Annotated in this window: 45 protein-coding genes and 1 pseudogene (1 of these 46 running past the window's edge); 30 read left to right on the forward strand and 16 right to left on the reverse strand. The window is 54.4% G+C overall.

What is annotated here, in order from left to right; translation table 11 throughout:
• Positions 1 to 190: 190 nt before the first annotated feature.
• The 5 genes from HV832_RS07360 to HV832_RS07380 form a co-directional block, all read right to left on the reverse strand.
• Positions 191 to 2,638, reverse strand: a complete 2,448-nt coding sequence (locus HV832_RS07360) for a DUF1631 family protein (RefSeq protein ID WP_176802936.1) — start codon at positions 2,636 to 2,638, stop codon at positions 191 to 193.
• A 106-nt stretch (positions 2,639 to 2,744) separates the two neighbouring features.
• The gene (locus HV832_RS07365; protein ID WP_176802937.1) at positions 2,745 to 5,333 is read right to left on the reverse strand and encodes a DNA topoisomerase III; all 2,589 of its coding nucleotides are present in this window, start codon (positions 5,331 to 5,333) and stop codon (positions 2,745 to 2,747) included.
• 167 nt (positions 5,334 to 5,500) lie between these two features.
• The gene (locus HV832_RS07370; protein WP_176802938.1) at positions 5,501 to 5,965 is read right to left on the reverse strand and encodes a Smg family protein; all 465 of its coding nucleotides are present in this window, start codon (positions 5,963 to 5,965) and stop codon (positions 5,501 to 5,503) included.
• Between the two features lie 175 nt (positions 5,966 to 6,140).
• Positions 6,141 to 7,247: a DNA-processing protein DprA gene (dprA, locus tag HV832_RS07375; RefSeq protein WP_176802939.1), complete on the reverse strand. Its 1,107-nt coding sequence runs from the start codon at positions 7,245 to 7,247 to the stop codon at positions 6,141 to 6,143.
• A gap of 14 nt (positions 7,248 to 7,261) precedes the next feature.
• Positions 7,262 to 8,386 carry a LysM peptidoglycan-binding domain-containing protein gene (locus HV832_RS07380; protein ID WP_176802940.1) on the reverse strand — a complete coding sequence of 375 codons (1,125 nt, stop codon included), beginning with the start codon at positions 8,384 to 8,386 and terminating at the stop codon, positions 7,262 to 7,264.
• A 169-nt stretch (positions 8,387 to 8,555) separates the two neighbouring features.
• On the opposite strand from HV832_RS07380, the gene def reads away from it, so the two are divergent.
• From def to HV832_RS17255, 4 genes and pseudogenes are all read left to right on the forward strand, one after another.
• The gene (gene def, locus HV832_RS07385) at positions 8,556 to 9,083 is read left to right on the forward strand and encodes a peptide deformylase (protein ID WP_176802941.1); all 528 of its coding nucleotides are present in this window, start codon (positions 8,556 to 8,558) and stop codon (positions 9,081 to 9,083) included.
• Positions 9,080 to 10,042, forward strand: coding sequence for a methionyl-tRNA formyltransferase (gene fmt, locus HV832_RS07390; RefSeq protein WP_176802942.1), 963 nt, complete (start codon positions 9,080 to 9,082; stop codon positions 10,040 to 10,042). The genes def and fmt overlap by 4 nt, the downstream gene beginning before the upstream one ends.
• Before the next feature lie 249 nt (positions 10,043 to 10,291).
• Positions 10,292 to 10,969: a hypothetical protein gene (locus HV832_RS07395; RefSeq protein WP_176802943.1), complete on the forward strand. Its 678-nt coding sequence runs from the start codon at positions 10,292 to 10,294 to the stop codon at positions 10,967 to 10,969.
• Positions 10,970 to 11,034: 65 nt separating this feature from the next.
• Positions 11,035 to 11,535: pseudogene (locus HV832_RS17255) on the forward strand (FlgO family outer membrane protein).
• 124 nt (positions 11,536 to 11,659) lie between these two features.
• On the opposite strand, the gene nhaR reads toward HV832_RS17255, so the two are convergent.
• Positions 11,660 to 12,565 (reverse strand): transcriptional activator NhaR, encoded by a 906-nt coding sequence (gene nhaR, locus HV832_RS07405; protein WP_176802944.1) that lies wholly within the window; start codon positions 12,563 to 12,565, stop codon positions 11,660 to 11,662.
• Positions 12,566 to 12,724: 159 nt separating this feature from the next.
• On the opposite strand from nhaR, the gene HV832_RS07410 reads away from it, so the two are divergent.
• From HV832_RS07410 to HV832_RS07435, 6 genes are all read left to right on the forward strand, one after another.
• Positions 12,725 to 13,423: a Bax inhibitor-1/YccA family protein gene (locus HV832_RS07410; protein WP_176802945.1), complete on the forward strand. Its 699-nt coding sequence runs from the start codon at positions 12,725 to 12,727 to the stop codon at positions 13,421 to 13,423.
• Between the two features lie 2 nt (positions 13,424 to 13,425).
• Entirely contained in the window at positions 13,426 to 14,382 is a 957-nt protein-coding gene (locus HV832_RS07415; protein WP_223827164.1) for a TerC family protein, read from the forward strand.
• Positions 14,383 to 14,773: 391 nt separating this feature from the next.
• Positions 14,774 to 18,526, forward strand: coding sequence for a methionine synthase (metH, locus tag HV832_RS07420; protein WP_176802946.1), 3,753 nt, complete (start codon positions 14,774 to 14,776; stop codon positions 18,524 to 18,526).
• Positions 18,527 to 18,662: 136 nt separating this feature from the next.
• Positions 18,663 to 19,682, forward strand: a complete 1,020-nt coding sequence (locus HV832_RS07425; RefSeq protein ID WP_176802947.1) for a transporter — start codon at positions 18,663 to 18,665, stop codon at positions 19,680 to 19,682.
• A 145-nt stretch (positions 19,683 to 19,827) separates the two neighbouring features.
• Positions 19,828 to 21,102 carry a cyclic di-GMP phosphodiesterase gene (locus HV832_RS07430; protein ID WP_176802948.1) on the forward strand — a complete coding sequence of 425 codons (1,275 nt, stop codon included), beginning with the start codon at positions 19,828 to 19,830 and terminating at the stop codon, positions 21,100 to 21,102.
• A complete protein-coding gene (locus HV832_RS07435; RefSeq protein ID WP_176802949.1) occupies positions 21,099 to 23,534 on the forward strand; it encodes a sensor domain-containing protein in 2,436 nt (811 codons plus the stop codon). Before HV832_RS07430 ends, HV832_RS07435 begins: the two co-directional genes overlap by 4 nt.
• Here HV832_RS07435 and HV832_RS07440 read toward each other — a convergent pair.
• Positions 23,498 to 24,262, reverse strand: coding sequence for a tetratricopeptide repeat protein (locus HV832_RS07440; protein WP_176802950.1), 765 nt, complete (start codon positions 24,260 to 24,262; stop codon positions 23,498 to 23,500). The genes HV832_RS07435 and HV832_RS07440 overlap by 37 nt on opposite strands.
• Positions 24,263 to 24,432: 170 nt before the next feature.
• Between HV832_RS07440 and HV832_RS07445 the strand changes: the two genes are divergently transcribed.
• From HV832_RS07445 to HV832_RS07460, 4 genes are all read left to right on the forward strand, one after another.
• A complete protein-coding gene (locus HV832_RS07445) occupies positions 24,433 to 25,326 on the forward strand; it encodes a methylglyoxal synthase (protein ID WP_176803459.1) in 894 nt (297 codons plus the stop codon).
• A 59-nt stretch (positions 25,327 to 25,385) separates the two neighbouring features.
• Positions 25,386 to 25,874 carry a phage regulatory CII family protein gene (locus HV832_RS07450; protein WP_176802951.1) on the forward strand — a complete coding sequence of 163 codons (489 nt, stop codon included), beginning with the start codon at positions 25,386 to 25,388 and terminating at the stop codon, positions 25,872 to 25,874.
• A gap of 73 nt (positions 25,875 to 25,947) precedes the next feature.
• The gene (locus HV832_RS07455; RefSeq protein ID WP_176803461.1) at positions 25,948 to 26,520 is read left to right on the forward strand and encodes a chromate transporter; all 573 of its coding nucleotides are present in this window, start codon (positions 25,948 to 25,950) and stop codon (positions 26,518 to 26,520) included.
• Positions 26,520 to 27,113, forward strand: a complete 594-nt coding sequence (locus HV832_RS07460) for a chromate transporter (RefSeq protein ID WP_176803463.1) — start codon at positions 26,520 to 26,522, stop codon at positions 27,111 to 27,113. Before HV832_RS07455 ends, HV832_RS07460 begins: the two co-directional genes overlap by 1 nt.
• An 8-nt stretch (positions 27,114 to 27,121) precedes the next feature.
• Here HV832_RS07460 and HV832_RS07465 read toward each other — a convergent pair whose 3' ends face one another.
• Both HV832_RS07465 and HV832_RS07470 read right to left on the reverse strand, forming a co-directional pair.
• Entirely contained in the window at positions 27,122 to 28,522 is a 1,401-nt protein-coding gene (locus HV832_RS07465) for a DUF1501 domain-containing protein (protein WP_176802952.1), read from the reverse strand.
• Positions 28,523 to 28,529: 7 nt separating this feature from the next.
• Positions 28,530 to 30,260 carry a DUF1800 domain-containing protein gene (locus HV832_RS07470; RefSeq protein ID WP_223827165.1) on the reverse strand — a complete coding sequence of 577 codons (1,731 nt, stop codon included), beginning with the start codon at positions 30,258 to 30,260 and terminating at the stop codon, positions 28,530 to 28,532.
• A gap of 343 nt (positions 30,261 to 30,603) precedes the next feature.
• Between HV832_RS07470 and HV832_RS07475 the strand changes: the two genes are divergently transcribed.
• Positions 30,604 to 31,449 (forward strand): hypothetical protein, encoded by an 846-nt coding sequence (locus HV832_RS07475; RefSeq protein WP_176802953.1) that lies wholly within the window; start codon positions 30,604 to 30,606, stop codon positions 31,447 to 31,449.
• Here HV832_RS07475 and HV832_RS07480 read toward each other — a convergent pair.
• Positions 31,424 to 31,753, reverse strand: coding sequence for a hypothetical protein (locus HV832_RS07480; RefSeq protein ID WP_176802954.1), 330 nt, complete (start codon positions 31,751 to 31,753; stop codon positions 31,424 to 31,426). The two genes, HV832_RS07475 and HV832_RS07480, sit on opposite strands and share 26 nt — an antisense overlap.
• Positions 31,754 to 31,958: 205 nt before the next feature.
• Here HV832_RS07480 and HV832_RS07485 point away from each other — a divergent pair, with 205 nt between their 5' ends.
• The 5 genes from HV832_RS07485 to HV832_RS07505 all read left to right on the forward strand — a co-directional run bounded on the left by HV832_RS07485 (position 31,959) and on the right by HV832_RS07505 (position 40,069).
• Positions 31,959 to 33,416, forward strand: coding sequence for an aminotransferase-like domain-containing protein (locus HV832_RS07485; RefSeq protein WP_176802955.1), 1,458 nt, complete (start codon positions 31,959 to 31,961; stop codon positions 33,414 to 33,416).
• Positions 33,417 to 33,578: 162 nt separating this feature from the next.
• Positions 33,579 to 34,889, forward strand: a complete 1,311-nt coding sequence (locus tag HV832_RS07490) for a dicarboxylate/amino acid:cation symporter (protein WP_176802956.1) — start codon at positions 33,579 to 33,581, stop codon at positions 34,887 to 34,889.
• Positions 34,890 to 35,048: 159 nt separating this feature from the next.
• On the forward strand, positions 35,049 to 36,353 hold the full coding sequence (paeA, locus tag HV832_RS07495; protein ID WP_218131986.1) for a polyamine export protein PaeA: 1,305 nt from the start codon (positions 35,049 to 35,051) through the stop codon (positions 36,351 to 36,353).
• Between the two features lie 119 nt (positions 36,354 to 36,472).
• Positions 36,473 to 37,762 (forward strand): Hsp70 family protein, encoded by a 1,290-nt coding sequence (locus HV832_RS07500; protein ID WP_176802957.1) that lies wholly within the window; start codon positions 36,473 to 36,475, stop codon positions 37,760 to 37,762.
• A gap of 57 nt (positions 37,763 to 37,819) precedes the next feature.
• Positions 37,820 to 40,069, forward strand: a complete 2,250-nt coding sequence (locus HV832_RS07505; RefSeq protein ID WP_176802958.1) for a bifunctional diguanylate cyclase/phosphodiesterase — start codon at positions 37,820 to 37,822, stop codon at positions 40,067 to 40,069.
• 32 nt (positions 40,070 to 40,101) lie between these two features.
• Here the strand turns inward: HV832_RS07505 and HV832_RS07510 are convergent, their stop codons facing one another.
• A complete protein-coding gene (locus HV832_RS07510) occupies positions 40,102 to 40,659 on the reverse strand; it encodes a Spy/CpxP family protein refolding chaperone (RefSeq protein ID WP_176802959.1) in 558 nt (185 codons plus the stop codon).
• Positions 40,660 to 40,960: 301 nt separating this feature from the next.
• Between HV832_RS07510 and HV832_RS07515 the strand changes: the two genes are divergently transcribed.
• Both HV832_RS07515 and HV832_RS07520 read left to right on the forward strand, forming a co-directional pair.
• Positions 40,961 to 41,689 carry a response regulator gene (locus HV832_RS07515; RefSeq protein ID WP_176802960.1) on the forward strand — a complete coding sequence of 243 codons (729 nt, stop codon included), beginning with the start codon at positions 40,961 to 40,963 and terminating at the stop codon, positions 41,687 to 41,689.
• Between the two features lie 6 nt (positions 41,690 to 41,695).
• Positions 41,696 to 43,048, forward strand: a complete 1,353-nt coding sequence (locus HV832_RS07520) for an ATP-binding protein (protein WP_223827166.1) — start codon at positions 41,696 to 41,698, stop codon at positions 43,046 to 43,048.
• 12 nt (positions 43,049 to 43,060) lie between these two features.
• Here HV832_RS07520 and ygiD read toward each other — a convergent pair whose 3' ends face one another.
• Entirely contained in the window at positions 43,061 to 43,846 is a 786-nt protein-coding gene (ygiD, locus tag HV832_RS07525) for a 4,5-DOPA-extradiol-dioxygenase (protein ID WP_176802961.1), read from the reverse strand.
• Between the two features lie 128 nt (positions 43,847 to 43,974).
• On the opposite strand from ygiD, the gene HV832_RS07530 reads away from it, so the two are divergent.
• Positions 43,975 to 44,424, forward strand: coding sequence for a DUF2721 domain-containing protein (locus HV832_RS07530; RefSeq protein ID WP_176803470.1), 450 nt, complete (start codon positions 43,975 to 43,977; stop codon positions 44,422 to 44,424).
• A gap of 71 nt (positions 44,425 to 44,495) precedes the next feature.
• Here HV832_RS07530 and HV832_RS07535 read toward each other — a convergent pair whose 3' ends face one another.
• A complete protein-coding gene (locus HV832_RS07535; protein ID WP_176802962.1) occupies positions 44,496 to 45,881 on the reverse strand; it encodes a hypothetical protein in 1,386 nt (461 codons plus the stop codon).
• A 248-nt stretch (positions 45,882 to 46,129) separates the two neighbouring features.
• Here HV832_RS07535 and HV832_RS07540 point away from each other — a divergent pair, with 248 nt between their 5' ends.
• Positions 46,130 to 47,797 carry a long-chain fatty acid--CoA ligase gene (locus tag HV832_RS07540; protein ID WP_176802963.1) on the forward strand — a complete coding sequence of 556 codons (1,668 nt, stop codon included), beginning with the start codon at positions 46,130 to 46,132 and terminating at the stop codon, positions 47,795 to 47,797.
• A gap of 25 nt (positions 47,798 to 47,822) precedes the next feature.
• On the opposite strand, the gene HV832_RS07545 is transcribed toward HV832_RS07540, so the two are convergent.
• Positions 47,823 to 48,275: a PaaI family thioesterase gene (locus HV832_RS07545; RefSeq protein ID WP_399310267.1), complete on the reverse strand. Its 453-nt coding sequence runs from the start codon at positions 48,273 to 48,275 to the stop codon at positions 47,823 to 47,825.
• 324 nt (positions 48,276 to 48,599) lie between these two features.
• On the opposite strand from HV832_RS07545, the gene HV832_RS17475 reads away from it, so the two are divergent.
• The 3 genes from HV832_RS17475 (at position 48,600) to HV832_RS07560 (ending at position 52,288) form a co-directional block, all read left to right on the forward strand.
• Positions 48,600 to 50,270 carry a methyl-accepting chemotaxis protein gene (locus tag HV832_RS17475; RefSeq protein ID WP_176802964.1) on the forward strand — a complete coding sequence of 557 codons (1,671 nt, stop codon included), beginning with the start codon at positions 48,600 to 48,602 and terminating at the stop codon, positions 50,268 to 50,270.
• A gap of 49 nt (positions 50,271 to 50,319) precedes the next feature.
• Positions 50,320 to 51,168 (forward strand): HDOD domain-containing protein, encoded by an 849-nt coding sequence (locus HV832_RS07555; RefSeq protein WP_176802965.1) that lies wholly within the window; start codon positions 50,320 to 50,322, stop codon positions 51,166 to 51,168.
• Positions 51,169 to 51,316: 148 nt separating this feature from the next.
• A complete protein-coding gene (locus HV832_RS07560) occupies positions 51,317 to 52,288 on the forward strand; it encodes an MBL fold metallo-hydrolase (RefSeq protein WP_176802966.1) in 972 nt (323 codons plus the stop codon).
• 95 nt (positions 52,289 to 52,383) lie between these two features.
• On the opposite strand, the gene HV832_RS07565 is transcribed toward HV832_RS07560, so the two are convergent.
• Positions 52,384 to 52,596 carry a SlyX family protein gene (locus HV832_RS07565; protein ID WP_176802967.1) on the reverse strand — a complete coding sequence of 71 codons (213 nt, stop codon included), beginning with the start codon at positions 52,594 to 52,596 and terminating at the stop codon, positions 52,384 to 52,386.
• 125 nt (positions 52,597 to 52,721) lie between these two features.
• Here HV832_RS07565 and HV832_RS07570 point away from each other — a divergent pair, with 125 nt between their 5' ends.
• Positions 52,722 to 54,191, forward strand: a complete 1,470-nt coding sequence (locus HV832_RS07570; protein ID WP_176802968.1) for a glycoside hydrolase family 18 protein — start codon at positions 52,722 to 52,724, stop codon at positions 54,189 to 54,191.
• Between the two features lie 192 nt (positions 54,192 to 54,383).
• Here the strand turns inward: HV832_RS07570 and HV832_RS07575 are convergent, their stop codons facing one another.
• Positions 54,384 to 54,701, reverse strand: a complete 318-nt coding sequence (locus HV832_RS07575; RefSeq protein WP_176802969.1) for a hypothetical protein — start codon at positions 54,699 to 54,701, stop codon at positions 54,384 to 54,386.
• Positions 54,702 to 55,002: 301 nt separating this feature from the next.
• On the opposite strand from HV832_RS07575, the gene HV832_RS17480 reads away from it, so the two are divergent.
• Both HV832_RS17480 and HV832_RS07585 read left to right on the forward strand, forming a co-directional pair.
• The gene (locus HV832_RS17480; protein ID WP_176802970.1) at positions 55,003 to 56,733 is read left to right on the forward strand and encodes a methyl-accepting chemotaxis protein; all 1,731 of its coding nucleotides are present in this window, start codon (positions 55,003 to 55,005) and stop codon (positions 56,731 to 56,733) included.
• A 144-nt stretch (positions 56,734 to 56,877) separates the two neighbouring features.
• Positions 56,878 to 57,671, forward strand: partial view of a B12-binding domain-containing radical SAM protein gene (locus tag HV832_RS07585; protein WP_176802971.1) — the 5' portion only. The gene runs 742 nt beyond the window's last position; the window shows 794 of its 1,536 coding nt (coding positions 1–794); it begins with the start codon at positions 56,878 to 56,880; its stop codon lies beyond the right edge, outside the window.

Raw genomic sequence — 57,671 nt, forward strand, 5'->3', positions numbered from 1 at the left:
TGAACGACTTACCTACCCATGTCAACTACCTGGCTTCAACAATCATCGTCCCGGACAATATTTGGATGGCATGCCACCCCCGATCAATCATTCGCGGTATCAGAAAATAGTTGCACTCAGCAACTGCTTACCAATGTCGATTGTGTCACACCATCGAGGAGTGGTAATTTAAGCGCGTCATTTGGAAGGGTCACTTTTCCAATAATTCGGCAGAGCGGATCAGCGTATGAATAGCCCGCTCAAATAAGGGCGCTGTTTCAAGCAGCCTTACTACGCCTTGCTGGGATAGCGCCACAAAACCGGGGACACTCAGGATAACCGGCACTTCCTGCCCCTTTACACTGAGGACGACATTACTGTTATTGGGATTGACCCAGTTAATGCAGCCTTGTCCCATCAGATCCGGCATATTAAAAATCACAGGGGTGCCGCTTACCAAAGAACGTGGCAGCACCCTGGGCGATGGTATTAATTTGACGGATTCGGCAATACCAATGATTGGTCCTGCCATCTCTTCTGCTGGCGATCCATCGTCCAGCAAAATTGCCTCAACCCCGACTTTGGCCAATACGTCTCTCAGGTATACCGACATTTCTGCATATTCCGCCTCAGTCAGACTAGCAGGTGGCATAACCGGTTGCTGTTGCAGGAATTCGCGAAATGCCTGACGCACGTCCCCCAGCGACTCTGCCGGCATATCCCGCTCCGTTGTCCGCAACGCGCGGCCATGCGCATCATTGAGCCAATTTAGTAAGGCATTCTGTTTGAACTGACTCCAGGACAATAACTCCATTCCAAGCTTCAGGTCGGCAAGTAACTGCGGTAACCTCACCGACAGCTGAGTGCCGTCTTCAGGGGATATCTTGGGCAGCATGCTCCATAGAATGTCAGGCACAAACATCCGGAGCCGCCGGGCCAGCGCAGAATCACGCCGCTCTGCCATGTAGATGACGCGTATCCAATCATTTTCAAGGATATTGCGGAACTGATCAGGAACTGCGCGGGTACTCAGTATTCCCTTCAGTAAGGTAGCCGTTTGTATAAACTGGGCATAACGGATCTGGGCTTCCTCAATCGATTTAACGACACGCCGGATTTGCTTATTATGGGACTTCAGCTCCCGTGCAACGAAAGTCTCAAAGCGATGATCAATCCGTTCAAACAATCCCGGTACACTGCAATCATGGCGTCCAAGGGTTTTGAAAATCCGGGTAATCTCTTCCTCCAGGCGGAGATTGAAGACAGGCAGGTGTTGAGCTCCGATGGTTACGGTGCTGATTCGGTTCAATAGTACTTGCGCAGGATGTTCCGGCTGATGCAAAAAATCCGGTTCCAGTAAAGCGAGCTGCAACAGCAGATAGGCCAGCCGCCCCAGTTCCGTGCGTAAGGAGGCGGTCAGCAGAGGATCTTTCAGCACAGATGCCATCAACATTGCCATCATGTCGATCGTCATGGACTCCTTACCGGAATCCGCAAGCGCCATCAAGCTTGTACGCTGTTCATAAATCAGGTTGCGGACCTCATCATCTTTCAACATTTGGGAGCAATCCGGCACCTGAGATTTGTGCATCTCCCCCAATGTGCGGATGAGTTGGTCACCGTGCACGGTCTGATCGACCTGATCAACCTCCCCGGACTTGCCGGTCACTGGCGCTGAGGCGCTCTCAGCAAAAAACATTTGTGCCAGCTGATCGCGCAAACTGACCGCATGCGGCAACCAGTTTAAAGTCGAAGGTGCATGCGCAACAGGCTGCGGCATCTGCGGAGATACCTTTAATCCGGGTGCAGCCCAATCATTCCGCAAAACCTGAAACAGGCGCTCCATGCTGATTGCAGACACGGGTTCCAGCGGCGGAAAATGAGCGCCACTCACTCCGCCTGTATAAGAACCCGCAGGCATCTCAGCAGATGGTGCATAACCGGCAGACGAGGTTGCACCATATCGGTATTCACCTGCCAGTTGGCCGACAGGATTGATACTCTCAGGGGCCTTATTAATCTTCAGCGTCAGCTGGGCATGAATGCCTTGCTTTTCTAAGGCGCTATTCGTTTCCTGATAAATGGTGGCAACTTTTTCTTCCAGGCATTGCCCCAGATGCGTTACCAGTATGCCGGTCACCTCCGGATTCAGCCGCAAAGCTTCCACCGACTGGGAAAGCGCACGCAATAACAGGTAGGGACGAAACGGATTTTCCCGCTCAATGATGTCATCCTGACTGAACAAAACCGCGATACGGATATTCAGATCAATCAATTCCTGTCCCGCGGCATCACGCAACAATTGCGTCAAACTGTTAAAGCGCAAGGAGTCTTCAAAAGCCGATGAATCGAGCAAACTCAGGGATTGGGCTGAAACGGATAAAGGCGATGAATTAGGGCGAAACGTCTGATAGGCCGTCTGCATGCTGCGGTCAAGCAACTGTTGCATGTTTCCGCCTAACAGCCGGAACAATTCGTCCCTGCGCTCCTGCAGCACCAGCCGTGCATTGAACACATCCGCCTTTTCGCCTGCCGGATAATCGCTATCCGATTTCAGATACAGTGACTCAATCGCGTTTGGAACAATATCGCTCGCCACACGTTCAAAGGCATTGAAAAATGCCATGCGGGTACTCGAAAGAATATCAGTCAGTGCCATTGATGTTTTTTTGATTGCAGGAAATGATCCATACAATATAACGAATCCACCATCCGCAGTACAATCCCCGACACAAAACGGTCACAAAACCTCAGAAACCTTCCATTCAGGCCGCCTTTTTCTTGCGAACGGTTTTCTTTGGCGCGATAGTTTCAGCAACAGCCTCCGCTTTGGCTGCTGCCGCTGCAGCACTCGTCTTTTTGGCCGCAGGAGCCTTTGCCTTGCGCTCTTCAAATTCGAAGCTGACCTTGCCATCCTTCCCGCGCACCAGGAACGCTTTAAATGGACGGCGGGTGCGCTGAGAAACAAAGCCGGGCAACAAATCCGTTTTGCCATCGACCAGCAGCTTCGTCATCTGCTCAGGCAAAATCTCTTGCTGCAGAATAATACGTCCGCTGCGGAAATCACAGGCCTTGGGTTTGGCAACCGTTTTTTCGCACACGTAAGTCAGTCCCATTTCGTACACACTGCTGCCGCATTTCGGGCAAGGGCCAAGCGATTGCTGATTGCTGAAATCGACACCTTCGCCGTCTTCACCTTCATCCTGATTTTGTCCGAAATCAAATTCCAGCTTCAGATTATGGTGTTCCGTGTCGGGCACGATCTTGAGTATGGCGGCAAACGGTCTTCCCATTTTGGAACGGAATCCCTGCAGGGGACCGATCTCGCGTTTCGCCAGCAACTCCTCGACCTCGGCAACTTCAAACTGCCGGCTGCCCGGCGTTTTACTCATGGAAAATTCGCATTTGGTACAGGCAAAACGACGGTAATTTTCCTTAACAACACCACCACAATGCGGGCAGGGCGTATGCAACGTGGCATAGTCGCCGGGGATAGTATCGTTGTCGTATTCCTTTGCGCGTTTGACGATGATTTGCGTCATCTGAGCGATTTCACGCATGAATTCATCGCGGCTGATCTTGCCTTTTTCCATCTGCGACAACTTGTATTCCCATTCGCCGGTCAGCTCAGGGGAGGTCAGTTCGTCAACGCCGAGGCCACGCAGCAAAGTCATCAGCTGAAACGCTTTGGCGGTCGGCATCAGCTCACGGCCTTCGCGCAGTAAATATTTTTCGGTCAGCAAGCCTTCAATGATTGCCGCACGGGTCGCCGGTGTGCCGAGCCCCTTGCCGGCCATCGCTTCACGCAGATCGCCGTCGTCGACCAGTTTGCCAGCACCTTCCATTGCCGACAACAGGGTCGCTTCCGAATAGCGTGCAGGCGGTTTAGTGACGAGACCATGTGCGGCAATTTCCTCGGTCAGCACTTTTTCGCCTTTGGCGACCGGCACCAGCGTGCCTTTACCTTCACCGTCTTTTTCTTCCAGTGCTTCCTTACCGTAAATTGCCAGCCAGCCGGCATTCGTCATGACCTTGCCTTCGGTTTTGAACTGATGGCCAGAGACTTCCGTGATACGGGTTGTGACCTGGAATTCGGCCGCCGGGAAAAACACTGCCATGAAGCGACGTGTCACCAGGTCATACAGTTTTTGTTCAGGCTCCGACAAATTCTTCGGCGCTTGTCCGGTCGGGATGATTGCAAAGTGATCGCTGATTTTGCTGTTGTCGAAAATCCGCTTGTTCGGCCTGATCCATTTATTTTTCAGAATCTGGGCGGCGAACTGTTGATAATTGTGATTTTCAGAAACGGTTTCCAGTATCTGTTTCGTCGTTTCCAGATAGTCTTCCGGCAGATGCCGGGAATCGGTACGCGGATAAGTCAGTACCTTGTGTTTTTCATACAGGGCTTGCGCCAGACCGAGGGTGTTTTTTGCTGAAAAACCAAACCGGGCATTGGCTTCGCGCTGCAGGCTGGTAAGGTCAAATAAGGCCGGCGCCATCTGGGTCGCTGGTTTGGATTCTTCGGTCACCGTGCCCTGACGGCTGCGGCAGGCTGCAACGATGGATTCCGCTGCGGCTTTGCTCCACAGACGCTCGGCTTTCTTTTCCGGGTCGTGTTCGTCTTTTTTGAATTGCGGGTCGAGCCAGCGCCCTTCATAAATACCGGCGGCGCAGACGAACTCAGCACGGACTTCCCAGAAGTCGCGCGAAACGAATTTCTTTATCTTTTCTTCACGCTCAACCACAATCGACAAGGTCGGCGTCTGTACCCGGCCAACCGTAGTCAGATAAAAACCGCCTTCTTTTGAATTGAACGCCGTCATCGCGCGGGTGCCATTAATGCCGATCAGCCAGTCGGCTTCGGAACGGCAACGCGCCGCATCGGCCAGCGGCAACATTTCCGCGTCGCTGCGTAATTTATGAAAACCGTCACGGATTGCAGCCGGCGTCATTGATTGCAACCACAGGCGCTGCACCGGCTGTTTGGCCTTGGCATGCTGCGCGATCAGACGGAAAATCAGTTCTCCTTCGCGGCCCGCGTCGCAGGCGTTGATCATGTTTGCCACATCTTTACGCCTGATCAGTTTGGTCAGCACCTTCAGGCGCGATTCCGTTTTGGCGATCGGATTGAGCGCAAAATGCGGCGGGATCATCGGCAAATAGGTAAAACTCCATTTGCCACGTTTGACATCGTATTCTTCCGGAACGGTAATTTCGAGCAAATGGCCGACCGCGGAAGACAGCACGTAGTCGTCGGATTCAAAAAAGTCATCATGCTTCGTGAATCCCCCCAGCGCTTTCGCAATGTCAGCGGCAACAGAGGGTTTTTCGGCAATGATGAGGGTTTTTGTCATTTCGGAGTTCTCGAATAGTTTTTTGTGCCGCAAAAATGTCTAATAAACAACATTTTTGCAAAATAAGCGTAAGACTAACCTAAATCAACGCGGAATGATAAACGTACAGACCGGAAAATCGCGTTCTGGACACGATTTTTGTCAGAAATCCCCGATTCACGAAAAGATTAATGCAAAAGATGCGGGGCACTGTCGTCATCTGACAACAATAACTCATCAAACATCAGCATATCGGGCTCGGCGCCCTGACTCCACAGCATCATCAGGACAATGATCCGCAATTTATCCAACGGTAGCGGCGACTCGTTGACGGCCAGCGCCCGCTCGATCACGATTTCGCGTTGGATCGGAGTCAGCAGGCCAGCGGACTCCAGAAACTGGATAAATCCAATGGCGGACATACCCAATGCAATCTGTTCTGGCTGGGCATAAATCCGGAAGCCCTCAGAAGTCCAGGTCGGTGTCTGTGTCTGCTGATTGGTATTGGCCAAGCCTGTGAGCCAGTCAATGGCTTCAGAAATTTCATCTTCAGGAAAGCCGACGGCAGACAGTTTTTTGACCAGCGCCGCCGTATCCGGACAGGCATCAGGACGATAATACGTTTCGTAGAGGTAAACAAGGATATCAAACATGCCCCTACTCTATCTGCTGAACGCTTTTCAAACAAGCCCCTTGCTCAGATATACCCTCCTGATATGGCGTTATCACAGCATAAAAGGGGAGTATCTTTCCTTTTCGACCAGAGCTCCGCATATCGACTAGCGACTCCAATATACTCCCAGGGAGTATATTGAAGAGTTATTTTGCTCAGCCCAGACGTCGATAGAAGCCGCCGGGTAAAGATTCCAGCTCGCCAGCCAGTTCCAGCGTCAGCAGCTGAGTGCTGAGTTCGGCAATCTCCAGCCCGCTGCGCATAGCCAGCACATCCAGCGGCAGAGGATCAAACCCCATCACGGTCAGCAAGGCCGGCACATCGGCGGTCTGTAATGCAGCACCGTTCTGACTGGCAGATGCCGCCTGCTGGATCGCACTCAAACAATAGCCCGGGAGTTCGTCAAGAATATCCTGTGCGGTTTCCACCAGTTTTGCACCTTGCCTGATCAACTGATGGCAGCCTTTTGCCAGCGGAGAATGGATAGAGCCCGGAATCGCAAACACATCCCGTCCTTGTTCGGCGGCCATGCGGGCGGTAATCAGGGAACCGGACAGCGCCGCCGCCTCCACCACCAGCACGCCTTTGGACAAACCGGAAATAATCCGGTTACGACGAGGGAAATTACTCGCAATCGCTGGCGTTCCCAATGAATATTCACTGACAAGACAGCCGGTTTCGGCAATCTGATGCGCCAGACTGCGGTGCCGGGCCGGATAAACAATATCAGCGCCGGTGCCGATCACGGCAATCGTGGAGCCCGCACCGCGCAGTGCGCCCTGATGTGCCGCTGCGTCGATACCGGCAGCCAGACCGGAAACCACCGTCAGTCCGGCCTGACTCAGTGCCGCCGCGAACTGTTCCGCATCACGGACGCCCTGCGTACTGGCATGACGGCTGCCGACCATGCCAATGCCAGCTGCGCGTAACAGTTCCACCCGACCCTTCACATATAAGATCAACGGAGGATCAGGAATTTCGAGCAAGTCAGAGGGGTAACGCGGATCAGCGCGGGTCAGCACCTGATTTCCGGCCATGGCACACCAGTCCTGTACACGGTCGTGCAACTGCTGCAGCGCTGTATCCGGGGCGCCCAGCAAGGCGGTCGCCACTCTGGCGGAGACCACGCTGCGCAAAGCCTCCGGGCTGGCCGTAAAAATGGCTTGCGGGGTTCCGAATGCGGAAAGCAATTGTGCCGCCGTCGCCGGGCCAACGCCCGGCGTCTGCTCCAGCCGGAGCCAGGAGAAAAAATCCTGTTCCATCCGGACTTCAGGAATTACTGCGGGGAACGCGCGACGTCGCCCACTTTGACAAAATCAGTCACCTGCATCACCAGGCCGTAAGAAATAGTGCCAAAAACACGGAAAATAAACACATTTCCATAATGCACATCCGGCAATTTGATCTTACGGTTGTTATCCGTACGGTCATTCATCACCTGTCCGTACCGCTCCAGCGACAGTACCGTTCCGAGATCGAGTCCATGCTCCCGTCCGCGGTTGATGGCGATAATCTGATTCTGGCCCGCTACTGAAACACCGCCGTACACACTGACGACGCGCGCATTGACCTCATCAACCGGAGGATGCGGCACATAACTCAGGATCGGCGTCGGCGGAATCGGCAGCAAACGGTCGCCGATCGACATTTCTTCTTTGGTATTCACCACGCTGAACGTGTGTACGTCACTGCGCTCTGTGTCGTCCGGTTCACGCACCAGCTTGACCGTACCGACAAAAGCCGCTTCATAGCCAATCACGCTACCGTTATCCGGATCTTTCAGCGGTACGCCAGGGCGGAATACCTGGAACGAGGTACCGCCATCGAGATCGCCACGGACATACGCCGTTTCGCCCTGCCCCAGATTGACGCGACTCTCGCTGGCTGAAACGATACGCGGCGTCCGCTCCAGCACTGACGGCTCGACAATCAGCGGCTGCGACAAGAACGGTTCAATCGCAGAAGCCGGAATCGACGGAATCGCATTCGTCCCCAGCCCTTGCACCCGCGAACGCGGGGACAGTTTCACCGTTGGCACTCCGCCCTCCATACCGGAGGAACCGGTGGCATTCGCCAGCCGCAAACGCTGATTGGCCCGGTCAAAATAAATAATCTGCCCCGGATAAATCCAGTGCGGGTTACGGATTTCTTCCCGGTTCATTCCCCAGACCTGCGGCCAGCACCAGGGATTCCGGATAAACTGCCCGGCGATGCCCCACAGCGTGTCACCGCTGACAACCTCATGTTTATCCGGCGCATCCGCCAAAAACGCGCATTGACTGCTGCGGGCAATCGCCTGTGCCTGGGCGGTGGCCGCCTCGCCGGGCGCTGCCAGCGCGAGACTGGTCATCACTGACAAACCACCAACGAGAAAAGCGGCTATTGTGCTAAACTTTTTCATGAACATGATCCGATGCAAAGTGCTGCAAAACAGCAAACTGGCTCGCAGACACCTGCGTACAGGCGGCAGCTTGCAAAACTTGCCAAATTGAATCAAATTCTGCCCATAAATCCTTGAACTAGCAAGAAAAACAGCGCAATAGCCATCCTGGTTTGTTGTGAAATGTCTTATGTCTATATTAAATATTTTGCGTTATCCCGATTCACGCCTGCATAAAGTGGCCAAACCAGTCACCGTTTTTGATGCACGGCTCAAGCAGCTGGTCGCTGATATGGCTGAAACCATGTATGAAGCACCAGGTGTTGGCCTGGCGGCAACCCAGGTGGATGTGCATGAACAACTGGTGGTGATTGACGTCTCGGAAACAAATGATCAGCTGCAGGTATTCATCAATCCTGAAATCATCTGGGCCAGCGCAGAAAAAAAGGTCTATGACGAAGGCTGCCTGTCAGTGCCCGGCATTTATGACGGCGTAGAACGCCCGGCTGAAGTCAAAGTCCGCGCGCTGGACGCCGACGGCAATCCATTTGAAATCCATGCAACGGATTTGCTGGCGGTCTGCATCCAGCACGAAATGGATCACCTGAAAGGCAAGGTGTTTGTTGAATATCTGTCGCCACTGAAGCGTAACCGCATCAAAACCAGATTGCAAAAAGAAGAACGGGAAATGCAGAAAAAATCGGGTGAACGCCGATGAAAGTCGTTTTTGCCGGCACACCGGAATTTGCTGCCGTCGCCCTCAAAGCCCTGCATGAAGCGGGATTTACCATACCGTTAGTGCTTACTCAGCCAGATCGCCCTGCGGGGCGTGGTATGCAATTGCAGGCTTCTGCCGTGAAGCAGTACGCCATCACTCACGATATCCCGGTTGCGCAGCCGCAATCACTGAAACTGGACGGTAAATATCCGGATGTAGCGGCAGCAGCACATGCAATACTGAAAACAACGCCACACGATGTCATGGTGGTCGCTGCCTACGGCCTGATCCTGCCCTTATCGGTATTACAGATCCCGCGTCTGGGCTGTCTGAACATCCACGGCTCACTACTGCCGCGCTGGCGCGGTGCCGCCCCGATTCATCGCGCTATCGAAGCGGGTGATCATGAAACCGGCATCACCATCATGCAAATGGAAGAGGGTCTCGATACCGGCCCGATGCTGCTCAGGCAAAGTCTCGCCATTGAAGAAAGCGACACTACCGGCAGCCTGCACGACAGACTGGCGACCCTCGGCGGCCAGATGATAGTGCAAGCGCTCAGGCAACTTGAACAACAGGCATTGCCGGCAACCGTCCAGCCAGAAAACGGTGTGACGTATGCCGCCAAAATCAGCAAAGAAGAAGCAGCTCTGGATTTCCGTCTCACCGCATCGCAAATCGCCAGAAAAATCCGGGCATTCACCCCGTTTCCAGGCACCCACGCCGCATACCAGGGACAAACGATCAAAATCTGGGCAGCAGAAGCCCTTGACATGCAATCAGATCAACCCGCCGGACAAATACTCAGTGCCCACCCGCACGACGGCGTTCTGGTCGCCTGCGGTCAAGGCGTGCTGAAACTCACCGAACTGCAAAAACCTGGCGGAAAACGCTTGTCTGCAGCGGGATTTTTGCAGGGATTTCATTTTCCCGACAATGCACACTTCGATTCTATTTGATCAAAATGCGTTCATTTTTCATTGAAAAATGACGCCTATACATGCCATTCATTGTTGCAAAAAAATAACATCTTTCGGAAAATGCAGGTGCGAATAACACTATTCGACAATATTTTTGTGTTTTATCAATTGGTTAAATAGCAAATTCTTTATTCCAAAGCAAGACTTGCTGTATTCTCTCGGGCTGATTCCGGCTCGCCTGCGTGTTGCAGACGGGCTCCTATGAGAATACCTAGTGAAGGTGAACACATGAAGAAAATTCTTCCGGTTGTCCTCGCGGCGATGACGCTTGCGGCTTGCTCCACGCAATACAGTGAAACACCCCTGGCAGGAAATTTTGCAACAAGCAAACAAAATAAATTACAAGCATCATCCCACTGGCTTTTGATTGCAAAGGACGTTGCTGAGCAAATCAAGTTGGGTACCGATAAAGTTGGCGCGCCAGTTTATGTGACGCCACCCGCTCAAAATAGCAAATTTTCTCAGATTTTTTATGATCAGGTCATCACCTCTCTGGTCAATCAAGGAGTCACTGTGCGTCGTGTACACGATGTGACCGTACAGGTTGTTGATATTGACACGCATCTTGTTCGTTTTTCCGCAGACCGCACCCAGAACCGCCGCTTTACCAGCATGACGGCTCTCGCTGGTGGCATTGCCGCCTTGTATGGTGTCAACTGGACAGCCGGTACAAAAGCCGCAGTAGGTGGCTTAGCGGCAAGCGCAAGCTACGACTGGTTAAGCTGGGTTGATCAGGAATATGCAAAAGGACGCACACCTTCCTACGAATTAATTGTCACCACGTCGTTGACAAAAAATGCGCAATATCTCGCACGTCGTACTGATGCTTACTATATCAATGATGACGATGCATCGTTGTATAACAAAGATAAAGATTACAGCTTCAAAGTCGTCGGAGGACAATAAGCATGAAAAAAATTTTGCTCACATGCGTTTGCGCCATTGCTCTCTCGGCATGTTCCAATATGAATATGAACACGGCTGCAAGTAACACGTCCACGACACCAACGTGGAAAGATGCTCAGTCGAATGAATTTATTCCTACAAATCAGAGAGCGGCAGCCGCTCTGATTGCCGCAGCAGGTAACAAACTAGACAAGTCTCGTCCACTGATCGTGGCAACGCTTGCCAACATTAATGCGCTGGAAGAATCCTCTCCGTTTGGCCGCATAGTTGCCGAGCAGGTTTCCGGTGAATTCACCCACAGTGGCTACTAGATGGTAGAGATGAAATTTCGCGATAAAGTCTTCATCAAGCAAAATGTCGGTGAATTACTCCTGACTCGCGAAATTAAGGATGTCGCACAAAATCATAGCGCCCAAGCCGTGATTGTTGGTACTTATACCGAAAGCGACAAGTTGCTGTTTGTTAATCTGAAGCTCATACGACCAGGTGACAACATCGTACTCGCAACCTATGATTACGCCGTTCCAATGGATAAGACCACAAAATCGCTCATTGGTCGCCGCTGATCATCCACATCAGGTACACTGGCCTGCAGACATCAAAATGCACCTGAAAATCAGGTGCATTTTGTTTTGTGACCCGAAATCGGGTGTGTTTCAACAACAGCCCAGCAGAACCAGACTGCCCCGGCTATGCGGGTTGCACCCGATTCTGCTGGGCAGCCTGGCTGATGGCTAACACGGCAGGATGCGTCAATTTGCGCTGGACCGAGATGGCGTAGAACTGCTCCCAGATTTCATCGGTCTGCCCGATCAGCTGCACATCGTATTGCCGCATCACCATGCCGGCAATGACTGTCGGTGCGGCAAAAATACCTGCGCCCGCCTGACCGAATGCGCTCATGAGAGCACTGTCATCAAATTCCCCGGCAATCCGGGGATGCAGCGCATGCTGATCCAACCATTGCAGCAAGCGGGCCCGCAATGCGGCATCCTCCCCCGGCAACAGAAAAGCCGCCCCCTCCAGGCACGCTGGAAAACCGGCACTGAGTTGCTGTTTTAAGCCAGCCGTCGCAAAGAAACTGATGCCGGACTCACCCAGCAAATGGCTGTAGGCGCGCACACTGGCAATGGCGGGCATCGGACTGTCTGACAGCACAACATCGAGCTTATGTGCAGCCAGCTCTCCCAACAGAATTTCCAGTTTTCCTTCGCGGCAATTGATGCGCAGCGTCTGGGTCAATTGCAGTGCCGGTTCCAGGAGGCGGTAGGCCACTGTCTTGGGCAAGGCATCCGACACGCCTACCCGCAACTGCAGGGTGCGTTCCGTCGGGCGGTGATGTAAGACCTCCTCCAATTCCTGTCCCAGCGTGAAGATTTCATCAGCATAGCTCAGCACCAGGTGTCCGGCCTCGGTCAGTGCCAGATTTCTGCCATTTTTGCGGAACATCGCTTCGCCCTGCATTTCTTCAAATAAACTCAGTTGCGCGCTGATGGTCTGCGGCGTCAGATGCAGTTGCTCGCTGGCGCGGGCAATACTGCCGGCTTTTGCCACCACCCAGAAATAATGCAGATGTTTGTAATTCAATGTTGGCATTTACCTTAAATCATCGATTTTTACGAAGTATTTATCAATTATATTCGACTTTTATTGTTTATTATCCGCAACTACACTGAGTGAACCTTTAAAAAAAGGTTTTTCAGGCGCCCCCCCCTGCCGACCCCGGCAAGCGCTTTCCAATTTCAGGAGAAAAACATGAGAATTCTGAGTCGCTCCCTGGGCCGTACCGCCGCCCGTGATGTGCAGACTGTTGACTATAGCGATATTGGTGCAACCGACAGCCATCGGGTATTGCGCAATACCTATCTGCTACTGTCGATGACGCTGCTGTTTTCCGCGCTGACGGCTGCAGCGACGATCGCATTCGCGATTCCCGGTCCCGGCATGTTTCTGACCCTGATCGTTTATTTCGGTCTGCTGTTTGCCACTAACCGACTGCGCAACAGCGCCTGGGGTATTGTGACTGTCTTTGCGCTGACCGGTTTCATGGGCTACACCCTGGGCCCTATCCTCAGTCATTATCTGCATATGCCGGGCGGCAATGGCATCGTGATGTCGGCAATGGGCATGACGGGTCTGATCTTTCTCGGATTATCGGCTTATGTGCTGGTCAGCAAACGTGATTTCAGCTTCATTGGCGGCTTTCTGATCGCCGGCATGCTGGTCGCTCTGGTCGCCGGCCTGGGTGCGGTTTTCTTCCAGATTCCGGCTTTGTCGCTGACAATTTCAGCAGTCATGGTGTTACTGATGTCCGGCATGATTCTGTTTGAAACCAGCAACATCCTTCACGGCGGCGAAACCAATTACATCATGGCGACCGTCAATCTGTATGTCACGCTGTTTAACCTGTTCACCAGCCTGCTGCAGTTGCTGGGCGTGATGGAAAAAGAGTAAACATGCTGCATTCTGTTGCCCAGCCCTGGATGTGGGTGATCTTTATCGGTTTTGTACTGACCATGCTGGCCGTCGATGTCATCGCTCTCGGAGGCTCACGTGCACACAAAGTGAGCCTCCGCGAGGCCGCCGCCTGGTCAGTGGTCTGGGTCAGTCTGGCGCTCGCGTTTGATTTCGGCTTGTGGCTATACCTGACAGAAACCATAGGGCGCGAAGCAGCAACGGTAAAAGCAATGGAATTTCTGACCGGTTATGTGATCGAAAAATCGCTGTCGGTCGATAATATCTTCGTCTTTTTGATGATTTTCGGGCACTTTGCGGTTCCTCCCCAATATCAGCGCAAAGTCCTGCTGTACGGTGTGCTGGGAGCCATCGTGATGCGTATTATCATGATTCTGGCCGGCAGCTGGGTAGTATCGCAATTTGCCTGGGTGATGTACCTGTTTGGTGTTTTCCTGGTCATCACCGGTCTGCGCATGCTGGTTTCAAACGAGCAAAAACCCGATCTGGAAAACAACCCACTGCTGAAACTGGCTAAAAAACTGTTGCCCTTCACACCAGAATTTCATCAGGAAAAATTCAGTTTCCGGCAACATGGCAAACGGGTATTTACACCTTTGCTGCTGGTACTGATCTTGATCGAAATATCCGATGTGGTGTTTGCCGTGGATTCCATCCCTGCCATTTTTGCAGTCACAACCGACCCGTTCATCGTGTTCACCTCCAATATTTTCGCCATCATGGGCTTGCGCGCGCTATATTTTCTGCTGGCAGACATGGCGGACCGTTTTCATTTGCTGAAATTTGGCCTGGCATTCGTGCTGATGTTTGTCGGTCTCAAAATGCTGATCGTAAAATGGGTGCATATTCCCACGGATGTCTCCCTGATGGTCATTGGCAGCATACTGTGCAGCGCGATTACCGCCAGCCTGTTTGTGACACGTCATAAAAACCATTGACATAGCAGCACATCAACCTGATCCATGCATTCCCTTTGGGTATATCTTTCTTGCGAGGATATGCCCTTTTTTTATTTTCTTTCTGCAAAGAGTTTGTCGTTTTTCCGTAAAGTTCATAAGCATCTGCCCAAAATGTATAAGCAAAATCTGGCAAAACCTTACCCTGACGGGTCCAAGCCCTTGATTTGACGTATAATTTACAATCCAGCGCCGATTTGAGATTCAGATTGCGGGCGCATAATAAATGCTGCTAAAAGGACCCGACCCGATCCGCCTGCATGCATCAGCCGATCGGGTTTTTTATTATCAGGACGCAGAGCGCAGCAGTCTGGATGACTGCGGCGATCATCCGCCGCACCGCTCCCGCCTCCTTGTTGAACGAGTAAACATCATGACTACAACTGTGCCTGTCTCTGCTGCCGAAATCCGTTTGCGCACCCTGCTGCAACAACGCATCCTGATTCTGGATGGCGCGATGGGCACCATGATCCAGCGTTACAAGCTGACCGAAGCCGATTACCGCGGCGGGCGCTTTCAACACTTCACCGGCCCCGAAGGCGTGCGTGAGCTGTTCGTCAAAGGGAATAATGAATTACTGTCGCTGACCCGTCCTGATGTGATCGCTGAAATCCATGAACAATACCTGGCGGCCGGTGCGGATCTGATCGAGACCAATACCTTCGGTGCGACCACGGTCGCGCAGGACGACTACCATATGGCGCATCTGGCGTATGAGATGAACGTGGCATCGGCCAGAATTGCACGCGCAGCCTGCGATAAATATTCGACCCAGGACAAGCCACGCTTCGTCGCGGGTGCACTGGGACCGACACCTAAGACCGCTTCCATCTCGCCCGATGTGAATGATCCGGCGGCGCGTAATGTCACGTTTGACCAACTGGTCACGGCTTATCACGAACAGGTACGCGGTCTGGTGGATGGCGGCGTCGATGTGCTGCTGGTCGAAACCATCTTCGATACGCTCAACTGTAAAGCAGCACTGTTCGCCATCGATCAGTATTTTGAAGAAAGCGGTCAGCGTTTGCCGATCATGATTTCCGGTACCGTCACCGATGCCTCCGGCCGTATCTTGTCGGGACAAACGGTACCCGCTTTCTGGAATTCGGTACGCCATGCCAAACCGCTGACCATCGGCCTGAACTGTGCGCTCGGTGCCACGCTGATGCGCCCGTATGCTGAAGAGTTATCCAAAATCGCCGATACCTTTGTCTGTATTTATCCGAATGCGGGTTTGCCCAACCCCATGAGCGACACCGGCTTTGACGAACTGCCGGCGGATACGTCGGCCCTGCTCAAAGAATTTGCCGAAGCCGGCTTCATCAACATCGCCGGTGGCTGCTGCGGCACCACACCGGCGCATATCAAGGCCATCGCCGATCTGCTGCAAAGCCAGGCGCCGCGCCAGTTACCGCAGATCGCACCAGCCATGCGCCTGTCCGGACTGGAACCGTTCACCATCGATGAACAAAGCCTGTTCGTCAATGTCGGTGAACGTACTAACGTTACCGGCTCCAAAGCCTTTGCGCGTCTAATCCTGAACGAGCAATACGATGAAGCGCTGGCGGTTGCACGTCAGCAGGTCGAAAACGGTGCCCAGATCATCGACATCAATATGGATGAAGCGATGCTCGATTCGCTGGCAGCGATGACGCGCTTCCTGAATCTGATCGCTTCGGAACCTGATATTGCGCGCGTCCCGATCATGATCGACTCCTCCAAATGGTCGGTGATCGAAGCGGGCCTGAAATGCGTGCAGGGTAAGGCGATTGTGAATTCCATCTCCATGAAAGAAGGCGAAGCCGAATTCCTGCGTCAGGCCACCCTGTGCAAACGCTATGGTGCAGCCGTGATCGTGATGGCATTCGACGAAACCGGTCAGGCCGATACCTATGCGCGTAAGACGGAAATCTGCGAACGCGCATACCGTCTGCTGGTCGATCAGATTCAGTTCGATCCGCAGGATATTATTTTTGATCCGAATATCTTTGCGGTCGCAACCGGTATCGAAGAACACAATAACTACGCGGTAGACTTTATTGAAGCGACGCGCTGGATACATCAGAATCTGCCGGGCGCCAAAATCAGCGGCGGCGTGTCGAATGTGAGCTTCTCTTTCCGCGGCAACGATCCGGCACGCGAAGCCATCCATACCGTGTTCCTGTATCACGCGATTCAGGCTGGCATGACCATGGGCATCGTGAATGCGGGCATGATCGGCGTGTACAGCGAACTCGATCCCGAACTGCGCGAACGGGTCGAGGATGTGGTGCTGAACCGGCGCGACGATGCGACCGAGCGCATGATCGAATTTGCCGCCACGCTGAAAGCAGGTGGAAAGAAAGAAGAAGCCACGCTCGAATGGCGCAATGACCCGGTTGAAAAGCGTCTGGCCCATGCGCTGGTACACGGCATCACCCAATGGATCGTGGAAGACACCGAACAGGCGCGCCAGCAATTTGAGCGCCCGATCCAGGTGATCGAAGGCCCGCTGATGGATGGTATGAACATCGTCGGCGATCTGTTCGGACAGGGAAAAATGTTCCTGCCGCAGGTGGTCAAATCAGCGCGGGTGATGAAACAGGCGGTAGCACATCTGGTGCCGTTCATCGAAGAAGAAAAGAAACGCAGCGGCGACCACAAACCGAAAGGTAAAATCGTGATTGCCACCGTCAAAGGCGACGTGCACGACATCGGCAAAAACATCGTGACCGTGGTCCTGCAATGTAACAACTTTGAAGTGGTGAACATGGGCGTGATGGTGCCCTGCTCCGAAATTCTGGCCAAAGCCAAAGCCGAGAATGCCGACATCATCGGCCTGTCCGGCCTGATCACGCCGTCGCTGGAAGAAATGGCCTACGTCGCCAAAGAGATGCAACGCGATCCGCATTTCCGTATGATGAAGATCCCGCTGCTGATCGGCGGCGCCACCACCAGCCGCGCCCATACCGCCGTCAAGATTGCACCGAATTATGAAGGTCCGGTAGTGTACGTGCCGGATGCCTCGCGCTCGGTATCGGTTGCGCAGTCGCTGCTGACGCCGGAAAGCCGGGAACAATACATCGCCGAACTCGGCAGCGATTACGATCGCATCCGCGTACAGCACGCAAACAAAAAAACCACGCCGATGCTGACGCTGGAACAGGCGCGCGCCAATAAGATGCGCGTCTCGTTCACCGGCGCTGAAGCACCGGTCAGACCTAAATTCATCGGCCGCCGTGTGTTTAAAAATGTGGATCTGGCTACCATCGCCAACTACATAGACTGGGGTCCATTCTTCCAGACCTGGGATCTGGCCGGGCCTTTCCCAGCCATCCTGAGTGATGAAATCGTCGGCGATGCCGCGAGCAAGGTGTATGCCGAAGGTCAGGCCATGCTGAAAAAAATCATCGAAGGTCGCTGGCTCACCGCCAATGGTGTGGTCTCACTGCTGCCTGCCAACAGCGTGAATGAAGACGATATCGAAATCTATACCGATGACAGCCGCAGCGAAGTCGCTTTCACCTATTACGGTGTGCGTCAGCAAACTGAAAAACCCATCGTCGATGGCCCTGATGGACAAAAAATCCAGCGCCCGAATCAATGTCTGGCCGACTTCATTGCGCCTAAAGCCAGCGGTATCGCAGACTACATAGGGATGTTTGCCGTGACTGCCGGTCTGGGCATAGAAAAACACGAAAAACGCTTTGAAGACGCGCATGACGACTACAGCAGCATCATGCTCAAATCGCTGGCAGACCGTCTGGCTGAAGCCTTTGCCGAGTATCTGCATGAGCGTGTGCGTACCGATCTGTGGGGTTATGCGGCCAACGAGCAATTGAGCAATGAAGAGCTGATACGCGAAAACTATCGCGGCATCCGCCCTGCTCCCGGCTATCCGGCCTGCCCGGAACACACCGTAAAAACCGAGATGTTTGCGCAAATGCAATGTGAGGATATCGAGATGTATGTGACCGAATCCTGGGCCATGATCCCTGGCGCTGCCGTGTCCGGTTTCTACTTCGCGCATCCTGATTCCAAATACTTCAGCGTCGGCAAAATCGGTGATGACCAGGTCAGCGACATGGCCGCCCGCCGTGGCGTGGCCAAAGAAGACGTGGAACGCTGGCTGGCACCGAATCTGTAACAGCCGCGGTTTCGGCACACCCATCCGGAAAACGGAAGACAATATGGTCTTCCGTGAAATATTTTTTTCATGCGCAGATCACGGCATCATAGGCGCTGCCTTACAATAGCAGCTACGTCATTGCATGAGAAATGAAATGGTGCTGGATAATTTATCGTACGGTTCCGATCAGTCTGGTCTGGTGTGTGGTTACCTGTTCGAGCGCGGACAGGCCGGACGGGCGTTAGCGACTCATGAAGCACTGGAATGGCTGCGCCAGCCGCATCATGCCAAAGAAAACAGCTTCATCTGGCTACACTTCAATCTGAGCAACGTTGCCGCTGAAAAATGGCTGCATGAACATCTGCAATTGCCGCAGGAATTTTACGAAACCCTGCATGAAGGCTCGCGCTCCAGCCGCATCGAACACGCCGGTCATAATCTGATCGCGGTGATCAACGACGTTCTCCATGATTTTTCCTTTGAAGCATCCGATATCGCCACACTCTGGCTCAGCGTCACCAGCAATGTCATGATCAGTGCGCGGCGCAAGCCTCTGCAGGCGATCGATCGTCTGCGCAATGCGGTAAATCGTGGCGAATCATTTCATTCTCCGGGTGCGCTGCTGATTCATCTGTTGCATGATCAGGGCGACGTGCTGGTCGGTATCGTGCGCGAAGTCGTTCGCAAGATTGACGAGATCGAAGACACACTGCTGGCCAACCGGCTCAATCATAAACGTGCCAATCTCGGTGCCATCCGGCGCGTATTGGTACGTCTGCAGCGCCTGCTCGCGCCAGAGCCAGCTGCCTTGTTCCGCTTATTGCAAAAACCTCCGGTCTGGCTGGAAGAACACGACGTGCAGGAATTGCGTCAATCCACCGAAGAATTTGCCGTGGTACTGAGCGATATGGCAGCATTGCAGGAGCGCATAAAATTACTGCAGGAAGAAATCGCTGCCAGTGTCAACGAGCAAAATAACCGTTCATTATTTGTCCTGACCGTCGTCACCGTTCTGGCATTACCGATTAATATGATTGCCGGACTGCTGGGAATGAACGTCGGTGGCATTCCGTTGTCACAGCACGAGCACGGATTCTGGATTATTGTTGCTATCGTAGTGACCTTTACTTTTATGGCCGGCTGGCTGGCATTCCGTAACAGAGATAGTGACTGAAATTTATTCATGTCTGCCAGATCATTCAATGACTGCACGATAAAAAGTCAAATCAATAAAAAAATTCGCTTTTTTGGATGTTTAATGATAAATGTACAACTAGACGATTCATCGCAATATTCTCCGGTTTTCTTTGACGGATACCATGGCTGATATCCATACACAGTTCATCGACATCTCCCAGTTGCGGGTAGGAATGTTCATTTATCTCGACGTTGGCTGGATGGATCATCCATTCCCGGTCAGCAATTTTAAAATCAGCAACCAGGAACAAATTGATTCCATACGTTCGCTGGGCATAGAACGTATCCGCTACGCCCCCGACCGAAGCACACCTGTGGTTGCGGAAACGGAAAAAAACGAATCCGCCGTAAATTCCAGGCCTGAAGAAACCCCGGAAGAAACCGCCACCAGAAAACGGCGCGACCTTCTTGCCAGCCAGGCTGCCAGCCTGCAGGTCTGTGAACGTCAGTTCAACCATGCGGCGCAGACATTCAAGCAAATTACCGATGTGGTTCACGCGCAGCCGGCTTTTGCCAAGCATCTCACCGAGCAGTTGATACAAGGGTTTCTCGGTCAGATACTGGGAGAAGACGAAGCAGCAATCCGCCTGCTGTCTGAAAAGGCCGGAGAAAAAACCTCGCTGCATTCGATTAATGTGGCCGTCATTTCCCTGCTGCTCGGCAAAGCGTTAAATCTCAGCAAAACAGACATGCTGAATCTGGGCGTCGGGGCGCTGGTGCATGATATCGGCAAAATCGAATTGCCTGACCGCCTGCGCTGGATGGATGAGCATTTCACTTCGGCGGAAAAGCAGATTTACCATGAGCATGTGATGCACAGCGTCAATCTGGCACGTAAAATGGATCTGGCTCCAAATTCCATGCTGCTGATGGCACAGCATCACGAGCATTTTGATGGCAGTGGCTATCCAAGCCGGATTCCGGGTGAAAAAATGTCGCCACTGAGCCGGATCGTGGCCCTGGTGAATCATTACGATAATCTCTGCAACCCGACAAATCCGGCACAGGCCATCACACCGCATGAAGCCCTTTCCCAGATATTCACGCAGTACAAAACATATTTTCATGTCCCGACGCTGACCTCCTTTATCCGCATGATGGGTATTTATCCACCCGGCTCCGTCGTACAACTGACGGACCAGCGTTATGCCCTGGTGGTCTCCGTCAACTCCTCACGCCCAATCAAACCCAAAGTAGTGATTCATGACACGTCGATCAACCGGGAGGAAGCGCTGGTGATCAATCTTGAACATGAACAGCAGCTCTGCATTCACCGCAGTCTTCGTCCGGTGCAACTGCCAAGAGCCGCCTATGATTACCTGTCGCCACGCAAGCGTCTCTGCTATTTCTTTGAACGGGGCACGGAAGTGAACGACCAGGCTGAAAGCCAGCTATGAAACCGCATCAGCTACAGGCGTTCATCGAAGGTATGCTGGAAGCCGTCATTCTGGTTGATCCGATCAATCTGCGTATTCTTGCTGCCAACCGTTCGGCGCACCAGTTGTTGAAAGTCCCGGAAAACAGCCTGCGCGACAAAGGTATCGTCGAACTGACTGCTGCACCGGAAGACCTGTTTTTCTGGGAAGACGTCGCTGCCGGTTTATCCGAAAGCATTTATTCGGAAACATTGCTGGAATGTGCCGACAAAACCATGATTCAGGTTGAGCGCCGGGTCAAACTGGTGCGCGTCGGCATGGACACCTCTATCTTTGTGGTCGCAATCCGTGACCGGAGCAGCCAGAAGCAGACTGAGAATGAACTGGAAAAGTTGATTGCCGAACTGCGGGCCACGCTGGAATCCACCGCCGACGGCATTCTGGTGACCGATCTGAACGGTAGTATACGAAGTTACAACCATCTGTTCGCAAATCTGTGGGGGCTGCCCGATGAACTGATGACGCAGCGCGACGATTTAGCCATTTATGCCTGGATGGATAAATCCATGATCGATCTGGCGCATTACAGCGAACGCCTGGACATGATTGCACGCTCCCCGCTGATGGAAGCCAGCGATGTGCTGGTACTGCGTTCCGGGAAAATTCTGGAACGTGTGACCTTACCGCAGTACGCCCGCGGCAGGCCGATCGGCCGGGTTTTTTCTTTCCGTGATATGACGCAAAAAATCACGGATGAAGCACGCCTGCAACTGGCCGCTAAGGTTTTTGAATCCAGCACTGACGCCATTTTCGTCACCGATGCCAGTCAGAAAATCATTACCAGCAACCCCAGTTTTGAAACGCTGTGCAGTTATACCGAACTGGAAATGCGGCAAAAAACGCTGCGTGATTTTTTTGGACAGGAAAGCGACATCACGCTGATTGACCAGTTACTGGACAAGTTGGAACAAGAAGGTTCCTGGGAAGGTGAACTCTGGAACCGCCGCAAGGATGGCTCGGCTTATCTGGCAATGGTCACGCTGGTCAAAGTACAGGACGAGCGCGGCAATACCCTACATTACATCGGCTTTCTGAAAGACCGAACAGAAAGCCATGCGGCCAAGCAAAAAATCGAGGAGCTGGCGTTTTCCGACGCGCTCACCGGCCTGCCAAACCGCCTGTTGCTATCCGAACGGATTCATCAGTGTATTACGATTTCCAGCAGAAATCACAGCACCTTTGCCCTGCTGTTTCTTGACCTCGATCATTTCAAGCAGATCAACGATGCGCTTGGTCATCCTTTCGGTGACCGGGTTTTATTACAGGTCACCGAACGTCTGCAGCGCTGCGTCCGGCAGGTCGATACGGCGGCGCGCCTGGGCGGAGATGAATTTATCCTGCTGCTGCATGAAGCCGATGCAAATGGTGCTGAAATCTGCGCCCAGCGGGTGCTGGAAGAGCTGGCGGTTCCTTTCAATCTGGACGGCATGAATTTTACGGTGACTGCCAGTATCGGCATTGCGCTGTATCCGGATGACGGCACCAGCATGGACGATCTGATCAAAAATGCAGACAGCGCCATGTATCACGTCAAGGAACGCGGTCGTTCCGATTTCCGCTTTTATCAGCGCCAGATGAACATCGGCCTGCTGTCCCGCATGAAACTCGATCATGCGATGCGGCAGGCGCTGGAGCACCAGTTATTCCGCCTGCATTATCAGCCCCAGATCAACCTGCATACCGGTGATATTTTTGGCGTCGAAGCCTTATTGCGCTGGAACGACAAGGATCTGGGCGAAATCAGCCCGAGCCAGTTTATTCCGATCGCCGAAGAGTCCGGCGTGATCGTGCCTATCGGCCAGTGGGTCATTCAGCATGCGATACGTCAGGCGGCGCAGTGGAATCAGGCCGGTCATGTGCTGCGCATGGGATTCAATGTATCAGCGCTACAGTTCCAGCAGGCGAATTTTGTTGACCTGATTGCCACCACGCTGGCGGAAAATCAGCTCAGTCCAGACCGGATTGAACTGGAACTGACGGAGTCGGTGTTAATGCGCGATGTCGATGAAAATCTGAGAAAACTCGAATCGCTGGCAAAACTGGGGGTGAAATTATCCATTGATGATTTCGGAACCGGCTATTCCAGCCTTAGCTATCTGAAACGCTTTCCGATTCATAAACTGAAAATCGACCGTTCATTTGTCGACGACCTGCCGCAGGATGACAGTGATGTCGCGATCGTGACGGCGATTATCCATCTGGCACATGCCTTGAAACTGCAGGTGATTGCCGAAGGTGTGGAAACGGAAGATCAAAAAGAATTTCTGCAAGCCATGCATTGCGATGAATATCAGGGCTATCTGTTTTCACCCGCAATTTCTGCCGAAGAATTTGAGCAAAAATTTCTCTCAAAAATTCAGAGTCCGGACTGCCAGTTACGTGTCTCGTCCTGAATTTCGGCGATCTGTTCGGCCGTCAGTGCGGCGTTGACCAGATCGCGGCTGTCAATCGCCTTGCTGCCGACATGAATACTGGCCATGATCAGGTATTGGTATGCAAGCAGCGTATTCTGTGCAACGCCACAACCATACAGATAATGCCGTCCCAGCTCAAACTGGGCAGACGACAATCCCTGATGTGCCGCCTGCTGCAGCCAGCGCACTGCCATCGGCTCATTCCTGGGAATACCGGATCCGTGGCTGTATAACAGGGCAAGATGATACTGAGCGCTGGCATTTCCCTGCGCAGCAGCCTCCTGATACCAGACCACAGCATCCGCATTACTGCGGCTGACGGCCTTTCCGGTCTCATACAGATAACCCAGCATGAATTCCGCGGCGCTGAAGTCCTGACGGGCGGCTTGCTGCAACAACTGGAATGCCCTGGCATCATCCGCCACCTCAATGCCGCTGGTCAGGTACAGCAATCCCAGATTAGTCTGTGCCCCAGGATGCCCCTGTTCCGCTGCCCGTTCCAGCCACATTCTGGCTTCGTCCAGATTCTGGTAGCCGAAATCACCATTCATATAAGACAGAGCTAATGCATTTTGTGCCTGCGTATCTCCCAGCAATGCCCAGTGCTGGATCTGATAGACATCTTCATCCAGATCATCATCACCGACCGCTGTTGTGCACGAAGACATGATGGCGATAGCCAATAAAACATGGCGCCACTTTTTCATGATTTTCTCCTGCGATTCATTTTTTTCAAAGATGCTACGTCGCCCCGGCTGACTGGCATATTTCCGTCCTGACTGTTTCAGTAACAAAATGTAGGGAAACTACTGACGGCAGAAACAAGTCCCGCTACACTGCCGGATATCTGCAACCGTTTCAGGATTTTACTGTGACTCTGCCATCTGTGAAAAAATTACGTATCGGCCTGATCGCCAACCGCTCTCATCAGGATGCGGCAAATTCCGCCCTGGTGCAACTGATCAGCGGCGCACGCCATGCGCTGCATTTTCTGCAGCCTGAATTTGTGGTCGTCGGCCGTACACTCGATGCCATGATAACGCATGGCCTGCTGGATATCTGCCAGCATGTCGAACGTTTTCCTTATGGCCGCGAAGGTGGCCTGATGAAACTGGTGTCGCGGGTTGTCGATACTGATCCTGCGCGTGCCGTCGATGCCGTGATTTATCTGATTGATCCGGTCGATCCTTCTTCTGTGTTTCCTGAGGCCGTCGCACTGAAACGGCAATGCGTGATTCATAAAAAACCCTTTCTGGCCACACTGGCCAGCGCCCGCGAGTGGCTGGAACTGGAGGCCATTTCGCGTGGTGCAATGGCCGATGCCAGTCTGCAGTCCAGCTTCGATTTACAGCACGAAGGTATCGCCCTGATCGCGCATGATGCAATGAAAGAAAAAATGCTGACGCTGGCTGAAAAACACTTTGCCCTGCTGGACCGTTTTGCGCACCGCTACGCCACTGGAACCACGGGTGGATTACTGAATCAGCTGGCACAGAAAATCAAAGGCGAGCAAGCCGGTCGCAACTGGGTCAGACCTTTTCTGTCCGGTCCGCTGGGTGGTGATGCCCAGCTTGCCGAGCTGGTGCTGGAACGCGCAATCCGTCGCATTCTCTTTTTGGAAGACCCGCATGTGGCGCGCCAGCATGAAGCGGATATCCAGCTGCTGGAACGCGCTGCCCGCACCGTGACCGGCTTTGCGCAGGTGATCAGCGAAGCGGGTGGCGCAGACCATTGGCTGACTTGCCTGGATCAGCGTACCCGTCTGCCCTGATACGTTTTCCAGTGTGATTTCTCCGTTGATTTTTGAGTCTATTTTTTTCAGCTATTTTTATGACCCGCAAATATTCCGATATGAACCAGCACGATGCGCTGTATAAGGTTGCCCGTGCCTACCCCGGCGGACTGGAAGCGCTGGCAGCCCGTCTGGATATGTCGGTCAATGTCCTGAGAAATAAACTGGCGCCGGGTATTGAAACCCATTACCCGTCTTTTGAAGAGCTGTCACTGATCATTGAGCACTGCCATGCAGCAGGTGTCAAAGAAGCCCATCTGCCTTTGCACGCGCTGCTCGGCAGACACGGACTGGCAGCGTTTGTCGTCCCGGAACCAACCGAAGTGCGTGAAGACGATCTGTCGCAAACCGTATGCCGGGTCATGAGCCAGGTCGGCGATGTGGCAGAAGCGGTCTCTACCGCTTTGCTCGACGGCATTATCACGGACGCCGAGGCAGACCTGATTGAACGGGAATTTCAGGGGGCGCTGACCGTGCTGGGCGAGTGGCGCGCCCGCATCCGCGCGCGCCGCCGCGCACAGGACTGAAAACAGGCGATTGTCAGCACAACCGCCAACGCCGCATTACAATCAGGGCTCCGGCACCATTTCACAGCTAACGATGTCCAGCGAACCGACCGAACCCCACCCGCAACCCGCTTCTCTGGCGGATCTGTTTTTTTCTTTCACCCTGCTTGCCTTGCAAGGTTTCGGCGGCGTGCTGGCGATTGTCCAGCGTGAGATCGTGGAACGCAAACGCTGGCTGACGCCGGAAGAATTCGTCGAAGACTGGGCCGTGGCGCAAATCATGCCGGGTCCGAATGTCATGAATCTGTCGATGATGGTCGGCAGCCGTTATTTCGGCCTGCCCGGTGCCATCGCCGCATTGGCTGGCATGCTGCTGGTACCCATGCTGATCGTCTTGCTGCTGGCGCTGGTGTATGCCCAATACGCGCAGCATCCTGGCGTCACGGGGGCGTTACGCGGCATGAGTGCGGTCACATCGGGGCTGATTTTTGCGACCGGTCTGAAATTAATCCCGGCGCTCAACAACCATCCTCTGGGACGCCGGCTGGCGCTGCTGTTTAGTCTGTTGTGCTTTATCTGCGTAGGCTTATTCCGCCTGCCGCTGGTGTATGTACTGCCCGGACTGGGTTTCCTCAGCGGATTTCTGGTCTACAGGAAACTGAAATGATGACTTCCGCACCGCATTTACTGCACATTTCCATGAGTGGCGCAGAGTGGTTCGATCTATGGCTGCATTATCTGATGTTGTCGCTGCTGTCGGTCGGTGGCGCAATATCGGCTATGCCCGATATGCACCGTTATCTGGTCGATCATCAGCACTGGCTGACGGATGCGCAATTCAACGCTTCCGTGGCGATAGCGCAGGCAGCACCGGGACCGAACGTGTTGTTCATCGCCTTGATGGGCTGGAATGTCGGCATCAATACCGGCAGCATGTGGATGGGGCTGTTCGGGGTGCTGGTCACGATGACCGGTATCCTGCTGCCCAGCACCACCCTGACCTATACAGCGGCGCGCTGGGGGCATAAAAACCGGGAATTACGCGCAGTACGCAGTTTCAAACTCGGCATGGCACCGATTGTGATTGGCCTGTTGCTGGCAACCGGCTGGATCATGACCAGCGCTCAGCAAATAGCGCAGCGCGACTGGCCGCTGTGGCTGCTGTCGGCCTTGTGCGCGCTGGTAGTATGGCGCACGCGGCTGCATCTGCTGTGGCTGCTGGCGCTGGGTGCCGTGCTCGGCTGGTTCGGACTGGTCTGACCTGCTGATCAGACAAAACCCAGATTGCGGCTGCCGGCGTTGTAATTCACCAGATTCGGCAACAGCATAAGCAGGTCGCTGTCTGACACGCCAAACCATTTTCCCAGCGTCGCTGCATACTGATCGACGGAAGTCGTCGGCAGCAATCTTCCCTGCCCCACATCATCCGGACCATTCGAGGCAATAATCGGCGGGGTACCGAAATAGCGCTGGCCGTTCACTGCGCCGCCCAGCACGAAATGCATGCTGCCCCAGCCGTGATCGGAGCCATCATTATTCCCACTCAGGGTGCGGCCAAAATCAGAGGCTGTGAATGTCGTTACCTGATTCGCCACGCCCAATTCAACAGTCGCCTGATAAAAAGACGATAAAGCATCACCCAGCGTTTTCATCAGGTTCGGATGCACAGTCAGCAAACCATCGTGCGTATCAAAACCGCCGATAGAAACAAAAAATACCTGCCGCTTTGTACCCAGCGTCCCGGCTACGGAAATCATGCGCGCAACCAGTTTGAGCTGATCCGCCAATCCATTTTTAGCAGGGAAAGCAGTCTGCAAGACCGGTGCTGCCGCCAGTGCTCCGGACAGTACGACGTTGGCATCAATCGCCCGCTGGCTGATGCGGTTGTATTCGTTTTCCAGCATATGCGTGCGGCTTTGCGTGACCAGCGCCTGCAGGGCTGCTGAACAGGTCGCCGAACCAAATAAGGGTGTCTGCAGTCCGCTCAAAGGAACAGAACCATTTGTTGATACCTGGTATTGCACGGCAGTGTTACCTGACAAATAAACGGCATTACCGGACACATTGACGCAGGTAAATGTCGAGTGGGTATTTCCCGCCTGAAACAGGTCACCAATACGCCCGCCCCAACCGGTCCGTGCGCCTTCCGGCGAACTGGATTGCCAGACCGATTGCTGGTCATTGTGTGAAAACAGCTTGGGCGGTAATGGCACACTTTTATTCATGTATTGCAGCTTGCTGGTCGGCTGCACCAATGTACCGACATTCAGCACGATCCCCATTTTTCCTGACTGAAACAGTGGCACCAGCGGCGCCAGATTCGGCGCCAGCGCATATTGGTGGCGAAATCCGGCACTATCGGCCGGATCAGACAAAGCGGTCAATGCGGTCGCCGTCACAGCATCACGGCTGTAACCCAGCGTGGGACGCAACTGGTAGTAGGCGTTATAGCCGCTGGTATCATAGGGAATCAGCGTGTTGCCGTAGTCATTGCCGCCATACAGAAACACGCAGACCATCGCCTTGTAATCGCTGGCCGTAGCCGCTGCAGCCTCCGACATGGCTGCCAGATTCACCGCCCAGGGCGTGGCGATGCCGGCGACGGACAAAGCAGAAGCACGTTGCAGGAAAGCACGGCGGGAAGCATTCATCGAATCTGGGTTGCGCATAGTTGTCTCACTTCTGAACGATAAATTCCGGGGACGCCAGTACCAGCGTCAGGGCTGCATAGATTCGGTTGTAACGTTTCGCATCGGTTCCCACTGGCATACTGCTGATCGCTGTACTCAACTGGGACAAAGTTGCATCGCTAAGCTGGCCAGCTGCCAGCACCAGATTGATTTCATTCAACAGTGTCCGCTCATTTTCTGCCAGCGGCAGCAGGCTGCTGTAATCCGGCACCAGATCAGAATTCCCCTGGCTGACGATACGTTGCATAAAATTCACATAACCCACTACCGTCGATTCATTGGTAATCTGAAATTCCGGCGCAACCAGTGTCGCAGCGGCAATCGCCGTATTCGGCGGCACATAACCGGGCCGGAAAAAATTAAATACTGAAGGTGAACGCAAAGGACTCTGTCCCAGGCGACTGGCGGTATCGCTGGTATTGCCGATATTCCACAGGTCGCTGGCAGAGCTGATGTTGTAGGCTCTGGCCCAATTCGTAAAACGCAACACCGGCTCACGCAATTTGCCAAACTGCGGACTGCTGGCAATTGACGTATTTCTTGCCTCATCGTCGAGCAAAATGGCTTTGATCACTGCACCGAGAGACCCCTTGACACCTTGACCATCGTTCAGAAATATCGCACTGATGCGCTGCACGTAAGCGGGGGAAGGATTGCTGGTCACCAGGCGTTGGATCAGTTGACGGCTGATAAACGGCGCAACATTCGGATGTGCAAAAATAATGTCCAGCGCTGCTTTCAGGCTTTGCTCACCCGTCAGGCCAGCAGGCACGGTATTGCCGAGAAAAGTCGAAGCGCCGGTTTCGTGACGGGCCGCAATCTGAATCATCGGACGGCGCAAGAAATCCGGCGTATCCGTTTTGCTGACTGTCAGGTCAAAATCCCAGCCAGTAAAAACTCTGGCCAGTCCGGTAATATCATTCAAGCCGTAAGTTTCCTGCGGCGCGCCATTTGCCAGCGCAGGCGTCCCATCGGCATTCAGTTTCAGCAGCCCGATGGAAAACAACTGCATGATTTCACGTGCATAATTCTCATCCGGCAAGGCACCGGTTTTCGGATCATATTTCAGATTGCCGCGAAATGTCAGATATTGCCCCATCGGAGCACTGGTAGAGATCGTCTCCAGCAGTTTGCGGTAATTGCCGAAACAATTGGCTGCCAGCAAATCCACGTAAGCGGCAGCAGAAAAAGCCCGCCAGCCGGCACCGACCAGACCATCGATACTGACGACGAAAATTTCAGACAAAGCCAACGTGACGCGCTGGCGCAGGGTATCTGTTGAGTAAATCAATTTACGCCAGATCGCCGAGTCAAAACCGTTCTCGGTATTCATGTTCGTTGCTGCGTTATACCCTTTTGCCATCAGCCAGTCCCAGCAGCTCATGGACAAAGGCAGCGCCATCTGCTCATCAATCCAGCCGGCATACCCTAAGGCCTGCACCCGCGTAATCTGGTCGTGCGTGGCGCCCATTGAAGCCTGCATCAGAAAACGTGATGCCTGCTGAGCAGAAATTACACCTCCACCCGTATTCGCCGGCGGAGTATTGTCCGGCGGGGTGGGGCTCTGCGAACCGCCTCCGCCTCCTCCGCCACAAGCACTCAGCAAAGCGGCACTGGCCGCCGCAGCGACAAGTGGCATTCTAGCGGTAAAACCTTCTGCAACCGGCGTCGTACCGGCGGACGTTACCGCCACCACATCATTATTCTCGTCCAGCATGGATCTTCCCTTCTTTCAATACCCAATCAGCAGCGTTGCCATTCGGCAGCAGGAGTCAAACTTGAGCTAGCTTAGAGGAATTTCAGAAAATTACCTATACACTTTTGTAAAAATGTAGGGTGGACTCGATGGAGTTTGGAAAGAACTTTTAAAGAAAACCGGCGTCCCAGAGGAGAAATCAGTTTTCGAAGCTGCTTTCAGGTTAACTCTTGTTACATTTTTCTTAAAGAAAACCGAATTTGATCAGCCTGACAATGGAAAATCTTCAATCTTTGTTACAGTGACCGACTGAGATTCGGTTATCCTTGCGAACTCGTCATACAGGCATTCCTGACCACTATCCATGAAGTTGAGTATCGAAGCACCCGGCAATGAGGTGACAGAACCCGGTGAAATTCATCTGCACATCCGGTTCCGCCCTGCCAGCATCACCGGAATAGTGGTTGTTTTGCTGATTCATGCGCTGCTGCTGTATTTTCTGCTCAATATGCATCCGCTCAAGAAGCAGAAACAAGGTGACGATGCCGCCTCGCAGACGCCGATGGTGCTGATTCTGGATAAAACGGCCATCGCTAAAATGACCCCGCCGGAACCGAAAAAATCCGCACCGAAGCCACCGGTGATCCCGCATACCAAAAAATCGATCACCCCGCCGACCCCGCAACAAACCGCTCCCGTCATCACCGCCCAGACCACGGTGACGCCCCCCGCACCGATTGTTGAAACACCGCCGGCACAAGACATGATGAGCATGCTCAATGCTGCCCGTGAACGCCGGCGGGCGCAGGAAGAAGCGAATCAGGCTGCCAACCAGACCGGACGCGGCATGACGCCGCAGGAAGTGGCCGAGGCGAATGTACGACACAGTATGCAGCGTGCCGCCGGCCGGGAAGGCACTGGCGGAGTCTTCCAGATTCTCAGCAAAAGCACGCGCATGGGCAGTTTTTCCTTCCGCGGCTGGCGGCCAAACTCCAATAGCAGCTGGAAGCAGGTCATTGAAGTCGATGCAGGTCTGGGTGGCAATGTCGAACTCGCCATTGTCCGGCGCATGGTTGAATTGATACGAACCCATTATCAGGGTGATTTCAGCTGGGAATCACGCCGCCTTGGCCGCGTGATCACCCTGTCAGCGCGGCCGCAGGACAGCGCCGAGCTGGAAGCATTCATGATGAAAGAATTTTTCGACTGAGCATCCGCCATTGCGTACGCAGCCACACCAGCCATGCGGCATCCAGACGTATCAGCGCCCCCTGTTCTGCCGGCGGTGCTTCATATAGCAATTCACTTGACCGGCAAGCCGTCAGCAACAGCCAGCCAGAATGGGGAACCGTATAAATCCCCCCTTCTTGCAGCGGTAACGCCACATCAAAGCGGAGCCCCTCCAAATCACGGCTTTCGCTCACTGTCACCTGACCTGTACTTAAATGAAGGCGGCTGCCTTGGCTGGCATAGAAATGTAACCTCTGCTGCGCCCGTAACGTCGTGATATGCATGATGACTCCTGTCTGCTGCGTTGGGCAACTGGCGCAAAATGCCCGTTGCATGGAAAACCACAGCGTAAACAGAGACTGCCTTAGATAACAGGGACAGAAAAACACTATCTGTATCGCATCACAGTGTTTTTTTTAAAGCTGTTATTATCAAAATTTACTGAAACTGTATCTTTGTTGCCCGCGCTCAAGGATGGATCATCTGTTCATGCACACCACGCCTCTCTATCGCCAGCTTGCCGATTATTATCTGAGCGCCATCCGTGCCGGAACGCTGACCACCGGCGACCGTATGCCATCTGTACGCAAACTGATGCAGAATCACGCCGTCAGTCTGTCGACTGCCCTGCAGATGTGCCGCCATCTGGAAGCCGAAGGCTGGCTGGAAGCGCGTCCGCGTTCCGGGTATTTCGTACGCCAGCCGCGCCGCATCCGGCTGGCGCCGACGTCCGAGCCGCGACCAGCTACCATGATCGATCCGGCGCAGTTTGTCGGCATCCACGAGCGGGTATCCGCCATCATCGCGCAGGGCCAGCGGCCAGTACGCATCAACCTGGCGCGCGCAACCGGCGCACCGGAACTGTATCCGCACCAGCAATTGCGCCAGCTGGCCAGCAGCCTGCTGCGCCAGCATCCCTACCTGCTGACCAAGGCAATTTCGCCCGGTGGCAACCGCGAATTAAAGGCAACACTGGCAAAACGGGCGCTGGATACAGGAATCAGCACCTCCACCGAGGAAATCACCATCACGCATGGCTGCATTGAAGCGCTGAACCTGGCGCTGCGCGCCGTCGCCCATGCCGGGGACATCATCGCAGTTGAATCGCCGACGTTTTACGGTTTGCTGCAGGTACTGGAAAGCCTGGGCATGAAAGCGCTGGAAATCCCGACCAGCCCCAGCACCGGCATCTCTCTGGAAGCGCTGGAGCTGGCCATGCAGACCTATGACAATATCAAAGCCGTGGTGGTGGTGCCGCATCTGCAAAATCCGCTCGGCAGCATCATGCCGGACAGCCACAAGCAAAAGCTGGTCAGGCTATGCGAAGCCCGGCAAATCCCGCTGATTGAGGATGACTCGTACAGCGCGCTTGCCAACAACGACCGCATCCCGACCGCGGCAAAACACTGGGACCATACCGGTAATGTGATTTATTGCGCTTCCCTGCACAAAGTGCTGGCGCCCGGTCTGCGCATCGGCTGGATGCTGGCGGGGCGCTGGCAGGCACGGGTGAATATGTTCAAGTATGCACAGACCCGCTATAACGAAGAACTCTCGCAGCTGATCGTCGCTACCTTTATGCAATCGAGCAATTACGACCGGCACCTGCGCAAACTGCGGGCCACCCTGAGCGCGCAGAGAGAGCAGATGGCCGAAGCGATTGCCACTTATTTTCCGGAGGGAACACGCCTGACGGTGCCGGATGGCGGCGTCTCGGTCTGGGTCGAAATGCCGGAGCAGGTCTCATCGAAAGCCGTTTTTGAGTCTGCGTTGCAAAAAAACATCCTGATCTCGCCCGGTCTGTTGTATTCCAATTCAAATCGTTTTAACCATTTTTTACGACTAAATTGCGGCACCCGCTATTCTGACGGACTCGACTCCGCCCTGCGGACACTGGGCAAAATCATCCTGGAAACCAGGGATTCCACCCAATCTGCCGCCGCCTGAATCACAACAATCTGACAACAATTTGCTTAACGTGTGGAAAGCCACAATTGCCGCTGTCTGACGCATTTTCGATAATGCGCCCATCCACGGAAATATATCCGTAGGGCTGTCACATATCTGCGTTCCGATCTGTGGCATGATCACTCACACCGGAGACTCAGTATGCGTTCGCAACCTATTTATAAATCCCTGTATTTTCAGGTGATCTCTGCCATCGTGATCGGCGTTCTGCTCGGTCACTTTTATCCCGACACCGGCGCTGCCATGAAACCGCTGGGTGATGGCTTCATCAAACTCATCAAAATGATGATTGCCCCGATTATCTTCTGTACCGTCGTGGTCGGTATCGCAGGCATGGAAGACATGAAAAAAGTCGGTAAAACCGGCGGTATGGCTCTGCTGTATTTTGAAGTTGTCAGCACCCTCGCACTGATCGTCGGCCTGCTCATCGTGAATGTTCTGCAACCTGGCGCCGGTATGCATATCGATGTGCACAGCCTGGATACCAAGGGCATCGCCGCCTATACCGGCCCGGGTAAAATGCAAACTGTGACTGACTTCGTGATGTCGATCATCCCCAGCACTTTCCTGGACGCGTTTGCCAAGGGTGAAATCCTGCAGGTTCTGCTGATCGCCGTGTTCTTCGGCTTTGCCCTGCACCGTTTCGGCGGGCGCGGCACACTGATTTTCGATTTTGTTGAAAAGTTCTCCCATGTTCTGTTCGTGATCGTCGGTTACATCATGAAAGCCGCCCCGATCGGCGCATTCGGCGCGATGGCATTCACGATCGGTAAATTCGGCGTCAGTTCGCTGCTCTCGCTGGGTTATCTGATGATGACGTTTTACCTGACCTGCCTGATTTTTATCTTTGTCGTGCTGGGTGTGATCGCCAGATTCCACGGCTTCAGCGTCTGGAAATTTGTGAAATACATCAAGGAAGAATTACTGATCGTACTCGGTACCTCCTCTTCCGAATCCGCATTGCCGGGCATCATGGCAAAACTGGAAAAACTGGGCGTGAAAAAATCGGTAGTCGGCCTCGTGATCCCGACCGGTTATTCGTTCAACCTCGACGGCACCTCGATTTATCTGACCATGGCCGCGGTATTCATTGCGCAGGCAACAGATACCCCGATGAGCCTGATGCAACAGATCACCCTGCTGGCCGTGCTGCTGCTGACTTCCAAAGGGGCGGCGGGCATTACCGGCAGCGGCTTCATCGTGCTGGCAGCAACACTGTCCGCAGTTGGCGGCATTCCGGTTGCCGGCCTTGCCCTGATTCTGGGAATCGACCGCTTCATGTCCGAAGCCCGTGCGCTGACCAACCTGGTCGGTAACGGCGTCGCCACCATCATCGTGGCGAAATGGGGTAACGATGTGGATATGCGCAAGCTCAGCGACGGTCTGAATCAGGTCGCACAAGACGATGAAACCGATTATGAACATATGATCGCAACCCAGAAACATCTGTAAGCCATCACCGGCACAGCCAGCTTTTCCCAACAGGCGGACACAAAGTGTCTGCCTTTTTTTTATTGTCTGCCGAATCCGGCAAGGCAGCAGCGCTCGTGTCATTTTGCGGATACCTGCATGGTATATGATGCATGACATCTGAAGAACTGAGGAGTGAACATGGCTCTGTTTGATCACTTTCTGGTGATTGCCATTCTGGTTGCCTGCAGCGCTTTTTTCTCGATGGCAGAAATCTCGCTGGCAGCGGCGCGTAAAGTCAAACTGCAGGTGCTGGAAGCAGAAGGAGAAAGCCGCGCAGCGCGGGTGCTCGAACTGCAGCAGGATCCGGGGCATTTTTTTACCGTGGTACAGATCGGCCTGAATGCGGTCGCGATTCTCGGCGGCATTCTGGGCGAACAGGCATTAACCCCGTATTTCGCCGGCGTGCTGCATTCACTGTTCGGCAACGACGCATGGATAGACAGCGCCGGCTTTCTCGGTTCTTTCCTGTTCGTTACCTCGCTGTTCATTCTGTTTGCGGATCTGATGCCGAAGAAACTCGCGATGATTGCGCCGGAAAAAGTGGCAATGCTGGTCGTCACGCCGATGCAATGGTGTGTGCGTCTGTTCAAGCCGCTGGTCTGGCTGTTTAACGGCTTGTCAGAGCTGCTGTCCCGCGCACTGCACCTGCCGACCGAACGCGATGAGCAGATCACGTCCGATGAAATCTATGCGATGGTGGATGCCGGTGCAGAAGCCGGTGTCCTGCAGGCACGGGAACATCACATGATCGGCAATGTGTTTGAACTCGAAAGCCGCACGGTGCCGAGCGCCATGTCGCAGCGCGACAGCATCGTCTACTTCACCCTGCAAGACAGCGATGTCACGATCCGGCAAAAAATTGCCGATCATCCGCACACCAAATTCCTGGTCTGCGATGGCCACATTGATCACGTCGTCGGCTACGTCGAATCCAAAGACATCCTGAAACGGGTTCTGACCAATCAGGCATTTTCTAAAGTCCAGGAATTATCCATTCGCACCGCACTCGCAGTGCCCGATTCGCTGACCTTGTCCGAAATGCTGGAGCAATTCAAAGGCACGCGGGAAGACTTTGCCGTCATCCTCAACGAGTATGCGCTGGTGGTCGGCGTCATCACACTCAACGATGTCCTCAGCACGCTGATGGGTAATCTGGTGCATCCTTTCCTGGAAGACCAGATCGTCCGGCGCGATGCCGATTCCTGGCTGATAGACGGCGCCACCACGATTGAGGACGTGTGCCGGGCGCTGGAAATCGATGCCTTGCCGGAACAGGGCAGCTATGAGACCATTGCGGGTTTTATGATGACGATGCTCAAAAAAATCCCGAAACGCACCGATTTTGTGATGGTCGGGGATTACAAGTTTGAGGTCGTCGATATCGATCATTACCGGATTGATCAGTTGCTGGTCGTGCGCTGCGGCGATAAAGCGACTTCGTAAACGGAACCGGTGTAGCGCGCAGCGCATCAGTAACAGCAAACCGCACCCCGGATTCCGCCACCACCGTTAACCGTCATGCCCTCTTGCACCGGGAGACGTATTCGCTATCAGGAAGTTTCATGTCACAGGCTTGTGGAGTAGATTTTGGCACCTCAAATTCAACCGTCGGCTGGCAGCATGCCGGACGCACCGGGCTGCTGGCGCTGGAGCAGGATAAGCTGACGTTGCCGTCGGTGGTTTTTTTCAATGCGGAAGATCACCAGATCAGCTATGGTCGCGCAGCACTGGCCGATTATCTGGCAGGCTATGAAGGGCGGCTGATGCGGTCGATGAAAAGCCTGCTCGGCACCAGCCTGATTGATGGCCAGACGGAGGTGGGGGGCAAGGCTCTGCCGTTCCGCGAATTGCTGTCACGGTTTATCGGCGAACTGAAGCGCCGCGCCGAGCAGTCGGCAGGCCGTTCCTTTTCGCAGGCAGTATTCGGGCGCCCGGTCTTTTTTGTTGATGATAACCCGCAAGCCGACCGGCAGGCGCAGGACACCCTGCAGGAAATTGCGCAGTCAGTGGGTTTCCGGGAAATTCATTTTCAGTTTGAACCGATCGCTGCTGCGTTTGATTATGAATCACGGATTGAGCGCGAAGAACTGGTGCTGATTGCCGATATCGGCGGCGGCACATCGGATTTTTCACTAGTACGCCTGTCGCCGCAAAGAGCGCATCTGACTGACCGGCGCGACGATATTCTGGGTAATGGCGGCGTTCATATCGGTGGAACTGATTTTGACAAATACCTGAGTCTCGCACACGTCATGCCGCTGTTGGGCATGGGCGGACAACTGTCTACCGGCGTGGATGTCCCGTCCAGCTATTATTTCAATCTGGCCACCTGGCACACCATTAATCTGGCCTATACGCAAAAAGTATGGCGCGAGCTGCAAGAAGTCTACCGTGATATTCAAAGTCCGGAATTGCGGCAGAAATTTGAACGTCTGCTGCACCTGGTAGAAGACCGCGATGGTCACTGGCTGGCAATCAAATCCGAAGAAGCCAAAATTCTGCTGTCGAGTCAGCCAGATATCCTGCTGCCGCTGGAACGGCTGCGCAGCAAAACACCGGCCCCCGCCTGCACGCTGGCATTGGATCAGGCCGGGCTGGAATCAGCAATTGCCCATCTGAGCCAGAGCATCGCAGCAGCAGTCATCCATGTCATGCAGCAAGCCGGCGTCGCTGCGGAACAGATTGATACGATCTTTTTCACCGGCGGCTCCAGCGGAGTGCGCGGTCTGCGCCAGCAGATCGCCAACGTGATTCCTCACGCCCGCCAGGTGGAAGGAGATCTGTTCGGCAGCATTGGCAGCGGTCTGGGCATGGATGCCGCACGACGTTTTTCCCAGGCTGGAACACGCTGACAGTCTGGGTTATACTCCAACGCGATTTCCCTGCAGGATCATCCAACCGGAGGCGGCATGTCTGATGACAACGATGAGGCGCTGTTCATTGAGGAAGATACCCACGCTCATGCGCCGCCGCTGCAAGAGCGCTACTGGAAAATCGCCATCGTCGATGACGACGAAGACGTCCACAAAACTACCTGTCTTGCGCTGCAGTTTTCACACATCCTGCAACGCCCGCTGAAATTCATTCATACCTATTCCAAAGAAGAAACCCGTCGTGTCTTTTCCACTGAATCCGATATCGCCGTGATTCTGCTGGATGTCCTCATGGAGACCGAGCAGGCCGGACTGGAACTGGTCAGTTACATCCGGGATGAATTGAAATGGCACGACACCCGGATTATTTTACGCACCGGGCAACCCGGCTATGCTCCTGAAGAAGACGCCATCCGCGACTATGACATCAATGATTACAAGACCAAGAGCGAACTAACCCGTAAAAAATTACTGACCTCGCTGACAGCAGCTATTCGTTCGTATGAACAGATCCGGATGATCGATGCCAGCCGGCGCGGCCTGCAACAAATCATCGAATCGAGTGCGACCTTCGCCTTTGATCATGGGGTTCAGGCTTTCGCAGCCGGCGTCATCACTCAGATTGCGGCATTGTGCGGCGTCCCGCCGGAAGGCCTGTTATGCGCACAAGGGGAGCCGGAAGAGGAAAACCGGATTCAGCAATTCAATGTGGTCGCCTCCGCCGGACAATACAGTCATCTGATGAATTGCAGTATTCACGACATTGCGCATCCCGGTATCCGCGATGCATTGCACTACGTGCTCACACGACACGAGCCGCTGTTCACGGAATACAGCATGACCCTGTATTTTTCCGGCCGGGACAAGCGCCCGCTGGCTGCTTATATTGATCTGCCTTATGCGCTCAGCGAGATCAACCGGAATTTGCTGGAAGTGTTCTGTTCCAACATCGGCGTCTGCCTCGACAATCTGAATCTGGTAAATCAGCTCAAGAATCACGCTTACCGCGATCAACTGCTAAGCCTGCCGAACCGCGTCAGATTCATCGAGGAAATCAATGTCTGTATCTATCAGAAAAGCCCGCATCAGATGCTGGCGCTGATTGATATTGATGATTTTGCTGAAATGAACGACGTACTCGGTCATCATTACGGCGATCTGCTATTGAAAGCAGTGGCAGACCGCCTGCGTCAGCAACTGGGACAGAATATTTTTCTGGCGCGCATTTCCGGTGATGTTTTTGGCCTGCTCGGCGAAGAACAACAATTGCTCCCGGAGAGGCTCAAAGCATTGTTCGCCACCCCGTTCAGCTTTGAAGAAACAACCCATGCGGTTTCATCGTCGATCGGAATGGTGGCGCTCGACGGCTATGAAGGTGATGGCGCCGAAGCCCTCAAAGATGCCCGCATTGCGCTCAAGCGCAGTAAGACAATCCAGCGCGGCACTCACACGCTGTTTAGCCGCCAGATGGGAATCGAGATCCGGGAACGTGCAACGCTGATGCAGCATCTGCATAAGGCATTTGATGCCGGACGTCTGTTCCTGATGTATCAACCGCAACTCGACCTGCGCAGCGGCAGGCTGACCGGGCTGGAAGCGCTGATACGCTGGCGTATCGACAATGGCGAACTGATGCCGCCGAACGAATTTATTCCGCTGGCAGAATACTCCGGCCTGATCGTGAGCCTCGGAGCGTGGGTCATTCGTACCGCCTGCTTTGCCATGCGACGCCTGCAGCAAATGGGTATCGCTCTGGACACCATGGCGGTCAATGTATCGGTAGTCCAGTTCCGTCAAGATGACTTCGTCAACCATGTACGTCAGGCGCTGGAAGACAGTGGATTATCGCCGCACAATCTGGAACTGGAAATGACCGAATCCGTCACGATGGAAGGGTCAAGGATATTCGAGCAGCACCTGCATACACTGCGACAAATGGGGGTAAATATTGCGATTGACGATTTCGGCACCGGATTTTCGTCGCTGAGTTACCTCGAAAAACTGCCTGTCAACAAACTGAAAATTGACCGCGCTTTTGTGCGGCAGATCGACACGCCGGATGGGCCGAAAATCGCTGAACTGATTCAGCAGTTGGGCCAGAAACTGGGTCTGCAAGTCATTGCCGAAGGCATAGAAACCCGTCATCACTGGGACACCCTGTTGCACATGGGCTGCGAGCAAGGCCAGGGATTTTTCATTGCCCATCCGATGCCGGAAGAAGCGCTGGCGGCATGGATACAGGCACACCAATCATCGACGAAGGACGAAAAAAAGGGCACGGTTTAAGCGCCCTGAAAGTGAGGGGAACCGGTGTCAGTTCAATGATGCGGGGTGTCGGGTTTATCCATCGGTGGTCTGTCCATCATACCGGGCATCTGGTCTTTTTTCTGCATTTGGTTTGCCATATTCTGCTGTGCATCTTTGCGCATGCGCCGATGCGCTTCGTCAAACGCTTTCTGCTGTTCGGGCGTCAATACGGCATAGAAAGCTTTCACAGCGGCCAGACGATCCTGCATCTGCATCTGACGCTCTTTCATTCTTTCGAGTGATTTTTCCATACGTTGCGGCGTCGTCATTTTTTCCATCGCCTTCGGATCTTCAGGTACAGGCATGGTCTTTGGCGTCATCGATTGAACAAATGTCTTCCAGGCAGGTTCCTGTGCCGCAGTGATTTTCAGGGTGTCATGCAATTCTGCCTGATGCTTTGCCAGATGGTCTTTCATCATTTCTCGCATCTGTTCCGGTGTTTTTCCGGGTTCTCCTACCGGAGGACGCGACGGACGGGGATCCGATACTGACTGAGCCATAGCCCCTGCACTGATGCTGCAACCGGCAGCAATCACGATTACCAATAAGCGCTGTTTGAAGTGATTCATGATTTTCTCTCTCTTAATGCGTAAAATCCCGGTTCTATTTTCTCACTGGCAAAGGCTGTGTCTAGCCCCGGAAATCAATGCCTGCCACAAAATTTCTGCTCACTGCGTCAGGCAACGATGTCATTCTGCATGGCTCTTGTATCCTGTAAATATCAATTTTTCCGTGCATTGTATCCCTGTGTAACAATGACAGACTGACAGTGATCCTGATGTGTCGCACTGTGTCGCTCCGGGTTTATCATAACAAGACGATACAAACACCCCATTTTTTCCCCTGGAAACAAGGTTCATAATGAAAAGCATGGATACTACAAACAAAATACTGATTGTTGATGATGACCGCGAAATCCGCAGTCTGCTGGCAGAATATCTGGATCACAACGGCTATACGGCGATCATGGCAGCCGACGGTAATGGCATGTGGGCGGCATTGCAGGAACATCAGTTTGAGCTGGTGGTACTGGATCTGAACCTGCCCGGCGACGATGGGCTGACGCTGTGCCGGAATCTGCGCAGCAAGTCCAATATGCCGGTCATTATGCTGACCGCACGCAGCGAGCCGCTGGACCGGATTCTCGGACTGGAAATGGGCGCCGATGATTATCTGCCGAAACCGTTTGAACCCCGCGAATTACTGGCCCGCATCCGCAGTGTGCTGCGGCGGACCCAAAGTAACCAGATCACACTCAGTGCTGAGAATCTGCAAAAACTGAAATTCGCCGGCTGGACGCTGGACATGACGGCACGGCACCTGGTCGCGCCCGACGGGATGATCGTGTCGCTGTCCGGTGCCGAATACCGGATGCTGAATATTTTCCTGGAACATCCGAACCGGATTCTGAACCGGGATCAGCTGCTGAATATGACGCATGGCCGGGATGCTGATCCGTTTGACCGCTCTATTGATATTCAGATCAGCCGTTTGCGTCAGAAACTGCGTGAAGATGCCCGCTCGCCGCAGATTATCAAAACCGTGCGCAACGGCGGCTATGTGCTGGCAGTGACGGTCACTGCGGAAAAAAATGGATAACCCCGGATGAGGATTCTGCCATCCATGTGGGCCAGGGTACTGGCGGCGTTGCTGGTCGGCGTATTGCTGTCGGCAGCGCTGACCGTATTCCTGGCGTTTGGCGAACGTGAAAAGACCTTGATGCAATATCGCGAATCCCATTCGATTGAACGGGTCGAGCAACTGGTGCGGGCGCTGGATGCGCTGCCGACCGCAAACCGTGAAAATTTTCTGGAAACCGCACCCCGGCTTGGCCTGAAAGTCACGACCTTGCCGGAACATGCGACAGATACACAGCCCCATTCCAACTATGCGAAAGCCGTCAGTGAAAAGCTGGGCAGAACATTCAAGGTGCACTCCCTGCCGGCGGATCCTTCACTCTGCCCGCCCTCACCGTCGCAGCAGCATAATCCGAATATTGTCCGTCTTCCCTGCGAAGCATTGAGCATCACCCTGCATGACGGCACCATCTTACGCCTGACCGTCATGCCGCCACGCACTCCGGCGCCACCCTTACGTGACGATTTTGTGCAATATTTCCTGCTGTTTCTGGTCTTTATTGCGATCCTGGCGCTGATCATCGCCCGCATGACCATGCGCCCGCTGCAAAAAATGGCAGAAGCTGCCACTGCACTCGGCCAGGACATCAACCGGCCACCGCTGCCAGAGACCGGCGCTTCCGAAATCGTGCAGGCGACCCGGGCTTTCAATGCCATGCAGGCGCGTATCCGCAACCACATTTCTCAGCGGACCCATATGCTGGCTGCCATCACGCATGATTTGCAGACGCCGCTGACCCGGCTGCGGCTGCGGCTGGAAAAGGTGAATGACCCTGAATTGCGTGAAAAACTGATTAACGATTTGTCCGGCATGCAGCTGATGATCCGGGAAGGGCTGGATCTGGCGCGCAGCATCGAAAGCAGTGAAGGCTTGCGTCCAGTGGACATTGATTCGCTGCTGGACAGCGTCTGCAGCGACGCCGGTGAAGCTGGGCAGAATGTCACTTTCGAGGGTAAGCCCGGAATCACCGTTCTGGCCAAACCGCAGGCGCTGCGGCGCTGTCTGACCAACCTGATCGACAATGCCGTCAAATACGGACATTACGCCAGAGTCAGCCTCGCCAAGGGCAAAGCCGCTGGCAACGATGTGCTGGATATCTTTATCCGTGACGGCGGCAGCGGCATTCCGCAGGAATTGCAAAGCAAGGTTTTTGAACCGTTCTTCCGGATTGAGACGTCACGTTCGCGTGAATCCGGCGGTACCGGACTGGGACTGACGATTGCACAGAATATCGTGCAACAGCACGGTGGCCGCCTGCAACTGCACAATCTGCCGGAAGGCGGACTGGAAGTGCAGCTGACCTTGCCGCTTCCCGCCTGACGCTGCCGCGGCTTACTGCGAGTTTGTCACCACGACCGACATCATGCTGATCGAGCCCAGGTCCATACCCTCCGCCACAATGCTGATCTGATCGTCAGCCGTCACGCTGCCCGCGATATACAGTAAGGGCAGGAAATGCTCGGTGGTCGGCACTGATAAAGCAGCGTCCTGACCGAATTGCTCATAGTGAATCAGTTTATCCATGTCCTGAGTCAGGATCGCCTCCCGCATGACATCGTTAAAACGCTGCGCCCAGTCGTAAGCCGGCGCATGCAGCGCCACCCGGCGCAGGTTATGCACCACGTTACCGCTGCCCATCAGCAGGATTCCCTGTTCCCGTAAGGCACTCAACCGGCGGCCGAGTTCAAAATGCCATTGCGCCGGCTGCGTCATGTCCAGACTGAGCTGCAATACCGGTATCTGCGCCTGCGGATACATTTTGACCAGCACCGACCAGGTGCCATGATCCAGCCCCCATTCCTGATCCAGCGCCACAGGCAGCGGTGCCAGCGATGCGGCAATCTGCGCCGCCAGCGCCGGGTCGCCCGGAGCCGGGTAGCGGATATCAAACAACGCCTGGGGAAAACCGCCAAAATCATGGATCGTGGGAGGCGCAGCCATCGCCGTGATACCAACGCCATGCGTCATCCAGTGCGCAGAAATCATCAGGATCGCCTTCGGCGCCGGAAAGCGCTGCCCCAGCTGCTGCCATGCACGGGTGTAGTCATTATCTTCAATCGCATTCATCGGGCTGCCATGTCCGACAAAAATTGCTGGCATACGCTGGCTGGATTGCATTATTTTTCCACTCCTGTGTGACAGATCAGGCTCCAGCATAGTGTATTTTCAGAAAACCGGTAAAGTTATGGCGCAAACCAGGCACGGAGCAAGGTAAAATTCCGCAAAAATGAAAGGACTGCATTATGATCAATCTTCAGCTTGGCGATGTCAGCCACATTATTCAACTGGCGATTGCGCCCGTCTTTTTGCTGACCGGTGTCGGCACCAAACTGTCGGTTCTGACCAGCCGCCTGGCGCGTATCATCGATCGGGCGCGGGTAGTTGAAAATGCCTTGCAGAATAAGGAAACGACCCACCCCGGTCTGCAGGAAGAGCTGATCGAACTGTACCGTCGTTCTCATCTGATTAACCGGGCCATCACGCTCAGCGCCACCTGCGGCCTGTTGATCTGTCTCGTGATCGCCGCACTGTTCATGGGCGATGCGCTGGGCATCAATCTCGACAAACTGATTGCCGCACTGTTCGTCAGCGGCGTGCTGTCGCTGATCGGCAGCTTCGTCTTTTTCATGCGTGAAATTTTCGTCGCGACACAGACACTATACCGCCAGCATCAGCACGATAAAATCATCCACTGATCCATCAAAAACGGCGTCCGGCAAAAATACCGGACGCCAGCAAATACGTCTCACCCAACCATGCTTGCCGTTCAGCTTTTCGGCAATACCTGAACCAGCAGATCTACGCTGGCACTGCCCGGATTGGCCACCGTGATCGGCTGATAATCTGCCGATACCCGGAAAGTCAGGGTGGTCGCCACCGTGACGGTCGGCGCAATGAAACCGGCAATCTGCGAATTCGTCCCCACCAGCGCCACGGCCGGCAGGCTGGTCTGGGTCCAGCTGAAATACAAAGGTGCGGAACCTGTGTAATTCGGCGTTTCCGCCTTCAGCTGCACGCTGGCGCCACTCTGCACCACCTGCACCAGATTGTAGGAAGTCAGCGTAATCGGCGGCAACGGGCTGACGACAAACACGACGTCGCGCTGTTTCACCGGGTCGGCAGAAGTACCGTCTGCAGCTATCGGCGCCGTCGAGGCATTGAGCGTGAATACATACATGGATGTGGTGGTCACCACACTTGGGAATACAACGCTGGCCACGCTGCTGGTCGCGTTATACACCTGCAGCGGCAGGGCTGAAGCCGGACCGGATTTGAATTGCCAGAGGTAGTAAATCGTACCGCTGGTCAGATTGCCATTCGCATCGTACATCACCGTTTTGCTGCCATCGAGCGACACCGCCGCCCCCGGCTGCACAGTACCGCCGCTGTAAGAAATCGGCACCACGGTCGGTTTCACTACCGGGTTAATGGTGATTTTCTGGATTGCCGTGCCGGTCTTTTGTTTGTCATCGGTCACCCGGCACTGCAGCTTGACGGTCGTCGCCGTCTTGACCACCGGAGCAACAAAACTGTTGGCAGCACCGGTCGTGCCTGCCAGCGAAATCGTCAGTCCGGCAGCATCATTCACCACCCATTGATAAGAGTACGCGTCGCCCGTCGTTGCCGGCGTACCGCCGCTGCCGCTGCAGGTCAGGGAAACTTTGTCACCGGAAGTAACCGTGGCATCCGCCCCGACCTGCACAGTCGGATTATTGGTCACCGAAGCGGACTGCAATACCTGCAGCGTAGTGGAAGAACTGGAGGTATTGCCCTTCGCATCGACCGCAAAAAAGCTGAGCTTGTACGTATAGTCCGCCGTCAGCTTGGCCGGTGGCGTCACTTGCAGGACACAGTTCACCGTATTGCCGGAAGTCGTCGTGCTCTTGCAGTCCGCATTCGTGACCGAGGTCAGCGCATTGGCTCCCAGTGTCAGGGTATCAATCTGCCAGTACATCTTGGTAATCTGCCCGGCCGAACTGTTGGCCTGCCCGGTAAAACTCAGTGCATCACCGGAAGAAACGGTCGATGGCGCCGGTACCGAAACGATAACCGGGCTGGCGGCCGAACCGGAAGAGCTGCTGCCGCCACCGCCACATGCAGCCAGCAGCAGACTAGCTGCGGCCAGGAGAGTAAATCTGATTTCTGAGTACACGTGCGCTCCAATCCGGCAGAGAAGATGAATGGCACATTGTAACTTTACCTGAGCGGGATGCGCATTTTCAAAAGCACAATTTTGCTATCCGCCTGCGCAATTTTCCGAACGATAGTGCAAAAAAAGTTTACCTATGGCACTCTACAAAAAACCCATCCGGAACCGGAGAACCGCAAACAGTGCATTCATATGGATGTCTCGTGCCAATCTTCGTTCCGGAAAATAATGATTCATTTCCGGAGACGTGTATGAATACTGCGCATTACGCTCACTGGCCTCAGGGCCTGCCGCATCATCTGATTACTCCGTCCACCAGCGTGTATGAAAATTTGCGGATTTCAGCGTTGCGTTATCCGGATAAAGCGGCCATCATTTTTTACGATTCCGTGCTGACATATCGCCAGCTGCACCAGGAAGTGCTGGCATTGGCCGGCTATCTGCAACAGGTGGCAGGCGTAGGCAAGGGCGACCGCGTGTTACTGAACATGCAAAACAGCCCACAGTTTGTCATCAGCTTTTATGCAATTTTACGAGCGGACGCGATGGTGGTGCCGGTCAATCCGATGCTGATGACGGATGAACTGGAACACTATCTGCAGGACAGCGGTGCCAAGGCTGCCATCGTGGCGCAGGAACTTTTTCCGCGTCTGCAACCACTGATCGGTCATGCAGAGTTAAAACATGTCATCGTCGCTACCTACGCCGATCACCTGACACGTGACACCAATCTCAAAGTACCGGAATTCGTGCAGACTGCCAGCCAGGTTCAGGACAATGCACAGGTATCGGGCTGGCGCACCGTGATGCAGGCAGCATTGCTGCCGTCGGAGCATCTGGCAGGTCCGGATGATCTGGCCTGCATGCCTTATACCTCCGGTACCACGGGCAAACCCAAAGGATGCATCCATACCCACAGTTCGGTGATGTTCAATATCGTCGGCAGCCCGACCTGGTCGGGTGCGATCGTACCGAACCATGTGTCGCTGGCGGTACTGCCATTTTTTCACGTCACAGGCATGCAGTCGGTGATGAACGCCATGATTTACTGCGGCGGTACGCTGGTCATTCTGCCGCGCTGGGACAGAGACACTGCCGGTCAGCTGATCACCCGCTACAACGTGACCAGCTGGACGCTGGTACCGTCAATGATGATCGATTTTTTATCGAATCCCCGTGTTGATGAATACGATCTTTCCCGCCTCAACCGGGTATCCGGCGGCGGTGCAGCGATGCCGGCGGCGATTGCGCAAAAATTACTGGATCTGTCCGGTCAGGTCTATATGGAAGGCTACGGCCTGTCCGAAACCATGGCGCCCTCGCATCTGAATCCGCCGCAAAAAATGAAACAGCAATGCCTGGGCGTTCCTTACTTCAATGTCGATTCGCGCATCGTTGATCCGACGACTTTACAGGAAGTCAGGCAGGGCGAAACCGGAGAAATCTGGATACACGGTCCGCAGGTTTTCAAAGGCTACTGGAACGATCCGCAAAAAACCGCCGAAGCCTTTGCCGAGCTGGATGGAAAACAGTTTTTCCGCTCCGGCGACTTGGGTTATATCGACCCCGACGGTTTCTTCTTCTTCACCGACCGCCTGAAACGCATGATCAATGCCAGCGGTTTCAAAGTCTGGCCGGCGGAGGTCGAATCCATGATGTATCAGCATCCGGCGATTCAGGAATGCTGCATCATTGCGGCGCGTGACGCTTACCGGGGCGAAACCGTCAAAGCGGTGGTCGTGCGCAAGCCAGGCAATGAAGTCAGCGCCGACGAGATCATCCGCTGGGCGCACGAAAAAATGGCTGCCTATAAAGTGCCGCGGCTGGTGGAGTTTGTCGAGACCCTGCCCAAATCAGGAACCGGCAAAGTCATGTGGCGCACCCTGCAGGAAAAGGAAGCCGCAACGCAGACCAGCTGACACCAGCGTCTGACCGGCAAGCCGGTCAGACCTGCGGCTTTGGATACAACAGCATCTGGGTGCAACGGAACAACGCAATCACCTTGCCCTGATAGCTGACTTCCGCATCCCACAACTGCGTCGTCCGTCCCAGATGGCGCGCCGTCGCCAGCACTTCGATACTGCCGTCGCGTGCGGTACCGGTGTGATTCGATTTCAGCTCAATGGTGGTAAAACTCTGAGCGCCTTCCGGCAGACTGTTCAAACAACCGTAGCCGCAAGCCGTGTCCGCCAGCGTCACCACGCTGCCGGCATGCAGATAGCCGTTTGGCGCCAGCAGATGCGGCAGCACCGGCAATTCAGCCGTAACCCTGCCCGGTTCCGCTGTCAAGATACGGATACCCAGATGCCCCGGTAAAAAGCCGCTGCCTGCAGCATTCATCTGCGCTGCCTTTTCCTCCGCACTGATTGTCATTGCTGTCATTTTTTCCTTGTTCATCGTCATGTCTTTCTTCCGGCCGGGATAAATCCCGTGTCCCGGCAGCCTTTACATAGGTCACGCTATTTTGCGTATGGTTGCGCATTTTTCATAGTACCCCTGATTTCCACCCGCTGCTTTGAGCAGGTTTGATACAGTACAGACACGATGCGGCAAAACCTGCTTTGCGCTCAGGAAATTTTGGCATAGTATGGACACAGAGCATAAAATTTGCTGATATGCGGTCGGACAGAATTCTGTTTTTGTACTTCATACTTGGATTCTGTTTTGTGTTAATTAATTTAAATTCATCGATTTATATTCATTGATTTTCAGGGAGCCAGTATGAATCTTCGTCAGCTGCGTATCGGAACACGCCTGTCCGTTGGCTTCGGCATCATCCTGCTGTCTCTGATGACGATGATCATCGTTGGCAGTATGCTAAGCGCCAGTAACCGTCAGCAGATGGTCGCCGGTATTGATGCTTCCCATCAGAAAACAACGCTGGCGGTCAGCATGAAAGTCAGCATCCTGGAAGGTGCGCTGGCAGTGCGTAATATCGGCCTGCAAACCGATCTGGGCGAAATCGACAAGCAAAAACAGCTGGTCAAAAAACAGCACGACAGCTTTGTTGCCGCACGCGACAAACTGGTGAAACTGGGGCTGACGGCGGATGAAAAGAAAGTGCTCGACAGTGTTTCTGACATCGACAGCCAGACCGATGCGCCGACCAAGGAAGCCTTCAAAATGCTGCTATCGTTTAACGGCGAGGAAGCCGTCAAACTGATCGCAACCCAGATCGATCCGTTGCAGCAGAAAGCACTGCAAGAGATCAACAAACTGATTGCCCAGCAGGACGCCGCCTCGGTGACTGTTTCACAGAATGCAGAAAGTGCTGCCAGCAAACTGGTGTTCTCGCTCGGTGCGGCCGGATTGCTGATTCTGATTGCCGGCATCGCATTTTCCGTTTATCTGACCCGCAGCATCACCACGCCGCTCAAAGGCGCGCTGGAGATTGCCAAGCAAGTCGCCGCCGGCGAGCTGTTTCACCATGATGCAGCGGAAGGCGAGGATGAAATCAGCGAATTGCTGGATGCCTTAAAAGACATGAATGACAATCTGTACCGGATCGTCAGCGAGGTGCGGCAGGGCACGGATGCCATCGCTACGGCTTCCGGTGAAATCTCGACCGGCAATGCCGATCTGTCATCCCGCACCGAACATCAGGCCGGTGCACTGGAAGAAACCGCCAGCTCGATGGAACAGATCACCGCTACCGTCCGCCACAATGCCGATAATGCCCGCCAGGCAAATGGTCTGGTAACATCCGCTTCCGGTTTCGCCATCAAGGGCGGAGAGGAAGTCGGCAAAGTTGTCGACACCATGAATTCCATTAAGGAAAGTTCGCGTAAAATAGTCGACATCATCAGTGTGATCGATGGTATTGCCTTTCAGACCAATATTCTGGCATTGAACGCTGCGGTGGAAGCCGCACGTGCCGGTGAACAGGGCAGGGGATTTGCGGTCGTTGCTTCAGAAGTCAGGAATCTGGCGCAGCGCAGCGCCAGCGCCGCCAAGGAGATTAAAACCCTCATCGGCGACTCGGTGGAAAAAGTGGAGGCGGGCGACAAGCTGGTTGAAGCCGCCGGAAAAACCATGCATGAGATTGTCAATTCCGTGCGGCATGTGGCCGATATCATGAGTGAAATCACCGCAGCCGGTCAGGAGCAAAGCGCCGGTATCGAAGAGGTGAACCGTGCCATCACACAAATGGATGAAATGACCCAGCAAAATGCAGCCCTGGTGGAACAGGCTGCCGCTGCCGCGGAAAGCCTGGAAGAACAGGCCGCCAATCTGGCGCAAACGGTGTCGGCATTTAAGCTGGCAAACGATCTGCAGCATCAGCGTCCGGCATACCATGCCGGTCCGGCGGGAACCGGTGCCCATAGCTCGGCATCCATACTGTCCGGTGCGGCAGGAAAAATAGTCAAAGCAATAGGAATGAAAAAAGAATAACCGCGATCCGACTGGCAGCGCCAGCAGAAAAAGGTTATTGCTGTCAGTTATGAATAAGTTGGAAGCATTACAAAATATCGTCAGACAGGCAGATGCCGGTGATCTGATTTTCCCCACCAATGTGCGCGCAACCCTGAAAATTCAGGAAGCGCTGGATGCGCCGGATTGCGGCATTGAATCGGCGGCCCGGCTGTTATTACAGGAGCCGCTGATCACCACCCGAATCATTGCGATTGCCAACTCCGTCGCCTACAGCCGGTTTGGCGGCGGCATCACCCATATCCGCACCGCGATCACCATCCTCGGTTTCAGCACGCTGCGTTCCGTTGTCGCCGCGATCATCATGCGGCAGCTGATGCAAGCCGTCACCACACCGGCAATCGTAGCGAAGATGGAAGCCTTGTGGGAACACTCCGCGCACGTTGCGGCGATGACACATCTGCTGGCACGCAAGGTCAGCAAAATCGATCCGGAAACGGCGCTGTTTGCCGGGATCGTGCATGAAGTCGGCTGTTTCTATCTGCTGTCGCGGGCAGAGGAATTTCCCTCCCTGCTCGAACCGCATCGACCGGCATCTGACAATCCGCTGGAAGAACCACTGGAAATCGTGATCGGGCGCGCAGTCCTGCATAAGCTGATGGTACCGAAACAGGTCGTCAGTGCGATTGAAACGCTGTGGTACGGTATGCAGATGATTCCACCGGAAAACCTCGGCGACACGCTGTTGCTGGCTAACAGTCTGACCATTCCGGCCTCGCCGCTTGATCTGCGCAGCACTGCCGAGATCACAGAAACTGCCGGAAAACTTGATTTCCCCCTGGAAACGGACAGCCTGCGCCAGTTGCTCAACGAATCAGGCGACGAGTTGCAATCGCTGGCGAACGCGCTGATTCATTGAATCCGGCGCCTCGTTTCCGGAACGCCATAGCGACAACGGCGCGTTCCGCCCTGCTCAGCAGGTTTCCGATTTCTTAGGCATAATCAGTGCCTCTGCTTCACCCGTTTCTGCATTCATTGCCCCATCACTGATCTCAAAGGAACAACTCATGAAAGCATCATCACTGATTACTGCCATTACTGCCGCTGTGCTGACTCTGTCGGCAGGTATCGCTATGTCTCCGTCCGCTGCCCTTGCCGCCGCACCACAGGTCAAGAGCACGGCTCCCGGCTTTTACCGCACCATGCTGGGCGACTTTGAAATTACTGCCTTGTCTGATGGCACCGTGCAGCTGCCGGTCGATCAGCTGCTCAATGCCGACCCCAAAAAAACTGGACAGGCGCTGGCGAAATGGCATCAGCACAGTCCGCTGGAGACTTCGGTAAACGGTTACCTGATCAATACCGGCAGCAAACTGGTGCTGATCGACACCGGTGCGGGCGCACTGTTCGGGCCGACACTGGGCAGGTTGGCGGCCAATCTGAAAGCGGCAGGTTATCAGCCTGAGCAGGTCGATGAAATTTACATCACCCACATGCATGCAGACCATGTCGGCGGCCTGATGAGCGGTGAAGCAATGACCTTCCCGCATGCCATCGTCCGTGCAGACCAGCACGATGCCGATTTCTGGCTGAGCCAGGCCAATATGGACAAGGCACCGGAAGACAAAAAAGGCTTTTTCCAGGGCGCGATGGCTTCGCTGAACCCCTATGTCAAAGCAGGCCAGTTCAAAGCCTTTGAGGGTGAAACCGAATTACAGCCGGGCATCCGCGCTATCCCGGCACATGGCCATACTGCCGGTCACAGCATTTATCGGATTGAAAGCAAAGGGCAGGTTCTGATGCTGTGGGGTGATCTGATGCACGTCGCTGCCGTTCAATTTGAAAATCCGGCAATCACCATCAAGTTTGATTCGGATACCAAAGCCGCCGCCGCCGAACGCAAAAAAGCGTATGCCAGCGCAGCGCAACAAGCCTATCTGGTCGGTGCGGCCCACCTGTCGTTCCCTGGGTTGGGCTATCTGCGCAAAGACGGCAAGGGTTACACCTTCACTCCGCTGAACTACGCACCGCAGCCCTGATCCGCGCGGTCAGCCACAGGTAATCAGCACAAAACAGAAAAGGGCGGCCGGTAACAGCCGCCCTTTTTTATCTTCCCATGCTTTCGCCGGCGCTCTCAGTAGTGCGGCGGTTTTTCATCGATCACGGTATTTTTCTGTGCCGCCATCACCGCCAGTTCTTTCAGGCGTCCCGCCAACGCCACGCACAGGGCTTCGAGTTCATCGATTTTCTTTTGCTGGCGGTAGACCTGGGTATTGAGCGTGTCCACCAGGTCATCCTGACGCGACAACCGCAGCTCCAGATCAATTAAACGTTCTTCGGTATTCATTGCATATCCATTCACGGCATTTATTTACTGTATCGGCTCATGCCGCAGTATGCCATACCAGTTCACGGCAACGCTGCTGCTGGTCTGCGCCCGGTCAGGGAGCAGGCAGGGCAGTGGTATCTGCAATGGTGCCGGCAGATGAAAAACCTGTTGACCAGCGTCGCCATAAGCCGCATTCTCCGGTCATGTATCTACGCCTCCTTCACGCCAGCCTGCTGACGCTGGCCGCGGTCCTTCTGCCCGACGCCGGCGCGGCTGCCAGACCAGTCGTCATCGGTTATTACCATCTGGATACGGCCGATATCAATCAGTATCGCAGCGGCCGTGTCGCCTTTCCGGTCTCGCGCATCACGCCGGAGCAGGCGCGCATGCTGACGCATATTAATTTTTCTTTCATCGCACTGGATCAGCAAGGCCGTTGCAGCTTTCCGGAAGGTAGCGATAGCGCGCAAGCGGCCGGGGTGCTGCAGGCATTGCGTCAGCTCAAACGTTTTAACTCCGGACTGCGCATCCTGTTTTCTGTCGGTGGCTGGAGCGCTACCAATGACGACAGCCCGGGCGTCGCCCGTTATCGCCAGGCCGCTGCCACGGCGACTGCCCGCAGGCAGACTGTCGCCTCCTGCATCGCGCTGATGCAGAAACACGGGCTGGATGGCATCGATATCGACTGGGAATATCCGCGTGCAGACGATGCAGACAATTTTGTCGCGCTGTTGCAGGAATTCCGTCAGCAACTCGACCAGCTGACACCGGATGCCACCCGCCGCCGCTACCAGCTCACGATAGCTGCCGCCGGGGGGGCATTCAACATGGCGCGAACCTATACTAGTCTGCCCGCGATCGCAGCTCAAGTGGATTACATCAATCTGATGACCTATGATCTGAACGGTCCCTGGGAAAAGAAAACCGGCCACAATGCGCACCTGTTCGGTGATCCGGCGGAAGCCCTGTTCGACAACCCTCTGCGCGCTGTACAGCGTGCACCGGCAGAGAAAACAGAAATTATGGCAACATCGTTCCCGTCACCGTTTGCGCTGACAGTGGATGCCGCCGTACAGCAATACCTGCAAGCCGGCGTGCCGCCCGGAAAACTGGTGCTGGGCGTGCCTTTTTACGGACGCGCCTATTTTGACGTGGCGACTGAGCAGCATGGCCTGCACCAGCCTTTCAATACACCGGCCGGCGATGATTACCACGGCGAGGTGCAACTGCTGCCGGGCTGCACATCCTGTCTCCGTCTACAAGACCCGCGCCTGCCGGCGTATGCCGATATCCGGAACATGCGGGCTGCAGATATGGGTTATGAGCGCTATTTTTCAGAAGACAGTAAAGTTCCCTGGCTTTACCATCCGCAGCGACACATTTTCGTGAGCTACGAAGATGCAGAATCGCTACGCTATAAAGTCGCCTATCTGCGGCACTATCGACTGGCTGGCGTCATGTTCTGGCACTTGGGGCAGGATGATTCGCAGGCGACCTTGCTGCGCACGCTGCATCAGGCCCTGCATCAGCCGCCGCTGCCAGCGGATAAACTGTTTTCCGGCCATGGCCTACGCTATCTGCCGCGGCCTGTCGCAGGCAGGCAAAACCCATGACGGCAGACAGTCGTCATGGCACCAGCCACACCAGATCAGATCACATCTGATGCCGCCATCAACGGCGAAACCGGATTCTCAAAGCAAAATACACGCAACCTCAGTACAGCAGTCTCTCAGGGGGAAGGCATAGCACTTTGCTTTGACAACACAGCCTGCAGCGAAGTCATGCTTGTCAGTCATCAACACAACTCAGATAGCAGACTGGCGAGCGGCGGCGTCTGCCACACTTTTTTGCGCAAATTCCTGTTCCTGATCCATGGCCAGTTTCTGTTCTGAAGTCAGTTTTCTGGCGCTGATGACGACCGTCTGAATGCCGGATTCTGCGGCGTCGTAAGCCAGTTTCTGGTCGGATGTCATCCGCGCTGCGGTGATCGTCACGGTCTGCATCGCAGCGCTGGCGGTGTTGCCCGTGGCGACGCCGGACACGCTGAATGCCGAGCCGAGCGCGCAGGCAGCGGCAACAACCGCAGTCATGATCACAACGCGTGTTTTGAATATAGCAGTCATTTCATTTCTCCTTCAGTGGTGAGTGGATGGTGTCACTGTAGAACACCCCTCATCCGACCGCGAGCGCGATGCGACGAACTGCAGAAAAGCGGGAATAGAAGCACAAATCGGCGTCTTTACCATCATGGCATCCGGTCTTTACCAATGTTAACTTTTGTCAGTTTTACTCAACGAAACATTTTTTCGGTAAATTCACTTTTAAAATCCTATTGTGTAGAAAATAGTATCATCATGCATCCGTTTTCGTGTCTGTCCATCGCCCCTTCATTACCGATTGCTTTTTCAAAAAAGGAACACCACCATGACCATCGCCAGACGGTTGTATCTGCTGATTTTCGTATCGTTTCTCGGCCTGTTCATCACCGCCGGTATTGGCGTGTATCAGATGAACAAGGTCTACACGATCACGAATTACACCAACGTGAATGTTGTGCCGAGCATCACTGAATTGCAGCAATTGAACGGCTATGCCCTCGAAACCCGCTCCAAGATGTGGCAATACTTCATCGCCGATAATGCGGAGAAAAGAGACCGCGTGCTTCAGGCCATGCGATCCAGCGAAGCAAAGCTGCAGGAATCGCTGAACCGCTATGAAAAAAACGATCTCAGCGACGACAAAGATGCGGCCCTGCTGAAAGAAGTCCGCCGGACATACGGCGAATTTGCGGCGCTACGCAGCAAAGCCATCGCGATGATGGATGATGGACGGGCTGCATCCGAAGCGGGCGACTTTGTTATGGCTAACCAGGCAACCGTCGATAATTTTCTGAATGCGATGAAAGCCCACAACGCGTATAAGACGGAAATCGGGCAACGCGCTTCTCAAAATGCGGAGGAGACGCTGAACAGCTCGTATATTTTTGCGCTTGTCTTCACCCTGATCGCCGTTGCCGGCATCAGCTTCATGGGCATCCTGATTATCCGCAATATCGTCGCATCGCTGACCTATGCCGTGGAAGTGGCTGAAACCGTCGCGCGCGGTGACCTGACCAGCACTATCAGTGTGCAATCTGACGACGAAGCCGGTAAGGTATTGCATGCGCTGAGAGACATGAACAACAGTCTGCTCAATATCGTCTCACAGGTGCGCAGCAGCACCGACTATATCACGTCGGCATCGACGGAGATCGCCACCGGAAATATGGATCTGTCGGCACGTACCGAGCAGCAGGCTGGTTCGCTGGAAGAAACCGCCTCCTCCATGGAAGAGCTGACCAGCACCGTGCGCCAGAATGCGGACAATGCCCGTCAGGCCAATCAGCTGGCGGTATCGGCGTCCGAAGTGGCGGTCAAGGGCGGCTCGGTGGTGTCGGATGTGGTGGATACGATGAACGGCATCAATGATTCTTCCAAGAAAATTGTCGATATCATCAGCGTGATTGATGGCATCGCCTTCCAGACCAATATTCTGGCATTGAATGCAGCGGTGGAAGCAGCGCGCGCCGGTGAACAGGGTCGTGGTTTTGCAGTGGTGGCGGCAGAAGTACGCAATCTGGCGCAGCGCAGCGCCAGCGCCGCCAAGGAAATCAAAACCCTGATCGATGATTCTGTCGAAAAAACCGAGCGCGGCACACGTCTGGTGAATGAAGCCGGTGTCACCATCAGCGAGGTGGTCAACAGTGTGCGACGCGTGACGGATGTAGTCAGTGAAATTACCGCTGCCAGCCAGGAGCAGTCCGCCGGCATCGACCAGATCAATCTGGCAATCACGCACATGGATGAAGCCACGCAACAAAATGCCGCACTGGTAGAGCAAGCGGCAGCAGCGGCGGCATCAATGCAGGATCAGGCCAATACGCTGTCCCAGGTGGTCAGCGTCTTCAAAATCAATCAGCATCAGGCTGCTACACCAGCACCGCGCGTAACGCCAGCACCAGCCGTCACTGCTGCCAGAGCGGCGACTCCGGCTGCGCAGCGCGCCTTGCCGCACAAGACGGCGACGGTGCAAAAATCAGCGAAAACTGAAAAGACCGCATCGACCAGAAAAGCCATGCCCACCTCCGATGCCGGGGGCGACTGGGAAGAGTTTTAAACGTATTTTCCTATTCTGACATTGCCGGACAAGTACCGGAGCATGCGTCCTCCCATCCGGCTGCGGCGCTGCCCGCAGTGATGGAAAGGGCGGCAGCGCGGCATCAGCGTACAATAGCGGATTGATTGCTGTTTCTGTTGCGCCATGACTATCCTGCTGACCACCCTGAACGCCCGCTATGCCCATGCCTCGCTGGGTTTGCGCTATCTGCTCGCTAACATGGACGAGCTGGCGGCGCAGACGCAGCTGCATGAATTCGTGATCGGGGCGCGCAGCACTGATATCGTTGAAAAAATCCTGAGTTATCAGCTTCCCGGTGAATCGCTGATTGTCGGTTTCGGCGTGTATATCTGGAATGTGACCGAGATCACGCAGGTCGTTGCCGTGCTCAAACGGGTGGCTCCCGAAGTGGTGATTGTGCTGGGCGGCCCGGAAGTGTCGCATGAAACCGGCGATCAGGAAATTATCCGCCTCGCCGACTACGTGATTACCGGCTGGGGCGACGTCACGTTTCCGGCGCTGTGCCGCCAGATATTGCAGGGCCCCAAACCACTGATGAAAATCCATGCCGGCCAGCAGCCGCCGATGAACGAGATCCGCCTGCCGTACCACCTGTACACTGATCAGGATATCCGTCACCGTACGCTGTATGTGGAAGCATCACGCGGCTGTCCTTTCAAATGTGAATTCTGCCTGTCGGCGCTGGATAAAACCGCCTGGCCGTTCGACATCGACCAGTTTCTGGCTGAGATGGAAAGCCTGTATCAGCGCGGGGCGCGGCTGTTCAAATTCGTTGACCGCACGTTTAATCTGAACGTCAAGACCAGCCTCAAAATCATGCAGTTTTTCCTGGATAAGCTCGCTGCCGCACCGCACGATCCGGTGTTTGCGCACTTTGAGGTCGTGCCCGATCATCTGCCGGATGCGCTGAAAGATTC

This window comes from Cognatundibacterium oligocarboniphilum, assembly GCF_013377855.1.
In the GTDB taxonomy this organism is placed as follows: Bacteria; Pseudomonadota; Gammaproteobacteria; order Burkholderiales; family Burkholderiaceae_D; genus Undibacterium; species Undibacterium oligocarboniphilum.

Coding starts and splice junctions, on each gene's coding strand:
- HV832_RS07435 (WP_176802949.1), top strand. CDS start 21,099: ATGAAACCGCATCAGCTACAGGCGTTCATCGAAGGTATGCTGGAAGCC.
- HV832_RS07450 (WP_176802951.1), top strand. CDS start 25,386: ATGACCCGCAAATATTCCGATATGAACCAGCACGATGCGCTGTATAAG.
- HV832_RS07395 (WP_176802943.1), top strand. CDS start 10,292: ATGAAGAAAATTCTTCCGGTTGTCCTCGCGGCGATGACGCTTGCGGCT.
- HV832_RS07370 (WP_176802938.1), bottom strand. CDS start 5,965: ATGTTTGATATCCTTGTTTACCTCTACGAAACGTATTATCGTCCTGAT.
- HV832_RS07555 (WP_176802965.1), top strand. CDS start 50,320: ATGAATAAGTTGGAAGCATTACAAAATATCGTCAGACAGGCAGATGCC.
- ygiD (WP_176802961.1), bottom strand. CDS start 43,846: ATGCAATCCAGCCAGCGTATGCCAGCAATTTTTGTCGGACATGGCAGC.
- HV832_RS07410 (WP_176802945.1), top strand. CDS start 12,725: ATGAGAATTCTGAGTCGCTCCCTGGGCCGTACCGCCGCCCGTGATGTG.
- HV832_RS07415 (WP_223827164.1), top strand. CDS start 13,426: ATGCTGCATTCTGTTGCCCAGCCCTGGATGTGGGTGATCTTTATCGGT.
- HV832_RS07490 (WP_176802956.1), top strand. CDS start 33,579: ATGCGTTCGCAACCTATTTATAAATCCCTGTATTTTCAGGTGATCTCT.
- HV832_RS07565 (WP_176802967.1), bottom strand. CDS start 52,596: ATGAATACCGAAGAACGTTTAATTGATCTGGAGCTGCGGTTGTCGCGT.
- HV832_RS07425 (WP_176802947.1), top strand. CDS start 18,663: ATGGTGCTGGATAATTTATCGTACGGTTCCGATCAGTCTGGTCTGGTG.
- HV832_RS07540 (WP_176802963.1), top strand. CDS start 46,130: ATGAATACTGCGCATTACGCTCACTGGCCTCAGGGCCTGCCGCATCAT.
- fmt (WP_176802942.1), top strand. CDS start 9,080: ATGAAAGTCGTTTTTGCCGGCACACCGGAATTTGCTGCCGTCGCCCTC.
- HV832_RS07460 (WP_176803463.1), top strand. CDS start 26,520: ATGACTTCCGCACCGCATTTACTGCACATTTCCATGAGTGGCGCAGAG.
- HV832_RS07480 (WP_176802954.1), bottom strand. CDS start 31,753: ATGCATATCACGACGTTACGGGCGCAGCAGAGGTTACATTTCTATGCC.
- HV832_RS07500 (WP_176802957.1), top strand. CDS start 36,473: ATGTCACAGGCTTGTGGAGTAGATTTTGGCACCTCAAATTCAACCGTC.
- HV832_RS07570 (WP_176802968.1), top strand. CDS start 52,722: ATGGTGCCGGCAGATGAAAAACCTGTTGACCAGCGTCGCCATAAGCCG.
- HV832_RS07505 (WP_176802958.1), top strand. CDS start 37,820: ATGTCTGATGACAACGATGAGGCGCTGTTCATTGAGGAAGATACCCAC.
- HV832_RS07365 (WP_176802937.1), bottom strand. CDS start 5,333: ATGACAAAAACCCTCATCATTGCCGAAAAACCCTCTGTTGCCGCTGAC.
- HV832_RS07380 (WP_176802940.1), bottom strand. CDS start 8,386: ATGAAAAAGTTTAGCACAATAGCCGCTTTTCTCGTTGGTGGTTTGTCA.
- HV832_RS07440 (WP_176802950.1), bottom strand. CDS start 24,262: ATGAAAAAGTGGCGCCATGTTTTATTGGCTATCGCCATCATGTCTTCG.
- paeA (WP_218131986.1), top strand. CDS start 35,049: ATGGCTCTGTTTGATCACTTTCTGGTGATTGCCATTCTGGTTGCCTGC.
- HV832_RS07430 (WP_176802948.1), top strand. CDS start 19,828: ATGGCTGATATCCATACACAGTTCATCGACATCTCCCAGTTGCGGGTA.
- HV832_RS07520 (WP_223827166.1), top strand. CDS start 41,696: ATGAGGATTCTGCCATCCATGTGGGCCAGGGTACTGGCGGCGTTGCTG.
- nhaR (WP_176802944.1), bottom strand. CDS start 12,565: ATGCCAACATTGAATTACAAACATCTGCATTATTTCTGGGTGGTGGCA.
- HV832_RS07575 (WP_176802969.1), bottom strand. CDS start 54,701: ATGACTGCTATATTCAAAACACGCGTTGTGATCATGACTGCGGTTGTT.
- HV832_RS07455 (WP_176803461.1), top strand. CDS start 25,948: ATGTCCAGCGAACCGACCGAACCCCACCCGCAACCCGCTTCTCTGGCG.
- HV832_RS07545 (WP_399310267.1), bottom strand. CDS start 48,275: ATGAACAAGGAAAAAATGACAGCAATGACAATCAGTGCGGAGGAAAAG.
- metH (WP_176802946.1), top strand. CDS start 14,774: ATGACTACAACTGTGCCTGTCTCTGCTGCCGAAATCCGTTTGCGCACC.
- HV832_RS07475 (WP_176802953.1), top strand. CDS start 30,604: ATGAAGTTGAGTATCGAAGCACCCGGCAATGAGGTGACAGAACCCGGT.
- HV832_RS07360 (WP_176802936.1), bottom strand. CDS start 2,638: ATGGCACTGACTGATATTCTTTCGAGTACCCGCATGGCATTTTTCAAT.
- def (WP_176802941.1), top strand. CDS start 8,556: ATGTCTATATTAAATATTTTGCGTTATCCCGATTCACGCCTGCATAAA.
- HV832_RS07515 (WP_176802960.1), top strand. CDS start 40,961: ATGGATACTACAAACAAAATACTGATTGTTGATGATGACCGCGAAATC.
- HV832_RS07560 (WP_176802966.1), top strand. CDS start 51,317: ATGAAAGCATCATCACTGATTACTGCCATTACTGCCGCTGTGCTGACT.
- dprA (WP_176802939.1), bottom strand. CDS start 7,247: ATGGAACAGGATTTTTTCTCCTGGCTCCGGCTGGAGCAGACGCCGGGC.
- HV832_RS07485 (WP_176802955.1), top strand. CDS start 31,959: ATGCACACCACGCCTCTCTATCGCCAGCTTGCCGATTATTATCTGAGC.
- HV832_RS17480 (WP_176802970.1), top strand. CDS start 55,003: ATGACCATCGCCAGACGGTTGTATCTGCTGATTTTCGTATCGTTTCTC.
- HV832_RS07465 (WP_176802952.1), bottom strand. CDS start 28,522: ATGCGCAACCCAGATTCGATGAATGCTTCCCGCCGTGCTTTCCTGCAA.
- HV832_RS07470 (WP_223827165.1), bottom strand. CDS start 30,260: ATGCTGGACGAGAATAATGATGTGGTGGCGGTAACGTCCGCCGGTACG.
- HV832_RS17475 (WP_176802964.1), top strand. CDS start 48,600: ATGAATCTTCGTCAGCTGCGTATCGGAACACGCCTGTCCGTTGGCTTC.
- HV832_RS07510 (WP_176802959.1), bottom strand. CDS start 40,659: ATGAATCACTTCAAACAGCGCTTATTGGTAATCGTGATTGCTGCCGGT.